A 57,671-nucleotide genomic window follows, 5' to 3' on the forward strand; every position below is an offset into this window, starting at 1 on the left:
ATACAAATCACTCAATTACAGACCCCAAGTCAATCAAACCCAAAAAGCAAGACCTAAAAATGTATTTAAACCTTATGAATCAATCCCATCCCCAAAGAGTGATAGTTTTTATCAGAATAATCATTATAAAAATTATGGAAAAGCACAAAGAACTGAGAGTAAAAAATCTAAAAATCAAAGACCTTTACCAACTCAAAATACAACTCCTCCCCTCCAAAAATCTAATAATGCTTGGCAAAGCATGAGACCCACCGTCAAATAAAAAACCACTCAATATCCATGGCGTATTTTTAGATACTAAATAACAACATCAAAATCAAATAATTCTGTACTTAAATATCTTTCTCCGGTATCACAAAGCATTGTTACAATATTTTTACTCGGAAATTGCTTAGCCAACTCTGTAGCTGCCCACAAATTAGCCCCTGAAGAAATACCCACTAAAATACCCTCAGTTCTGGCCACATCGCAAGTAAAATTATAAGCATCTTGAGTTTCAACTTGCAAAACCCCATCATATATTTTTGTGTCAAGAACTTTTGGGATAAAACCTGCTCCAATTCCTTGAATTTTATGTGGTCCGGGTTTCCCTCCTGAAAGCACAGGTGAAGCAACAGGTTCAACGGCATAAAGCTTTACTTCAGGATTTCTTTTTTTAAGCACTTCTCCCACTCCCATTAATGTCCCTCCTGTCCCAATACCTGCAACAAAAACATCTATTTCGCCATCTAATGCTTCAATAATCTCTTTGGCAGTAGTTCTACGATGAATATCAGGATTGTCAGGATTGTCAAATTGTTGTAAAACATAAGTATCCTCAATTTCTTCTGCAAGTTCAAGTGCCCTTTGGACAGCGCCACTCATACCTTTTTCAGGAGAAGTAAGCTCCAGGCATGCTCCAAACATCATTAGAAGCTTACGACGCTCTACGCTCATTGAGCTTGGCATAGTAATAATAAGTTTTATCCCTAAAGAAGCGCAAATTGAAGCCAAACCAATCCCTGTGTTCCCACTTGTAGCTTCAATTAGAATTGTGTCTTTGGTAATCCTTCCATCTTCTAAAGCCTTCAAAATCATATTTAATGCAATTCTGTCTTTTACAGATCCATTAGGATTCATAAATTCGCATTTTCCAAAGATATTAGCCCCATATCTTGCAGAGAGTTTTTGAAGTCTCAATAAAGGCGTATTGCCGATCATGTCTATTACAGATTGTACTACTTTCATGTTTTTACCTTTCGCTTAGTGGTCTTGTATTAAAATTTCTGATATTACTATTTTAGTCAAAAAAACCAAAAAATAGTGTTGGATTTTGATTATATAGCACATTTGTTCTAATTAAAGTAACAAAATCTACAGACACAAATTTTTATAACTTTTTGCTTTCAATTTCTAAAATATTAATAAAGCAATAAAATTAAACAATGAGAAATTATCGCTTTGTTTTTTCTTTAACCATTTGCACTAAAGAAATAGCATTTTCTCTGGGCAAATCAGGCAACATCCCATGACCGAGATTAAAGATATGACCTCCATTTTTACCCATTACTGACAAAATAGCATCAACTCCCTTTTCCATAGCAGAAATATCATACAAGCAAGAAGGTTCCAGATTTCCTTGCAAAACATATTTATCCCCTAAAAATTGTTTTGCCAATTCCATAGGAGTGCTCCAATCTACCCCAAATACATCAAATTCTCCATCAATCTTATCCAAATAACCTGCAATTCCTTTGGGAAAAAGAAGGACAGGAATCTGAGGAAAATTTTTTTTAACATAAGCAGCAATTTCTTTCATATAATTCCAACTAAATTCCAAATAAGCTTCTCTTTGAAGAGCGCTTGCCCAAGAATCAAACACCATCACAGCATTTACGCCGGATTTTATCTGCATATGAAGATAGCCCTTAAGTTCATTGGTAAGTTTTTGTAAAAGCGCATGCAAAAGCTTTGGATTGGTATAGAGCATTTTTTTACTGCGTGCATAAGTCTTGCTTCCTTCTCCTTCTATCATATAAGTTGCCAATGTCCAAGGAGAACCACAAAATCCTATCAAAGCCTTTTGTTTAGAAAGTTGTGAGCGCACCTGAGAAAGTGTATCATAAACATAAGTGAGGTTTTTATAACCTTCATCTTTGAGATTCTTAATATCTTCTTGAGTATTTATTGTTCGTCCAAACTTAGGACCTTCTCCGGCAAGAAACTCTAATGGCATCCCCATCTCAAGAGGGACAACCAAAATATCACTAAATACAATAGCCGCATCTACATCTAAAATATCTATAGGCTGGAGTGTTACTTGGGTCGCCAAATCCACATTATGACAAAGATCTAAAAAACTTCCGGCTTGTTTTCTGAGTTCTTTATATTCACTCAAATATCTGCCTGCTTGTCTCATCATCCATATTGGAGTATAAGGAGTCTGTTTCCTTTTACAAGCATCTATAAAAATCATCACTATCCTTTATGATACTAAAATTACCTAAAAGTATATAAAAATTTATTAGTTTTTCAAAGACTAAACCACTCGAAATTCTTCAGGGTGATCAAGGGCATAGCGAAACTTATCCATATCAATTTTTTTATCCCAAATAGATACTATCATGCAAGCTACAGAATTTCCACAAAGATTGCCAACCGCACGCATTTCACTCATAAACTTATCTACACCCAAGAGTGCAGCAACGCTAACTGCAGGAATAGTTCCCGGCCCCGTGCCCATTGCTTGGAGTGTTCCTGCCAAAACTATAAAACCCGATCCTGTAACCCCTACAGCTCCCTTTGAGGCAATCATCAAAATAATAATCATGCTAATGGTTTGCTCAAAACTTAAAGGAATGCCAAACGCCTGTGAAAGAAAAATAACGCTTAAAGTAAGATAAATATTCGTACAATCAAGATTAAAAGAATATCCTGTGGGGATCACTAACCCTACAGCCCCTTTATTAATCCCTGCAAGTTCCAGTTTTCTCATCAAGGGAGCAAGAGCTGTTTCTGATGAACTGGTTGCAAAAACAACCAAAACTTCTCTGGCAATAAAACGCATAAATTTAAAAATATTGACTTTTGCCAATGCGCAAATAATTCCCAATATTACAAAAATAAAGAATAAACAAGAAATCAACATAATGATAACTAAAAATGCCATATTAAATAATGTATCAAAACCAAACTTACCAATTAAGAATGCCATAGCTCCAAAGGCTGCTACAGGGCTATAATACATCAAAAATGTAAGGATTTTGAAGAAGAAATTTTGTAGCTTTTCAAGTGGAACAATAATTTTATTTTTAAGAGGTCTGCTAAAAAATGAAATGACAATCGCAACAACAATTGCCATAACCAGCACTTGAAGTGTGTTGCCATGAATAAAAGGAGTGATAGGATCACTAGGAATTGCATGTAAAAGTATGCCTTTAAATGACTCTACATTTTCAGTAGTATTAGAAGTATATTTACTCACTGAAGAAGCATCTAAAGCTGAGATATCCAGCCCCATTCCATGTCCGGGCCTAAATAACTCTCCAAATAACAAGCCAACTCCTAATGCCAAAGTGCTTACCACTTCAAAATAAATCACTGCCTTAATACCCAAACTACCCAAAGATTTTAAATTATCAAGCCCCATAATCCCATAAATAATAGTCAGGAATATAATGGGTCCAATCAACCATTTTAAAACTCTAATAAAAATATCAATAGTCCATGGCTTTGTTGCAATACCATATTCAGGGTAAAGCGCACCTAAAAAAATACCTCCAATAATTCCAATGATTACCCAAAAAGGCAGGCTTTTAACAAGCTTTTTTACAATAGTAGGGGGTGGGGCAGATAAATCGTGCGAATCGTGTAACATGAAATCCTCCTTAAGAATGAAATTGTAAATATCCTACTATATTCTCCGGTTTGTTAGATATAGAAATAGAGTTTTTTAGGATATTTTTTACAATCAGTAACTATTTTTTCTCAAAAAAATCACTCTTTAAAGTTCTCAAAAAAATACTTTTATTGGTTGTTTGAGAGTTCTTATGAAGTGTTTGATGGCAAGAAATACAATTATTGATTATCTTATGTGAAGAAGCAAGATTGGGATCATTGAGTTTATTTACATCATGACAAGCAAAGCAATCTTGCCCACAAACTTTTCCCATATCAATTTTTGCCATTTTTTCATCAGTATGGCAACTTTTACATTCAAGCATAGGAGAGTGTCTTATGTCATGTTGGTAATTTAACTTATAATGGCAACTCGCGCAATCACCACTACAAGCAAAGCAAATCTCCATGAAAATCATTATCCAAACAATGATTTTCATTTTAAATGCCAAAATCATAAAATGCGAAGCTAATCATAATAGCATACATGTTAAATTTAGCATGGTTATATTCTTTTGCTTGCGCACTCCTTACAATAGAAAACGGGATACCTGATCTTGCTTCTAAACTTATCCCGACACTTTGGGCAATATTGACAAAAATACCTATGGTTCCTACCATGGATTGGATATTATATTGACTGGAATCATTTGGCAAACTCAAATGTTGCAACTCATAACCTAAGGAAATTTTAGGTATTACCCATCCTTGCAATAATCTTAGACCAAAACTTGCCCCGGCTGAAAGATAATAAGTATCCCCTGCTCCGGCATCTAAATACCCTCCGGCCATTATCATTGATTTAGGACCCCCAACATAGCCTCTTTCAAGACCAAAATAGGCATTGTTCGAAGAAAAATCATAAGTATTTTGACCATTTTTAAGCGGGATACTCTTGGAATTGAGATTTTGATATACATAGCCTATTTTAAATGCCCCATAAGAATTTGTAGTTGCTTGAGTGGGGCTAAAAAAACTCTCATTTTTCTTTGGGGTATTTTCAATATTTGAAGCCTCATCTTGTGCAAATACCATTACATTACCTAAAATCAAAATCCATAAAAATATTTTTCGCATTTTCTTCCCTTGAAATAAAAACTATATTTTATAATTTTCTATTAAAATCTCCAATGCTTGGAAAAATTTTTCAAAATCATCAAGATCTAATCGTTCATTTAATGAATGTGGGGAAAGTATCGTAGGTCCAATAGAAAAGATTTTGACGTCTTTTTTACCCATTTTTTCAAATCTTTCTTGTAAAATCCCACATTCTAATCCCGCATGAATTTGACATATTTTTGGGCAATAAGGGCTAAAGGCATTTTTTATTCTCTTGAGAAATGCATCATTTTCTTTGATATTTCTTTCCCATGGTGAGTAATAATCATCAACGTTTATTTGAGGATTTTTGCAAATCTTTTTAGCAAGATTTTGCATCTCTAAAAGATTATTTTCTAATAAAATCTTTGTGTTAGAGCGTCCCATTAATGAAATTTTAATCTGCTCATTTTCTTGTTCAATCAAAGAAATATTAAGCGAATCTATTACTTCTGTTTTTTCCATGAATCTTACCCCACTCCTTGCTTCTAAAAGAAATTTAATGACTTGATTTTTGCAATAACATGGAGTTTGCATGGGGATTTTTTCAACTAAAAATTCATCACAACTTTCTAAAATTTCATTTGTATGGAAAATAACTTTTACATTAACGGGGATAGAATTAATCTTTTCTCCACCACAAAAAGCATAAATCCCGCCATCAATTGGAGCTAGCATACCAGCCAATCTCAAAATAGCATTTTTAATATTTTTGTGAATGTCTATCCCGCTATGCCCCCCACAAAATCCTCTTGAAGTGATGTTATAGGCATATAAATAAGAAGCTTTATCTAAAGGGATATCAAATATAATATTCATATCATATCCCCCTGCGCAACCCAAAACAATCTCGCCAAATTTTTCACTATCAAGATTAATAAGCTTATTGGAATGAATCCCTATTTCAAGTTCCTTAGCGCCAAGAAGTCCAACTTCTTCATTGTTGGTAAATAAAAATTCTAAATCTCTATATTTTTGCATCAAATAAAGCTGTATAGCTACCCCTATCCCATTATCAGCACCTAATGAAGAGTTTTTGGCTTTTAAAAAATTCCCCTCTGTATATAATTGTAATGGCATACCCTTGTCTGCTTGTCCTACGCCGACCATATCATAATGGGATTGAAAACAGAGTCGTGCTTGATCACAAAAAGCATAAATATTCTTAGCTTTATCACTTTGAATTTCATAATCGCAGCTTTTGGCAAATTCACAAATCCATTCAAATAACTCATGTGTATGAAAACTGGCATGAGGAATATGTGCAATCTCTTCAAAAATCTCTAAAACACTTTTCATCTATAGCTCCAATTTAGATTTTTTCTTGGAAAATTCTACTATCTTGCCATGAAATCGTGAGTAAATCTGCGCTAAAGTTATTTTTTTTGGATAAAGATCAAAAACTCTTTGTAAATTTTCTTGAATGCCTCTTTCAAACCATATTTGCAATTGTTCATAATCTTGTATGTCTATTCCAAGCGAACATAAAAATTTATAAGTATATTTATCAATAACCATCACCTCTCTACCACAAGCATAATTCAAGATGGCATCTGCGCTTTCCCTACCGATACCCTTTTGTCCAAGCAACCACTCCCTATCAACATTCATGACAAAATTACCAAAACTGCCAAAATCTTCTAAAATATTTTGACATAACAAAATAAGACGGATACTCTTTTGATTGAAAAACCCGCTTGATCCAATATGAGAAGCCAAGATTTCTTTTTGTATGCAAGCAATATTATTTAAAGATTTTTCATCATCACCATTCAATAAAGAATAATTTTTTAAAGATTTTAAAGATTTCTCAACATTCTCCCATTTGGTATTTTGTGTCAAGATTGCTCCAATCACAACCTCAAAACTCAAAGCATTTGGCCACCACCAAGCAGGGGAATTTTGGAGTAAACCAAGTTTTTTTAATGCAACTAAAATATCATAACTATCAAACATTTTTTAAATACCTTTTTAGATTTTCGAATACACTTTCCCAATTTTTAGCCTCTTGTTGGGCTAACCCAATAACTGACTCATACCAATCAGATTTGATATAACCGGTTTGCCCTAATTTTCCCCAACGCCAATCATATCTTTTATGCAAAAGCACAATAGTAGGGATATGGTAACTCCCTGCTAAATGAACAATCGCGGAATCCGCGCTGATAAGTAAATCAAGTTTTTTTAACTCTCTTAATGTATCTTTAAAATTCTTAATTTTAGGGGATAAATCAACAACCCCAAATTGATTACATAATCTTTCATCAATCCCCTCAATTTGTAGAGAATACACTTCAAATCCTTCTAAACATTCTAATAGCATTTTTATAGGGATTGACTTATCTTTAGAATACATAAAATCCGGATGGGAAGAAAAAAAGATGCCTATTTTTCTAATTTTTAGTGGAAGGATTTGAGAGGATTTTTGAGATAAACCTACCTCATGTATTCCTAGCGCATATGGTAATGAAGGTAGAGATATAGCAATATCATAAGGAGTAATTTTAGAAGGATTTTCCCTGACGCAAACTCCCCATTTCCAAGCAAACAATTCAAATAAAGGGGTTTGAGGAAGGATTTGTATATCTTTGGCTATCAAGCCCGGTTTATCCAAAAATCTTGCAAACATAATGCTATCCCCAAATCCTTGCTCATAATAAATAAGAATACTTTTATCTTTAAGCAAAATCTTATCGCTATCCGCATGAGAAATGTTAAGAGGAAGGACATTAGGCAATAAGAGTCGTTTTTGATAATAAATAAAGCCTTCTTTATATTCTCCTAAACTCAGCAACAAATAAGCATAATTAAGAGAAAAAACAGGATCATCTAAAAGAGCAATAGCTTTTTGATACATTATTTTTGATTCTTCATGCCTCAAGGCATACCTTAGAGTATTGGCATAATTGAAGTAAAAATAGGCATCTTTGGAATGGGATATTTTCAAGGATTCATAAATCTCAAGCGCTTTTTCTTCTTGAAAATGAGCATTATAGGCATAAGCAAGATTAATTTTAGCATCTTCATGTCCAAGATTAGAGGCTTTTTGAAATTCTTGTATTGCAGACTTAAAATCTGAAATTTTTAAAAATTGATTCCCCAGATTATACATTGCTTCAAGATCATCAGGACAAATATCCAAAACAATTTTGTAATGCTTGATAGCTTGATTAACATCTTCCAAATCGCTATATGCCCTTGCCAAATTAAAATGCAAATGAATAAAATCACTAGGCAAAAAAGAGGACAAAATCTCTATAGTTTTTTGAGGTTGATGATTCTGACGATACATTTCTCCTAATCCTACCCATCCGGACAGATCATCAGGACAAATATTTAGGGCATGCTCTAAATATTCAATTCCCTTGAGTATTTTCCCTAGAGCAAACAAAGCAAAAGCGCATAATTTCCATGTTTCAAAATCAGAAGAATTTTGGGTCAAAATTTTAGTGCAAAAAATAATACATTCTTGATATTCTTGATGTTGGTAAGCAGCTATAGCAGCAGAAAAGTGATTATTCATAGAATAGCCCTCTTTAAGAGGGCTTAAAATTAGCTAAGAAGTCTTAAAATATTTTGTTGGACAGCATTTGCTTGACTCATAGCATAGCTTCCGGATTGAGCAAGAATACTGTATTTGTTAAAATCAGCAGATTCAGCAGCAAAATCAACATCTCGAATTTGAGATTCAGCAGCCTTAACATTTACTTGAGTAATAGTAATATTATTAACGGTGCTAACTAATTGATTTTGAACAGAACCTAGATCCGCACGAACTTTATCAAGCATTTTTTGAGCAGATTCAGCAATATCCATTACGACCATTGCTCCTTTTAGAGTTGTAACACCTGCACCCAAGCTAGCATTACCGCTTGCAATAACAGCATTATAGTTTGCGCCTGAAGCTGATTTTACAGTGGAGTTAAAAGTCCCTGTTACATCTCTCAGATTGACAGTTGTTTGAGCAATTTGTGTAGATCCAAAACCAATCGCAGAAAAACCTCCGGTTTTAGAATCAGCAGAAGATAAAACCATAATATCTCTAGCATCTAATCGATTTAAAGACAATCTGCCAAAGTTTGTAGAACCTATATCTGTAGCAGTATTTTGACCATTATTAACAGTCGTAATAGCAGCAGGAGGTGTTGTGCCATCTGCACCGGCAACAGGAGCAGTTGTTTTAAAACTGATTCCTCTGCCATCTACACTTCTAAGATTCAATCTACCATTTGAATCTGTAAATGCTTCAACGCCTGTTTCTGATGTAACAGAGTTAAATGCAGCAATCAATCTTCCGTCGCTATCATTTTTCTTAATACCTACAACATCACCCAAATTAATACCATTGATAACCACACCTGCCAAAATTCCTGAAGCAATTGCTTGATCAGAAGTTGTAATAACATTAGCTGTTGCGCGGATACCTGTTTGTGTTGCGCTCTTATTAATAACTTCTGCTAATGCCCCAATACCTGTACCTGCAGAAGTAGAAATTTTTACAGATTCTAACTTTACATTATTGACACCATCGACTTGTTTAAATGTAACGCTTATATCTCCGGAAGCAGTTATCAACGCACCTGTTGCAATTCTAACTTGTCCTATTTTATCAGAGGTTGTAGAACCAATAGAAGCTTTAATACTCTGGTTAGAATAAGCACCAACTTGGAATTCTTTGTTGGTAAATTGACCTGAAAGCAGTGCTTGGCCATTATAAGAAGTTGTATTACCAATATTATCCAACCCTTGAATTAAACGGATAATATCTGATTGAATCGCCTTCCTTGATTCAGTTGTTTGACCGTCTTGAGCTGCTTGAGTTGCTTTTACTTTAATAGTATCAAGAATTTTAAGTTGCTCATCCATTGCTTTATCTGCAATCTGAAGAATCCCTGTAGCATCATTAGTATTTTGAATTGCTTGCCCTAAAGCACTCGCTTGAGATCTTAAGCTATCAGCAATAATCATACCTGAAGCATCATCAGCTGCTTTGTTAATCCGAAGACCTGAGCTTAATTTTTCAAGAGAATTTTTAAGGTTTGACTGTGTAAGAACAGATTGTGCATGCGCATTTAACGCATTAATATTTGTATTGACCTGGAAAGCCATTTTATAACTCCTTGTTGATTTATCCAAAGCATCCTTGCTTGGTTAAAAGTTATATCGACTATTTTGAAAACACTTTAATACTTAATCTCTATAAATTTTAATTCTTGTTTCATTTTTATATTAAAATTATCAACCTGGAATTTATATGATAAAATATTATTTATTAATAAATAAAATACTTATTTTAACTATTAATTATGAACCCAAAATTAGAGAAATTATTAAAGAGATTTAAAGGAATAAGAATTGAAAATATATGATGCTATTATTATTGGTTCAGGGCTTGGAGGGTTATCATGTGGCGCTACGCTTGCTAAAGCAGGCAAAAAAGTTCTTGTACTGGAACAACACTCCCTTGCCGGAGGATGCGCAACTTGTTTTGAACGAAAAGGAATGAAGGTAGATGCCGGATTGCATGAGCTTGATTGGGGAAGTCCCAAAACAGATATGAAACATCTTATCTTTCAAAAATTAGGATTGAATGAACTCATAGAGATTATAAAACTTCCAAATGCTTGGAGTATTAAAACTCAAACCAAAGACATCACGATCCCCCATGGAATCAATCATGTCAAAAGCTTCTTAAAATCTGAATTTCCGGAAGAATCCAAGGGCATTGATAAGTATTTTAAAAAAATAAAATTTCAAGCTTTTTTAGTGCGAAGATTCCCTGATGATATGAATTTAATAGATTTCTTTTTTGCCCCTTTGACAACCTTAGTATTTCTCTTTAAAAATATGCTTTTGAATAAATCTGTAGGAGATATTCTGGATAAATATATTCAAAATAATCGCCTTAAAAGAATCCTTAATATCAATATTTCTTATTATCATCATGATCCTTATAAACTTATATGGAGTTTTCATGCTATCCCTCAAAAACATTATTACCAACAAGGTGTCTATATCAAAGGAGGCTCTCAAAGTCTCTCTGATGCTCTAAGCAATATTATCACACAATCAGGAGGTGAGGTAAGAACAAATTGTGATGTCCATACTATTTTGACAGAAAATAACAATGCCTCAGGCGTAGTTTATACAGATAAAAAAATCAAAGAGAATATTACACTCAGAGCTCCAAAAATTATTGCTAATTGTGATCCATCAATAGTTTATAAATCCTTATTGGACAAAACTATTGACACTACTTTAGATACAAAAATTACCGAAAACTTCTCTCTTAGTACCTCTTTGGTCTCTATTTATTTAATCTTTGATAAAAATATTTCTGAACTTTATCCCAATATGAATTATAATACATTTATCACAGATGATGAGACCCTTGATGCTTCATTCAAAGATTCAAAAATAATAGATACTCCAATAGAAAGTCGCGCTTTAGCATTTGTTAATTATTCCAAAATTGATAATGGACTCAGCAACAGAAAAGATAGACATCTTGGTGTTTTAGCGCTTTATAGCAATTTTGAAGAATGGGATAAGTTAGACAAATGGGAATATAAAGAAAAAAAAGATTGGCTTTTAAGTGAGGCTTTAAAGCGCCTTGAAAATGCATTTCCGGGTATCAATACTCATTGCATTCACGCAGAACTTGCTACACCCAAAACCATAGCGCGTTATACCAAAACAAGAAAAGGCGTGCCATATGGTTATGATCAAGACAAAGAAGGTTTTATGGGGAGAGAAAGATTTGCTTCAAAAAGTATTAAGAATCTTTATTTTGCAAGCAGCTTTGGATTTCCCGGTGGAGGCTTTACCGGATCTATAATAGGAGGCTATAGAACTGCCAAAAAAATTCTTGATCCTTATATATATCTCAAAAAAATTTCTTTAATTGCCGGAATTGGCACAAGTATTGGAATTTTTGTTGCTTTTATATTTTAAAGTTTTTGAATAATTAGGGTTATTCGCCAAAGGCACCATAACCCATCAATTTTTCATAACGTTTTTGAATAAAATTAGAATTTTTTCTAATCGCTTCTAAACTATTCAAAAAATATTCCTTAATAGAGTTAGCAGCACAAATTCTATCACGATGAGCACCTCTACTTGGTTCTAAAATAATATCATCAATTAAATTAGCTTTTTTAAGTTCATTCGGTGTAATTTTCATTGCTTTGGTCGCTGATTCTATTTTGGTAGGATCATTCCACAAAATTGCCGCACAACCCTCCGGAGAAATAACACTAAAAATTGAATACTGCATCATTGCAAGTTTATCAGCCACTGCTATAGCCAATGCCCCACCACTTCCACCTTCACCAATTACAACTGAAATAGTGGGGGTTTTAAGGGCTGCAAAATCTTGAAGATTTTTTGCAATCGCTTCACTCTGTCCTCTTTCTTCTGCCCCTAACCCCGGATAAGCACCTGCAGTATCTACAAGCATCAAAATAGGAATATTAAACTTTTCTGCAAACTTTGCTGCCTTAAGAGCCTTTCGGTAACCTTCCGGATTAGGCATACCAAAATTTCGCATTAACTTGTTTTTGGTCCCTCTACCCTTTTCTTCACCAATAATAAGTGTAGTTTGATCTTCTATTTTCCCCAAAAAACAAACAATAGCCTTATCATCGCTAAAATGCCTATCTCCTGAAATTTCATACCCATCTTTTAAAATCAAATCAATATAATCTAACGCATAGGGTCTGTCAGGATGTCGAGCCAGTTGCAATTTTTGATAATCATTCATGTTTGAATAAACCAAACGTACCTCTTTTTCAAGATCGATTTCCAGAATATCCTTAGCTGCACTATCTCCCCTAATTGTAGCCATTTCTATTTCATCTTGAATACTTTTAATACGCTGTTCAAAATCCAAATAAGTAGCCATTTATTTTCTCAAGATTATAGTTTTTTAAAAACTACCACACCATTTGTGCCACCAAAGCCAAACGAATTACTCATAACCACATTCACTTTGGCATCTCTTGGGACATTAGGAATATAATCCAGATCACATTCAGGATCCGGGTTTTCTTGATTGATAGTAGGGGGCAATATCCCTTCATTCATCGCCATGATTGAAATAACTGCTTCCAGTGCGCCTGCTGCTCCCAGACAATGTCCAATTTGACCTTTTGTAGAGCTTATAGGGGGGACATTTTCTTTGCCACCAAAAACATTTCTAATAGCCATTGTTTCAAATAAATCATTATAGCCTGTGCTTGTACCATGCGCATTGATATAGTCCGGCTTGATATTTGCCATATTCAATGCAGCCTTCATCGCCCGATAAGCACCTTCTCCTTCAGGAGCAGGGGTTGTCATGTGATTAGCATCGCCACTTTCTCCAAAACCTACTAATTCAGCATAAATTTTTGCACCCCTCGATTTGGCTGCCTCATATTCTTCTAATACTAAAGCACCTGATCCTTCGCCCATAACAAACCCGTCTCTATCTTTATCAAACGGACGAGAAGCGCGCGAAGGATCGTCATTTCTGCTACTCAACGCCTTCATCGCAGCAAAACCACCAATCCCTACAGGACAAATAGTTGATTCAGATCCTACCACAAGCATTCTATCTGCACCATTAAGCATAATCGTCTTAACAGCTTCTATAATCGCATGTGTCCCGGCAGCGCATGCCGTAACACTTGAAAGATTAGGACCTTTAATGCCAAACTCAATAGAAGTAAAACCTCCCAACATATTCACAAGAGCAGAAGGAATGAAAAATGGAGTTATTTTTCTGGGACCTTTTTCAAAGCAAGCAATGGAGTTTTTTTCTATATTGATTAACCCTCCTATGCCTGCTGCTGAACTCACTCCAAATCTATCGCAAATAGCCTCATTGCATTTCCCATTACTTTCAAGCAACCCGCTATCAAGCATAGCTTCTTTGGTTGATTTCAAAGCAAGCTGGATAAAGCGATCTGCTTTTTTTACTTCTTTTGGGTTCATTACCTCATTGGGATCAAAATCTGCTATTTCCGCAGCAATCTGTACAGGAAAGTCATTTGCATCAAAGCAGGTAATTCTTCTAACCCCACATTTTCCATCCACAATAGACTTGAAAGAATCTCCCTTATTTAACCCCAATGAATTTATCATTCCTAAACCAGTTACGACGACTCGACGCACTTGCACTCCTTAAGATAAAATCAAAAAAGCCTCCTTTGATGAGGGAAGCTAGTTATTTTTTGTTCTCTTCAACAAACTTGACAACATCACCAACTGTTGTAATTTTTTCAGCTTGTTCATCTGGTATTTCAATACCAAATTTTTCTTCTAATGCCATTACAAGCTCAACTACATCTAATGAATCTGCTCCTAAATCTTTTACAAATTCAGCCTCTAAAGTTACTTGTTCGACACCTACGTTTAATTGTTCAGCTACTAGAGATTGCACCTCTTCAAATAAAGCCATTTTTTCTCCTTGGTATTTTCTTATAATTTGTAATTCTAACAAAGTTTTGATAAAAACAAAACTTAAAAACAAAAATTCTCTTTGATTCTAGAGAATTTACATATATAACCCGCCATTTACTTTTAAAACTTCACCTGTAATGTAGCTTGAATAATCACTTAATAGAAATGCTACTGAATGGGCAATCTCCTTAGCATCTCCCAACCGCCCTAAGGGAATATTTTTAATATAGTTTTCTCTCACATCATCTTTTAGGACACTTGTCATGTCTGTTTGGATAAAACCCGGAGTGATGCAATTAAATCTTATATTTCTGGAAGATCCTTCATAAGCAAATGATTTGCTCATTGCAATCATTCCCCCCTTGCTTGCAGCATAATTTGTCTGCCCGGCATTACCGCGCTCTCCAACAATTGAAGCAATATTAACCACACTTCCAAATCTCTGCTTACTCATCAATTTAAGGGCTTCACGACAACCTATAAAAGTAGATTTTAAATTAGCATCTAAAACTTCCATGAACTCCTCTGTCTTCATTCGCATAGCCAATTTATCATGAGTAATCCCAGCGTTATTTACCAAATAAGACAATTCATTATCTGAATCTAAAATAACTTTAATACCGGCAATAAAAGCTTCTTCATCTGTTGCATCAAACTGAATGAGGGCTGCTTTGCCCCCACTTTGTTCAATTTCTTCTTTAAGTTTATCGGCTATTTCGGGCTTGCTTCTATAATTGATCCAAACTTTAAGCCCAAATCCCGCCAATACTCTGGCAATTTCAGCACCTATGCTTCTAGAAGCGCCTGTTATGAGAACATTTTTACCACTAAATTTCATTATAATATCTCCTAGATTTTAATCACATGAAATATTAACCAAAAAATATTTAGGTTCTGATAAAACTTGAATTGTTTTGAAGAAAAATTATTTGTAGGTATCAGCCAAAGGGCTGATAAAATTGATTATAATCTAGACTCATAACGTCTAAGCATATAAAGTCGTTTAAGCATTTTTTTCTTTGCATTAATTTTTTGCTTTTTGCGTTTCTCTGTCTTTGACTCAAAGAATCTTCTGGCTCGACACTCAGTTACAACTAAATTCCGATCTGTTTGTTTCTTAAACTTTCGATACGCTTCGTCAAAAGACTCATTTTCTCTGACTTTAATACCGGGCATTCCAATCACCACTTTCTTTTTAAAAATATTGAAGCTACAAACTCCGGGAAGAATTATAATCCAAAAAGTATAAATTTAATATAAATCCAATCAACTTTCTGATAAAATAGCACCTTTATGTGCCCATAGCTCAGCTGAATAGAGCAACAGGTTGCGGTCCTGTAGGTCGGGGGTTTGAATCCCTCTGGGCATACCATGAGAGACATAAAATAATCTACTCTTCTCAGATTCTTTTTGTAATCAAAAAATTAGATCTTAAGCAATTCTACGTAAGATTATAATACTTTAATAAGCTACAAAGACTCATTTATCATCTTACATATCTTTATGTCAAAAAATGAATAATTATTGAATAAGCAATTAAAATCATGGTATTTTGTATGCCTTATAACAAATTAAAAATAAAAAAATTAAGATTTATCCTTAAGGGTGTTTATACACAATGACTTGTTAAAAATAATTTGGGAACATAAAAGTGAAATTTATTCCCAAAAATACATAAAATTAAAATCTGATTTTATAGGCAATTTGATCCTATATTAAGATAGCATTCTCTACAGAAATCTGTCATATAAAATCAAATCACATCCATAAAATTACGATCACCACTTTTGTGATTTAAACTATTATCATTTTGAAACAATACTTGCCACTCATACAATAATAGAGTCTAACATCATCACTCTAGAGAAAAATATAAAAATTTATTGTGCCTTTGAATGTTTTAATTCGCTCTGTATTATTTTGATAACTTCCGGATTTTTAAAAGGATTTTCAATCACTTGCTTTTTAATAGTCCATTTTAAATTTGGGTGTTCTCTATAATTTTCATAAATATAACGCAACTCCCCAGACGTTACTGATTTATAATATTCATAATCAGGTTTAAAAATATTTTTTAATTTTGTCAAATCAACATTTAAAATTTCATCTGCATGGGGTTTATAGTTTGTTACAATTTCATCTAAATTGAAATAAATTTTTCCTCCATTGTCCAAGACTTGTTTGAGGACTTCTTTTGTCTTTGCCTCAAAAAATCTCGAATCAATCATTGGATCAATATATTCAATATATTGATCATATAATTCTTTTTCATGTGGTGTGAGATTTTGTAAATTAACCACATCTCCCTCAATAAAGTTTAATAATTCTCTCATGTCATGCGAAATAGCTGTAATTTTAATTTGATCTATTGCTTTATTTTTAGCATCTATGGTCTTAAGGATTTGTATTGTATTTTGATCACTCATAAGAGCTTCAAATACTTTTTTGTTATCTTCTCTGGGGACTGAATTAGAACTTTCATCTCCTATATTATTAACTATTGCTTGATAGTTTAATATTTCTTCTTTAAGCAAATTAGGCTTACCCATAGCTACAAAAGAAGCAAAATCATCAAATCTTTCAACCCTATCAAAATCTATTCCATTGAGTGCATCAAGATAATCATCTCCAATAAAAGGTCTTTTGATAAGCTCAGAATCACGAACTGCTTCTAATAAATCCTCTCGTGTCTCGCTCAGCCCATATACAAGAGTTACATTTGAAAAGGTAGGTTCACCACTTAATGGAGATTCCAGATTTTTATGGTTTTGGGTGGGGATATGTTCAATTTGAATTTCTTGCTCTCCTGCAGTTTCTGTAGTTTTAGATTTTTTAATACGCAATGCCGGTGCATTCAAATCATCACCGGATCTTTGTGTAGAAAACATCTTTGTAATTCTTTGGAGTAATGGATTTCTACTACTCGCCGGATCAGATGATGTCATAAAGCTTTGATTGCTTGATTGAGGAGTTTGAGAGAGAAAATGTTGGAATTTATCTTTTGAAGCACTTCCATGCTCAAAGGCTTCTTTTTCTAAAATTTGATCTCTGTATAAATGATAATTGTCATTAGCCTTTGCATAAAACTGCGCATTTGCTTGAATAATAGAAGCATAGTCTTTGATACTTTGAGAAAGTTTTGGGTTATCTAAATTTTTTACAAACGTAGCTTGTTGCTTGTGCGTCATTTCATGGACAACCGTATCTAAAAGCATTAATCCGACTTCTTGAGAAGTAGGGGTTTTATCGGGGAAATAAATGTTTTTATAACTCTCCGGAGAAGGGAGATGAACGCTATCTTTTTCAAATGAATAATACGCATTTGGATAAGAAGAAGAAAGGACTATTTTAGGATCACTCACATTTAAATTTGTTTTCTTTAATGCATCAGTATAAGCATTGATAATAATTTGACTGAAATCTTTAAAATCTCTTTTGCTTGTAAAATCACTGGTTGTAAGGTAATTTTTAATGGCAGGATCATCTAACAGTTTTTTGTCTAAATCCTGATAAACCCCTCTGGTAAGGTCTCTATAATCTTTTGAATCATTATGATAGGGTAAGTTTTCTCCAATCTCAGAAAGTAAGACAGTGAAATTTTCTTTTATTTCATCATAATTGCGATGTTTGAGAAATGCAAGATTTTTTGTCAAGCCATTTAGAAGACTTGCAGTTTGTGATAGATTAATATCTTGGACTTCAAAAACGCCTCTATCCATAAAGTCTAACAAATCCTTCATATCCGAATCACTGGGTTGATTTTTTTGCACCAGCGGGATTGAAGCAGGGATAACTTCTCCCATGTTGTCAAATTTTTCCAAATCTTTTTGACGTTTATTTTGCCACGCAATGAAAGCTTGTTCATTTTTGACTGCTTCTGATTTTGGCGGGAGATTATCATTGATTTTTTTATAAGACAGTGCTTGAACATCTTCTGATGCAGATCCCAAATCATCAGTCTTATAAGAGGCTTTATTTTTTACAAAAAGATTTTTGATTCTTTTTACTAGAGATGTTTGTTCTGTCGGGACTGAAGATAGGGAACTTGAAGATTGAGGGGCTTTGGGCTCCGGATTCATGGCAACATTTGGAGCAATAGAGAGAGGTGCATTCAAATCATCACCGGATCTTTGTGTAGAAAACATCTTTGTAATTCTTTGGAGTAATGGATTTCTACTACTCGCCGGATCAGATGATGTCATAAAGCTTTGATTGCTTGATTGAGGAGTTTGAGAGAGAAAATGTTGGAATTTATCTTTTGAAGCACTTCCATGCTCAAAGGCTTCTTTTTCTAAAATTTGATCTCTGTATAAATGATAATTGTCATTAGCCTTTGCATAAAACTGCGCATTTGCTTGAATAATAGAAGCATAGTCTTTGATACTTTGAGAAAGTTTTGGGTTATCTAAATTTTTTACAAACGTAGCTTGTTGCTTGTGCGTCATTTCATGGACAACCGTATCTAAAAGCATTAATCCGACTTCTTGAGAAGTAGGGGTTTTATCGGGGAAATAAATGTTTTTATAACTCTCCGGAGAAGGGAGATGAACGCTATCTTTTTCAAATGAATAATACGCATTTGGATAAGAAGAAGAAAGGACTATTTTAGGATCACTCACATTTAAATTTGTTTTCTTTAATGCATCAGTATAAGCATTGATAATAATTTGACTGAAATCTTTAAAATCTCTTTTGCTTGTAAAATCACTGGTTGTAAGGTAATTTTTAATGGCAGGATCATCTAACAGTTTTTTGTCTAAATCCTGATAAACCCCTCTGGTAAGGTCTCTATAATCTTTTGAATCATTATGATAGGGTAAGTTTTCTCCAATCTCAGAAAGTAAGACAGTGAAATTTTCTTTTATTTCATCATAATTGCGATGTTTGAGAAATGCAAGATTTTTTGTCAAGCCATTTAGAAGACTTGCAGTTTGTGATAGATTAATATCTTGGACTTCAAAAACGCCTCTATCCATAAAGTCTAACAAATCCTTCATATCCGAATCACTGGGTTGATTTTTTTGCACCAGCGGGATTGAAGCAGGGATAACTTCTCCCATGTTGTCAAATTTTTCCAAATCTTTTTGACGTTTATTTTGCCACGCAATGAAAGCTTGTTCATTTTTGACTGCTTCTGATTTTGGCGGGAGATTATCATTGATTTTTTTATAAGACAGTGCTTGAACATCTTCTGATGCAGATCCCAAATCATCAGTCTTATAAGAGGCTTTATTTTTTACAAAAAGATTTTTGATTCTTTTTACTAGAGATGTTTGTTCTGTCGGGACTGAAGATAGGGAACTTGAAGATTGAGGGGCTTTGGGCTCCGGATTCATGGCAACATTTGGAGCAATAGAGAGAGGTTTTGTATTAGGAGAGAAATTTGGCTGTTGGGGTTGTTCAGAATAATGTCCTTGAATAACAGTTTCCCAATCCCCTAAATCAATCCCTGCCTTATCCAAAACCTTAGGCACTTCATGGGATTGTATCAAGGCATCTTGAATAAAATCAGATTCAAGTAGATTTTGTGCATTCAGACGTTTATTGGGATCAATAGCCAATGCGCCATTTACAAACTGCACGTAAGCACCTTCATAGCCATATTTACCACTTTCCTTGAGTCCGGATTGTTCTTGTCTGACAAGAGGTTGATAATTCTCAAGCTTACCTTCTTCTTGTAATTTATCAATTCTTTTTTTCATGACATATTCTAGAGGATCTGCTTCAGGCTTAGCCCCAAAAACATGATTTTGTCCTTCTCCTATCTTATGCACAAATTGTCCCAGCGCATAAACATCTTGTTTATCATCTGCACGCTGTTGTTTTGAAATACCCAACATTGAATCAAGTATTTCAGGAGATGCAAACAAAGGATGCCCTGCTTTTGCTTCATCGCCAACTTTTCTAGCCAAACCAAAGTCAATGATTTTTGGCTCATAAGTCTGCGTGTCTAAAAGGATATTATTTCCTTTAATATCACCATGAACAATCCCATTATTCTTAAGATGATTCATGCCTTCTAGAATTCCTTTTGTCAAATGCGAAACACTTCCATAAAACTCAGAGTGATTGATCTGATTCTTATCATAAGCATCTTTTAAAGTTCCCAATACATTATCTAATGTATGTCCCTTAACATATTCCAACAATAGTCCTTGTTGGCCTTGGATTTCTTTGATACCTTCTGTTTTGACAATATTTGGATGTTGGGGTATTGAATTTAAAATCTGAGCTTCTTGGCTCAAATTAGCAAGATATTCAGGTTTTGTAGGGACTTTTACAACATAATCTTTCCCTTCATGATCGACCAAATAAGCCTCTCCATAAGATCCTACACCCAATTTTTTGCCATCAATAGGATTTTGAATTACATGAGTCTCTTCAGTATCTGAACCGGATAAATTCTTCATCCAACTCAATTCAGACTGACTCAAAACAACGCTTGGTTGCAAAGGCATTTCATCTTTTTGCGCTAACAATGTAGATGCCACAGTCCCACCTGTAGGCAACTGCATGTCTGCCGGATTTGAAGAAGATACAGAGGGATTAGACAGAGGTATTTGTTCGGATTGATTCTCTTGAGAAATATTTCCTTCCGGAGTATCCACCCTAGGTTTCTTAGGAGGTGGGGCATAAAGTAAATTTTCAGTTCGTAACACAACAGGTTCATAGCTAATAGGCTCTGCAGGTCCGCTAAAGATTACATTATCAGAATTTTGTGCTGTATGTGTGGGTTTATTTTTGGATCCAAAAAGTTTCTTTGGGAGTTGCTTAGCTTGATGAATATCCCCACTAAAACTCATATTACCTCCTGCAAAAGAAGTATCTGTGAGGACAACTTGAGTATTTTGCGTATCTGTATATAAGTCATCAACAGAAGAACTCACTCCATTTATCATAACCCCTTTTTTGGCATTTGTTTTGATATTGATAGCTGTATGCAAAGTGCTTTTTTGATCTTTATAATCCCCTATATCTGCTTGTGCCCCAAAACTACCTGATGTCCCTCCGGAAAGATATGCACTTCCCCCACCTGTGCTTTGATGCAAAGCCAAATCCAAGACATCTAATTTTCCTGCAACATCAAAATCCCCTTCTTTTGTCTTAGAATCTAAAATAGCTCCTTCAAGTTTTGCATCGCCCTTAACATGGACATTTAATTTTCCTTGCGTTGCAATACCGGATTGCATACCCACACTATCGGAATTTTCATAATAATACCCTCCTCCTCCGTTAAGAGAAACATCTCCTTTAGCAATTGTATTCGTAGCTACTCCAAGAGAAATATCCCCTCCTCCGCTTGCATGAATGCTTTTGGAATCTTTGGAATCTTTAAGACTGGCAATATGCATATTGCCCCCAACAAACACATCTGCACTCCCGGCATTAATCTTGCCCCCAAGCATATTAAAATCTTCTTTAGAAACAACAATGGCTTGATTTTTGATATTAAATTGGGCGGTTTGATTGGTAGTTTCATTTTTATTAGTTAGAGAAAAATTAACACTTCCTCCTATCCCAACATCTGTATTCCCTCCCCATAAGGCTGAATAGCCTGCTGATTCTTGAAGTCTCAACTGCACCCCTACAGAAAAACCACTTTCTTCAGAAGTACTTTTTGCAGCTCTAATTAATGTATTTTTTGCAGAATGAATATATAAATCCTCTGCTTGAAAATTAACTCCTGCTAATTCAACATTTCCTGTAGTGCTTTGGATAAGTACTTTTCCATTTGCTTTAACATTTGTTGTATTTTCAAAATTTTTATGAGAATTTTCATAACCAACTTGGACACCTGCTTCTTGCGTGGAAACGCCACCGGCTAAGTCATTAAAAATAAGATTTGTAACCGCTCCGGCAGCACCGGCAGCCACTATACCTGCATTGAGATTACCCCCATTTGCCGCAGTAGTAGCGATATCTGAAACCATATTCATCGTATCCGCTACAGAACTGGTAGCGGCAAATTTTTGCTTGAGTGAAACATTAATTCCTATAGAACTTGAAGTGCTATCACCAATATATTTGGTAGATAATATAGAACCACCTTTCAAAATAACATGTTTTCCGGAGTCAAAATCTGCACCCCCAATATCTACAGCATCTTTACCGGAAAGAACAATATTTCCTGTTGTGGTTTTTATATTGGCATTTGTATAATATACATCATCTGAAGTTTGGTAATTATAACCCAATTCTAACCCAATCTCTGCAGAAGCCAAAGAGTCCATTTGCACTTTCCCGGAAGTAAGTGTAGCGGGATCAAAATTACTTTGGGCTTGTGCTTTATTCCCATCTACTCCAAAACTTGCTGAAGCTTGATTGCCCATCAAACCCGCTTTTACTGAACCAACAACTCCAAATCCGTAAGATTGACCATCGTTATGATTGGTGTTTTTTCCCGCTTGAATGGTTACTTTACCCAAAGTACTTGAGACAATAGCCCCTTCATCTCCCTTGCCTTCTAATTTTGCCCCAACAATTTTTATATCCCCTTCAGAACCTATAAATAATCCATTTCCGCCCCTAAGAGAAGCAACACTTGAACGAGAAGTATTTTGATTTTGATTCCCTCCTTTAATGCCTAAAACCTGAAAAGATAAATGAGAAGAACTCAAGGTTGCAGTATTTTGAGTATCTAAAATATCGACTTTTTCTTTGCCATAGAGTATTGTCTTCTTATCGGAATCAATTTGAGAAGTTTGCACATTTAATTTCTTCTTGCTATAGATGTTGATATTACCTAATGCTTTAATCGAACTCCCAACAGCTGTTTTTGAATTACCATCGGTGCTGGTTGTAGTGGCATATTCTCTCAAACCTGTTGTAGCATTCACACCACTAAAATATGTTTCGTTTTTGATACTTGCATCCTGTTTGCCTGCAAGAATATTAATATCACCATCTGAAAAAATATTCACTTCTCCTTCTTCAGAAGTTTGATCAAAGGCTGAACCTTTGATAGTAGTACCTTTATGTGATCGAATATTGATATTAGATCCCTTAATACTCGAACCACTTACGGAACTTGTCTGCACAAGAGTAGTGCTGACCCATGAAGTATCTGCGTCATTTTTATGCTCTTGGTTATAATCTACCTTTTTAATTTCTTCATCTACTATCCGGACAAAACCATTTTTAGAGATAATATTTATCCCATTACCATTTTTACCCGATTCAATAGCTGTATTTTTAATATCAATATCCCCCTTAGCCCGGATATTTACTCCAAGTTTAGAGGTTATTTTTGCTTGAGAAAGAATCTGAGGGTTTCCTTTATCATCGGTATTTATTGAACTTTCAGAAACAAATTTTCCCGCTTGAATATCTGTATGATTGCCTGATATGCTCCCTCCTATATTTTTTGCAATATTTTTAGTATTGATCACAACATCCCCAATGGCATCAATATCTGAAGATTTATTACTGAATGCATCTGTATCTAAAAATATATCCCCTACAGCAGCCACACGAGATCGATTAGCATCTTGAGATTTTGAAGGAATTTTCTTAAAAGAGGTATTTTTGGAATAATAGAGTTGGGGTACCAAAACATCTTGCCCATTGATTTTTTTATTCACATACCAAACAATATCTGTATCTAACTTTTCGACTTGTTCTTTACTCAATGGAGTTCCAATGACTAACCCTAGCTTTTTTTGTTCTTTGAGGGCATTATCCAGAAAAGCTTTTACATCTTTGGTGTCTAAAGAGTTGTTATAACCCAAATTTTTTGTTAATTGCTCATTTAAAAGTCTATTTTCATAATAAGCATCTCCAATAACTGAAATAGTCTTATCTGTGGTGTATCCGACTTGCTTTAAAAAATATTCAGAACCATAAAATTGACTCATATCCACCAAATTGGGTCTTGTCTCTATATAATAATTTATCTTCTGCGTAAAAGGTTGCGTATTTTTTTGAAATAAAAGTCTTTGTCCAAGCCTTAAAATACCCTCTTCATCAAGCCCTACAGAATCATAAATTTTTTCTTCTGCCGGAGTAGATTCTGTGTTAGTTGGTTTTTGTGTAGCCTTTAGAGAATCCCCGAGTGTTTCAATTTTGGTCGTTTCAAACTTTTTAACACCCTCTAATTGTCCTTGAGAATTGGTAGGTTCTTTTGTGTTTTCAGTATCTTTAAGTGCTTGATCCTCATTTTGCGCAATGTTTGTAGCATTTACCTGATTTGCATTGGAATTAGATTCTTTAATATCCTCTAATTTTGTTTGGAGATCTTTAATATCTGCATGCATTTGCTGTATTGATCCTGTGCCATTAAAAAAACTCCCATCTTCTGTAATAATATTCCCGCCTGAGAGAACTTGAGCCGGATTTTTAGAAGTAAAATAGTAATAGGCATCGTTATTGAATTGTAGCTTATGAGGATCGCTTTGTGTTATCCAATCTTGCCCATATGCTTTGTCCATCAACTCTTTAAAAAATGAATCCTTGCTCGCCATATCTTTAAGCAATCCAAAATACCCTGCATTGTCATCAGCAGCATTTCTTGCCTTATTTAATACCCCAAAAATATTTCCCCCTCCCAAATGATATGTCACCAAATGACCTGCAAATGTAGGCTCTGCTTCAATATTTTCAATAGTAAACATCCCTAATAATCTACCTACGCCATATTCTTTAGAGGTTGTGATATTATGAAAGTCTCCTCTAACATGGATATCTTTGGAAGCACCAATGATTGAGTTATTATTATAAACACTCGTTTTTCCTGATTCCGAACTAACAGATATTCTCCCTCCAGCCTTTATGATACCTTGTTTATTTGAAAGATCATTTTTAATATCATAGCCTATATAATTGGCTCTAAAATCTCTATTCCAAAAATAACTCTTACTGAAATAATAATACAAAGGCTTTTTTTCATTAAATCTAAAAGAGATATTCCCCATTTCTCTAGCAGTATTATTAAGCACTCGTGTAAGTATTGTCATATCTCCGGAAGAATTAATAAAACCTGCATTATTATTAATTGTATCTGCTTTGAGAAAAATTTGATTCCCTGAATCAATAAAAGCATCTTCTTGATTGGTGATATTGTGCGCTTCAATAGCAACATTATTTCCAAAAATATAACTTCCTTCTTGATTGGTGAAATCCATTTTTGCTTCAAGGGCGATATTTTTCTGTGAAGCCAGCAATGTATTGGCATTGTTGGTAATATTGCCTGCAGCTTTTAACCGGATTGAACCTATATTGCTAAAAGAGTCTTGGATGACAATATCTCCCTCACTCTGGATTAATAACCCCTCATGGGCGCTTATTTTCCCTAAACTTGCATTGATATTAACCGCTCCTGTATGGATACTCAAAATACCTTTGCTTTCAATAGTACCATTTTGATTCTCCAGAACTTCTAAAAGAGATTTGGAAGTATCTTTAAAATCAAAACTCAGTTTATTCTCACTTTGGATCTTTCCGGAATTTAGCACATTTCCAACATTTATCGTTCCATTATAAATATTCATTTCAGAAGTATTGACAAGTTTCTGAGCATCTAATTCAAAAATACTCGCTCTTATGCCTCCATTATTTTGGAGATTACCTGATTGAAGTTTCATGCGATTAGACTCAATTGTGCCTTGATTGATGAAATTGTTTTGGACATTTGCATTTAAAATACCTGCGATCATTGCACCGGAATTTGTAATATCCCCGGATTGGAGTTGGAGTTGATTTGCTGAAATTTTTCCATTATTTTCAAAACTACCTGATTGGATTTGAGTATTTTTGGAAATTATCTCTCCGGTATTTCTAAATATCCCTTTAGAATTTTCAGAAACCAAAGAAAGAGTTTCTGTCCCAACTATCCCTCCATCATTATGCAAATTTTGTATTTTAAAATCAGCATTTTTTCCTTCAATATAAGAAGTTTCTAATTTTAATCCTAACTTATCAATAGTTTCTTGATTTATTTGACTTTTATTATTCAAATCTGTGGCTTTTGCCTTGAGATTTTTGCCGGCAACAATAACGCCATCATTGTTAAGTTTCCCGGAAGTATCTATGCTGATATTTTGACCTACCAGGGCGGTTGTGCTAATATCTCCTTTAGCATCAACGACAATATCATTTGCACTTCTAATGATACCGGAATGGCGAACTCCTACACCTTCTTCAGTACTGATAAAACGGATATACCCAGCATACATAGAACCAAGTAAGTTTCCATCAATAGATAATTGAGGTTTTTTGGATTCAGATTGAGCTGTTGCCTTGATTTGTGGATTATCCATGCTAATCCCCAAACCTACGCTATTGAGACCCCCAATTAAATTCAATCGTTGCACTGCCTTTCCATCAAGATCTGAAATACTTCCCAAAAGTTGCATGCTTCGAGAAATAATAGAAAAATAATCCCCGCTTAGCCCAACTCCCCTTTCTAGAATACTTACATTCCCTCCTTTTACCACAATCTGATGATTAGATCTATCAATCAACCCTGTTGTTAAGGTTACTCCATTTGTGTTGATGAAAGTTGCTCCATTGACAACAAGTCCATTTTCATTCGCGATAATGACATCTGCGCTTTTTCCAAAAACTTCAAGCGTCCCATTCAAAGAGCTATTTTTACCGGAAATAACTTCATTGATAATCAACTTTGCATTTGAGGATAAATTGGGGTTAGCTGTTACATATCCTCCTGTTACAGATATTCCATTTTTTTGGGAATTATTCAAAATCACCCCATTGTCTCTCTCGATATCAAAACTCTCATATTTATTATGAGAGATCCCCTCTACACCGGGATTTACAATATTAACCACATCTCTTCCATTGGCTGCAGAACTCATTTGTGGAGTATAAATATCATTATTTAAAGGGCGTATATGATTTCTAGGTCTTAAATCTGCCCCGGAAAGATGAACACAACAACTCCCAAGAATCTGAATTAAAGACACAAAAACAGACAATGACTTCTTGTATGATTTCATAAATAAATATCCTTTATATCTATATTTTCTAAAAATAAAAATATCTGGTAAAATCTAATCAAATAATCAAAATTTCTTAAGTTATATAATAAATATTATCACATAAAAATATTTAAATTAAAATAAATTGGTACAAATTCTGCCGGCATATCCTTAGATCGCATAAGAGGTTGAGAAATTGTTACCCCTAAACTGATAATTTTCCAAAAATAATTGACTCCAAAAGCAACTCCTGCAATATGGTCATTATGACTCAAACCATAATCTCTGCCCCCTCCATAATCAAGACCAAAAAATGGCTCTAAATTCCAAATACTCCCTTGCAAATAAACTGGTTTTAAGGTAATGGTCTGGGATATATATCCCCCTTTATCAAGAGCCAAAGAGCTTTCCTTAAAACCCCTCACTGTATATTGATCCCCAATGAAAAACTTATCTGCATAATACAATTCATCGCCACTATAGCTTGCCCCAACATTTAGCCGATACATCAAAGCCACATAGTTCCCATAATAAAGATATTTTTGCCAAGAAGCGCTCAGATTAAGTTTATTGTATTGTGCTTTGAAAATAGAATTTTTTGTGTCTTTATAACCACCAAAAAAAGGAACTCCCCTTAAATATTCAATATCTAAATACAAATTCCCCCCAAATAATTTATTGACATGTTCAATACCAATCCCTAAGGCTGTATATTTTTTGCTATTAATTTCAATTAATACCTCATTGATTTTATTTTTTTGTCCCCGAAGCTTAAGCTCTGCATAAACAGTTGTTTTTGCAGTTTTATTTCTATGCAAAACTCTTTGGATTTTAAAAGTATTCCTTAGATTTTCACTTTTATTACTATAACTCCCAAATTGTGCTTGAATATCTGTATAGCTATCTGTATAACTCGCTGAATATAAAAATTTCCAATACCTAAAAGGAAGCGTATAGTTAGCTGAATAAATACTTTCTTTGTTTTTGTTACGACGATGGATAAAGCGTTCCATATAATTCAACGAAAGCGTGTCATTAATCCCTAATAAATTATATTGATTCAATCCCAATACCGATCTAAAAGATCCTTTATCTATCGTAGAGCTATTATTGAATCCTATGCTGATCCCACCGGGTGTTTTAAATTCTTCAATTAAGATATTCGAATAATCCAACTTTTGACTTGGTTCAACTCGCATCTGATAATAATAACCCCCATTGTTAAGGTTCTCAATCCCCTGATCAAGAGCATAAATATCAAGGATATCATTTTTGCCAATTGGAAAGGCATCAAAAACCCTTATATTAGAATATTTAGAATTTTTAATTTCTATATGATTGATATAACCAAGTTTTACTTCCAAAACTAATTTACCTGTTTTGACATTGCCGGATTTTATCGTAACAAGTGTGGTGGTATAGCCTTTTTTAATATAATATTCACTTGTTTTTTTTATGATTTCAAAAATATCTTGTTTTTTTAAAGGCTTATTTTGATAGTTTGCTAACATTTTGATAAGAGTTTTAGGAATTTTAATTTGACTTTGGATACTTATATGTGAAAAGATATATTCTTTATTATCTTCAAATTCTTTGATTTCACCTTGATCGTCACTTTTGTATTTATCAGGATACTGAAGTTGCTCTTGAATATAATTTTGCTCCTTTTGTTTTTCTAATAGATCCAATATTCGATTTTGATTTTGTAACTCCGAATTCGTATTACTGGCCCATAATACTTTCAAGACAATCAAAAAAAACCAAAAAAATTTCAAATTTTTACTCCTATCTTGAATACAACAGATCGATAATGAGGGCTGGTTTTATTAACTTTAATCTCCATGTCATCAAATAAAACCTGAAAAACCACTCTATGAATAGATTTTTCAAATCCAACAGCATAATAAAATGTCTTTTCTAAGGTTGTATTTTGCAAAAATCCCAATCTGCCGATAATTAAAGTATCCAAAAATGTCGGCATTTTAATAAGAGTAAAAAAAAGTCCGACATTCTTTTTGTTGCTTAGCAATGGATTAAGCCTTCTGATTTCTCCTCCTATCCCTACCTCAAAGCTACTGAGTTTCGGAATAGGGGAATAGATATCCACGCCATAATCAAAAAAATTATGCAGAGTTTCAGAGTCAGTTTTAGATTGAAAATTTTGATAAGGAGTAATACCAATTTTTGGCTCAATAACAATTCCTCCAATACCAAAAAGCACCTGAAAATAAAAACAAGAAATGATTAATATTTTTTTCACTATAGTTTTCTCAAATAATTTTAGTTTAAATATATTTTAATAATATTCATAATCATAACAAAATAATACTTAATAGAAAATAATTTTTATTTATAGAATTAAAAATGCCTAAGCAGCTTAATCCCCACCCTATTTCTGTAAAAAAGAAGTCAAAAAACAAATCCAATAAGAATCATTTCTTTAGCCCCATCTAATATTTTAACAATTAGATATAAAACATTCTTTTACGCTTTTTTATGATTAAATATTTTAAAAAACAAATATACCAAGAATCAAATTAGGTATCACCATAAAAAGATTTTGTATAAACTTGGAGTCAGCCGGAGAACTCACCACTCAAAAGCTCTCAATACATCAATCATATTTTCTAAAGAATATGATAAAATTAACTAAAATATATTTTGAACTTTAGGAATTAGATGAAAAAACTACTGGATTGTTTTGAATATTTAAAGCGTTATCACATTGATGTGCTTGATACAATTAGTATCATGCTTGAACTCTTTATTCTCAAAATCCAAAATCCCCAAGCTATCAAATCTCTTATCCAAAGAGATACAAAAAAAGAATTCATTTATGGCAAACTCCAAATTTCTATTCAAACTCTTATCAAGTCTTCTTTTTATGTCAAAATTAATCCTAATGTCAATATTTTAAAAATTCTGAAAACTATTGATCAAATCTCTTTAGACAACAAAACCATTGAACAATTTCTCCATACCATCACCCAAAAAAAAACCGCTAATAAGCTTTATTATTATTCTACTCCCCTGGAAATCAATCAACTTCTCATTTCCCTTCTGGATATACAAACAGATGATGAAATTTATAACCCATGCTATGGAATTGGAAGTGTATTTTTAAGCATTGCCAATATAACCGATAAAATACATCTTTATGGGGAAGAACTTGATGAAAGACTTTCTAATATTGCTCATCTTATCGCTCAAGTAACTCAAATCAAAGATGCCAAACTTTATGTCAATGATATTCTCAAACAACCTATTTTTAAAACCAAAAATGGCTTTGAACGCTTTGATAAAGTGCTTTGTAACCCCCCGCTATATGCTCATATGGGAATAGAATATCTCAAAGAAGATGAACGATTTGGCAAAATGGGGATTTTAGTTAAAAACTATCCTGAACTTGTATTTTTAACCCATGCGCTTGCTCATCTGAAAAAAAGAGGTGTATTTATCATTCGCAACCAAACTCTTCAAAAATCTTCTCTGGAAGAAAAACTTCGCGAACGTTTATGTAAAGAAAAGATGATTGAGGCTGTCATTGAACTGCCCAAAAATATTTTTCCTCATCAAAATCATGAATTTTCCATCCTTGTAATTTCTCCAAACAATGAAAACATTTTACATATCAATGCCAATAATGAATACTTTTATCAAAAAGATGGTAAATATAATCGTTTGTTGCATGTTGATGAAATCGCAAATATTTTTAAAAAAAAACTAAAAACCCCATACTCTACACTCACCCCTCTTTCTCAAGTCCAAATCCATGATTTAAGAGCACAAACTTACCTCAACAAGCACCATAGACTAGAACATACTCACACTCTCCAATCATTACAAGTAGAGATCTTTAGAGGGCAAAGAGTTTATGGCAGTCCAAAAGATAAAACTATCACTTATTATGATGTAGGGATTGCTGATTTTAAACCTTATGGATTTACACAATCTTTTGATAATAAAAAATTCTCTGGAGATATTCTAAAAATCAAAAAATATGCCCTTAAATCCTATGATATTCTTCTTTCTTTGAGGGGCATCTCACCAAAAATAGCTCTACTGGGCGAGATTGATTGTATCTGTGTAGCCAATGCAGGGATTATCACCCTAAGAACAAAAGATAAAAAAACCGCTATCAGTCTTTATTGTTATTTTTTCTCTACACAAGGCGAAAATGCTCTAAAAAAAATCTATGAACAAAGCGGCGAAAATACCGTTAACATAGAAAATCTATACCAATTAAGTATTCCAAAATATTATGGTGATGATTCTCAAAAAACTTTTAGCACGCTTGAAGAATTAGGGAAAAAACTCCAATCCATAGAAAATCAGATACGAAAACTTAAAGAAAATTCATGAAAACCTTTCAATCCCAAATAAAAGATGTCATTTATGGAAATAATGTTTGTGTAATTATGCCTTCTAATCTTTATGGTTGCACACTTGGCAACAACGTATTTGTAGGTCCGTTTGTAGAAATCCAAAGAGATGCTTGCATTGGTGAAAATACAAGAATTCAAAGTCATAGTTTTATTTGTTCTCTTGTAAGCATTGGTAAAGATTGTTTTATCGGGCATGGAGTGATGTTTGTCAATGATCTTTTTGAAAATGGCTACCTTGCACCCAATGAACAAAGCTGGAAAAAAACAATTATCGCCAATCGTGTCTATATAGGATCAAATGCCACTATATTGCCTATATCTATCTGTGATGATGTTGTGATTGGCGCAGGCAGTGTTGTTACCAAAGATATTATAAAACCCGGAATCTATGCGGGTAACCCTGCAAAAAAATTACGTGATTTAAAAAATAAGAATTCTGTATGCAAGTAGCTGTTATCGGATATGGGTATTGGGGGATTAATGTTTCCAAAAGCCTTTTTAAAAATCCAAATTTTCATCTCAAAACAATTTTTGACAACGATATCCAACGCGTCCAAGAAGCGCAAAAAATTTATTCTTTTGACCTTTATGAAGATTATGACTCAATCCTCAAAGATAATAATATAGAAGCTATCTTTATTGTCACTCCTCCCCATACTCATTATCATCTTGCTAAACTTGCTCTGGAAGCAAAAAAACATGTTTTTGTTGAAAAACCTCTTACAACCAATGTCCAACAAGCTTATAAACTCTATGAAATAGCTCAAAAAAATAATTGTGCCCTCTATTGCGATCATACATTTTTGCATTCTCCGGCAATCAAGTGGCTCAAAGAAAACATCCATTCATTTGGAAATATTGTATATATCAATTCTCGCCGTATCAATTTAGGACTTTTTCAAAGTAGTGTTGATGTTATTTGGGATTTGGCAATCCATGATATTTCCATCATTGATGCCCTCGTAGGCTTAGACATCAAAAAAGCAAATACATTTACAAAAAAATATCAAAACTATCCCAACAATGCGCTTGCAAATATTAATCTTGAGCTTCACAATGGTATCATTATTACCATCAATGTTTCTTGGCTCTCTCCTATCAAAGTCAGAGAAATGATTATTGGAGGGGAGAAAAAAACAGCTATCTATGATGATACTCAAAAAAATAAAATCACTCTTTTTGATACAGGAGTGATTATTAAAGATGAATTTGATAAAAATAGCCTTTATCAAAAAATGGTTGCCTACAAACTCGGCGAACAACAAACCCCTATATTAGAAAATTTTATGTCCCTTGATGCATCCATTGCATCATTTCATGCAGCAATGCTGCAAAGCACACTCTATCATGCACAAAAAGATCATGTTTTGAGAGTTATTCAAGCGCTTGAAATCATCTCCAAATCATAATTTAAATTTTAGAATAATTTTTATGCCCCTATCTTAAAATCTTTCTAAACAATTTTTGATTATTTTTTAATTCTGAAAATTCCATAGGTTTTAATTGACTTTTTGTGATCACTCAAAGTATCAGTTAGAAAAATCTGATTATTTCTTGTATTTTGACCACAAACTCTCCTTTAACCATTAATACAGCCTTTACTCCATATTTTTTGTTTATTTGAAGATAAAAATCTCAAAAAGTTTTAATAAATTTTAGATTTATTAAAACTTTTATATTAATTTCTAGATAGATATTCAAATAATATAGCTCTAATCTTAAAAACTTAATGACTTTTCACTAATACATAGTCATTTTTTTAGATCTATTTTCTGATTACCAATAGATTTTCATTCAAATTAAGCCTGATTACTATATTCTTCGTAGAAATTTTATTACAATCCCTATGTAATTATCTCTATCATCTAAAGAGTCTATAAAAACTAGTCAATTAATATCCATAATAATATTAAAAATATAATTTAAATTATATTTTTAATTAAATTAATTTTTTGTTTATCAATTTCTTTAATATCTTCTGGTATTAAAAAATATTTTTTTAAATTATTCCAATCACACTCTCTCAAGGTAATAATTTCACCTAAATAAAAACTTACCCAATAACCCCCAACCTTGGATAAAAAAATTTCAGAATCTATCTTTTTTCTTGCGATATTACAATAACTCGTATCTTTTTCAAAACCTAAAAATTTTCTTCCTAATCTTTTTGCAGCAATTGCAGTAGTTCCTGTGCCCATAAATGGATCTAATATTAGATCTGCCTCTTCTGTACTCATCAAAATAATTCTTTCTAGCAAATGAATAGGCAACTGACAAGGATGATCATCTCGATATTTTGTATGCCTTATACGATAAATATCGCTCCAAACATCAGAACATAGAGGACCAAAAGGATGTAAGATTGATTTTTTACCTCCATAATCTTTTACTAAAACACCTTTTCTATCCCTTTTATGAGGCGATCGCAATTCTTTAAATCTACTTTTATCGCTTGTTTTTGAATAAAATAAAATTCCATAATGTGCTGGTTGCAAGGTTTTCCCCATTGGAGCACTCATTGCATCCCAACTAATCCAATGCCTAAAAACTGCTATTTCATTTAAAAAAGTTGCATAATAAGTAAGCCATTTAGGAATATTATGCAAAAAAATAAAGCCGTCATCTTTCAGTACCCTTACGCATTCTTGAATCCATCTCTTGCACCAATATAAATATTCAGATTCTGTAAGTTTATCTTTATGCGAATTATATTTTTTCTTCAGATTAAAGGGCGGATCAGCAAATACACAATCAACTGTCTTCTCAGGAATTTCTTTAAATAATTCAAGACAATCGCCTTCTAAAATCATATTTTCAAACATTTTGAAGTACTTTTTTAAAACGCTCTAATTCATCCTCATGAAAAGTAAAAACATCATCATACGCTTCTACCATTCGTATTAAATCTTGTTTCCTCACATACCAACCAATCCCATCAACAAAACCAATAAATTATGATATTTTATATTCACTTTTTATTCCATTTCATAACTTTATAGCATATCATGAGACTATTAGACTGCCTATCTTACCAAATTTCTGTTCTTTTATACAAATAATTATATCAAAATAATATAATAATTCTAAAATTCTATAATCCTCATATAAGGAAGCTTATGAATTATGACTCTATAAAAATAGTCCCGGAATGGAAAGAACTCCTTCAAGAAGAGTTTGAAAAACCTTATTTTTCTGATATTAAAAAGCGTTATCTGGAAGCTAAGAATAAAGGAGTTACTATTTATCCTCCCGGAAAATTAACATTTAATGCGCTCAACCTCACCCTCCCTAAAGATATTAAAATTGTTATTTTAGGTCAAGATCCCTATCATGGTAGTTTTGTATCTAATGGGGTTGATATTCCCCAAGCGATGGGACTTAGCTTTTCTGTACCCAAAAATGTTCCTATCCCTCCCAGCTTAAAAAATATTTACAAGGAACTTCATCTCTCTTTGGGTATCCCTATCCCTCGACATGGTGATTTAAGTCCATGGTGCCAAAAAGGGGTTTTGCTCCTAAATGCTATATTTAGCGTAGAAAAAGGCAAAGCGGGTTCTCATGCTTATTTTGGATGGGAATCTTTTAGCGATGGCATTATTCGAATTATTTCAAAACATTGCAATCAAGTTATTTTTATGCTTTGGGGAAATTATGCCAAGAAGAAAATCCCGCTTATTGACTCTTCCAAGCATGTCATCATCACTGCCCCACATCCTAGTCCCCTTGCACAAGGTTTTGTAGGTAGCGGGGTGTTTCTCAAAGCCCAAGAAGCTCTCAAGCAAATGGGGAAAGAGGGTATTGATTGGAGTTTGGATGGTTGAAATTAGAAAATATTTTAGAATTTGAGATCATTATTTTGTAAGAAAACTATAGTATTTAACATATGATTCACTTTGAATATTTATAATAATCCATCTTAATTTAAAGGAAAAAAGATGAATAAAGTTACTTCAATAGTTTTAGCAAGTGCGATTTGCGTATCACTAAGTTTTGGAGCTGATTTTTCTAAAAAAAGCAACGATGAGCTTATCAAAATCGCAGGAACAGTGGCGCCAAAAGATGTACCTGATTATAGGATAGAACTTCACAAACGCTTTAAAACAATGAAAAAAGAAGATGCCAAAGTATTCCATCAAGAACTTGAAACAAGCATGAAACAAAACACAGCGACAATGAGCGTTAAAGATTTTAGAGCACGAAAACAAGCGATTCAAAAAGCCATTGATGAAAAACTCAAGGGAATGAGTAAAGAACAAATCAAAGAGAGTGGTCTCGTGCATAAACATATGATGTACAAAACAATACACCATCCAGAGAAAAAGCCTCATCACAAGCCTTCTCCCAAGCCTGATCCTAAAAATGCACCAAAGCCTACTCCACCACAATCCAAGTAATATTTCAAAATATTTTAAGCAGGGAAAATCTGCTTGAAATATTATCATTCATGACTTAATAAAGTTATCTACAGAACAACATTAATATTAAAACTTCTGTCGCCAAAATTTCATATTCTCCATAAGAATGGCTGATGTTGCCTACAACTTATCAATCTCTGCCTGATATTATTCGTATCCTCTCAGCCCAAAAATGCTACTTACTCGCAAAACAATCGTATTTTGGATTTTATCCGTAACCTGCAGATATATTTTGAAAAGATTTCAAAAATCATTTCAAAAAATCGCTATCAACTTGCTATTGATGGGATTAGGCACATTAAACTCACGAAAGAAGCATATTACGCGCAAGAAATATTTGATAGCCAAGCAGTTGCAAACTTAGACAAAAATGCCATAGCTATCAAACACAATATTTATGACCATTTGATTTATGATAGCAATACGATTGAAAAACCATTTGCACAAGCATTAGATAACGACTGATGTCAAGATGTTTTTCAAAATACCAAAAAAGTTTAAGATCCATACCCTCATAGGCGCCTATAATCCTGATTGGGCTGTATTTTTAGAAAAAATGGAGAGGAAAAATTATATTTTATCCTTGAAACAAAAGGAATAACAAGCTTGGATGGAGATTACGGGTATCTGAAAGATTAAAGATTCATTGCGCCAAGCAACACTTTGAAGCATTAATAGCATCACATTCCCTCAAGAACCTATCAAAATCGGAATGAATTTAAGAAGAATTTATAGTTATTTTAAAAAATTAAATACAGAAAAAAGCAAATTCTAGAGGTTAGACATTTAGATCTTAATGCTTTATTGAGTATTTGAGAATTGTAATTGTATATTTTGAAATATGGCGGACAGGGAGGGATTCGAACCCTCGGTAATCTTGCGACTACGCGTCCTTAGCAGGGACGTGGTTTAAGCCAACTCACCCACCGGTCCAATAATGTTTGTAAAATTTTAATTCCGAAATTAAAGGGGTATTCTAAACTAAAAATCATAAAATACAACTTAACACTTTTAAAAAATCAAGCCAAAATATGCTAAAATCCCAACTCTAAAATAAACATTCAGTTTTACTCAAAAACACAAAGGTCATTTATGAAATACGCTTTTATTTTCCCCGGTCAAGGTAGTCAAAGTATTGGTATGGGCAAAGAATTTTATGATAATTTTAGCACTGCCAAAGATTTGTTTGAAAGGGCGAGTGATACTATCAAAACAGATATGAAAAAGTTGTTATTTGAAGAAAATGATGCTATAAACCAAACCCAATTTACCCAACCTGCGATTTTTCTAGTAAGTTATATCGCTCATAATATTTTTCAAGAAGAATCCCCATTGCTGCCAAAAATTGCACTTGGACATTCTCTTGGAGAAATCAGCGCTTTAAGCATCACAGGAGCTCTTAGTTTTGAAAATGCGATGATTTTGACTCACAAAAGAGGGGAATTGATGCAAAAAGCTTGTGAAGGTAAAGATGCAGGTATGATGGTTGTTGTGGGTATAGAAGACAAAAAACTTCAAGATTTTTGCACACAAGAACAAAAGCAAAACAAAAGTATCTGGTGCGCTAATTACAACGGGGATGGGCAAATTGTCCTTGCAGGAAAAAAATCTGATTTACTCCAAATTCAAGAAGCACTCAAAGCAATGGGGGCTAAACGGGCATTGCTCCTCCCTATGTCAGTTGCCAGTCATTGCCCTATGCTTGAAGGAATTTGTGAAGAATTTCAAACACTCACAACAGAGCTTTTGGGGCAAGAATTTTCATTGAGTGTCCTTTCAAATGCCACTCTTGAAACCTACAATACAAAAGAGCAAGCCATAAAATTACTCAGAGATCAACTCATTAGCCCTGTTTTATACAAACAATCTATTCAATTACTGGAAGATAAAGTTGATGTTTTTATTGAGTTTGGACATGGTGGGATCCTAAAGGGACTCAACAAACGTCTAAGTTCAAAACCTACATTAAGTATTGCTAATTTAAGTTCCCTTAATGAGGTTATCTCACAAATACAAAGTCAAGGAGATTAAATGAAAATCGGTATTATCGGAGCAATGCGTGAAGAAATCACTCCATTGCTTGAAATATTTGGAACATATAAAGAAATCATATTAGGGGATAATAGTTTTTATAATATTTTTTATAAAAATTCTGAAATTTATATTGCTTATAGCAAAATAGGTAAAGTACACGCCGCCCTAACAGCTTCCGGTATGATTTTGCATTTTGGTTGTGAAAAAATTATATTTAGCGGGGTAGCCGGAGGATTGAGAGCAGATCTCAAGGTGGGGGATTTGATGATTGCTACCAAGCTTTGCCAACACGATGTGGATATCAGCGCTTTTGGTCATCCTCTTGGATTTATTCCGGAAAGCAAAATCTATATCCAATCAGATTCTAAACTCAATGATATCGCCCGTTTGGTTGCTAAAAAACATGATACACCTCTCAAAGAAGGGATCATCGCATCCGGAGATCAATTCATTGCAAGCGCAGAGAAAAAACGTTGGCTTATAGAAACCTTTGGGGCTGATGGTGTTGAAATGGAAGGGGCAGGAGTGGCTGTAGTATGTGATTTACTCAAAGTCCCCTTCTGCATTTTTAGATCTATTAGCGATAGTGCCGATGGGGAGGCTGATGTAAGTTTTGATGAGTTTTTGGATAGCTCAGCCAGGGTATCTGCAAACTTTGTCAAAAATATGGTCGATACCCTGCTTCAATAGGATAACTCATGAAAAATGCATTTAGTATGATCGAATTGGTATTTGTCATTGTTATTATTGGTATTATTGCAGCTATTGCTATCCCAAAACTCTCAATAACTCGTAGCGATGCCCAATATGTGGCTATTCAAAGCGATATTCAAACAATTTTGAGCTCCATTCAGACCAAAAGTCTTATTGAAGATATACAACCAAATACTCTTAATGGTGATTTCATCTTAGATACTGCAGGACTAAACCCTACACGCTGGATTTCAAATGGCAATGGCGTGCGACTTGCCAAAGATGGCAGGATTGATGTGGCTAATAATTGTGTCTTGATTGATTTTAACACTCACCAAGACCTTGATTTTAAAATTGATCCCAGCATTGATTCTCCTTTGTGCCAAAAACTAGCTAAGATTTATACCAAACCCATTTCTATTACTTTCAATAATGGCAGTATCAAATTCTAAGGCTTTTAGCCTGATTGAGATTGTTTTTGGAATTGTTATATTTGGTATTATCCTCTCGCTTGCATTGCCCAAAATATCTTCTAACTCCAGAATCTGTGAGATTGAACTCACTTCCAGATTGGCTGCTTTACAAAATAGGCTTTCAATATTATTCACACAATCTCAACTGAGTCATTCAGGTGTCCATACAGATAAAATCAACGCGCTTTTTACCACGGTCCAAAAGGGCAATACCCCAAATTGTTCTTTGGAATTTTATCCCGCTCAGTCTATCTTGGTAGCCACATCTTATAAACAAAAAGTTATATTCCAAATCAAGCCCAAAAATTTTTCAAGCAATCCAAAAATATTTTGTGATCTTCCCCATGCCCTTTGCAAAAAATTTAATGACAAAACAAAGAAAAAATAATTTATCCAACAAAACATCCCAAAAATTATCAATATTGGTCTAAGAACTTCCGGAAACTCAAAACATAAACCTAAATTATATAATATAGATAATGTTGTGCTTCGAAAAATTTAAAAAACTCTCCTGATACAGCCCTACAAAAAACTAACATTGTATTCACCTTGACCAACTTCATTTCAAATCAATTTTATTATTGATTCTCTCAAATCCCTTTAAGTAAAATATCACAGATAAAAATGTAAAATACCCTTCTTTAAAGGAATATAACAATATGAAAGTAACACTCAAGCATTATACCCCCCTTGAAGTCTGTTCGATGGCAATTCGGACCTGTTGGCAAAGCTTTGAGAAGTCTGATAATGGCGGGCAAAAAGATCTCGCCCTTATTGATCGTGTAGGCAACAAAAATAAACATGCCAGCACTCTGGAACACCTGTATTATAATTTTTATATTCAAGGTATCAGTCGGGCATGCTTGCAAGAACTTGCCAGACATCGTATGGCAAGCTATAGTGTCAAATCTTCGCGCTACACACTCAAAGAGATCAAAGAAGAAACCAGTTTTTTACCCATCAACCAAACAAATCTCACAAGAGCGCAAAAATACCTTGTCTTCACACCAAATGAATCTGTCAATATCGCCTCCATCAAAGCCTTAGAGAATCTTCGAGAAATTTTATGTGCCAATATTGGCAATGACATTGCCAAATACGCAATGCCTGAATCTTATAAAACAGAACTTCATTGGAGCATCAATGCAAGAAGTCTGCAAAATTTTTTAGAACTACGCACTAGCAGGCAGGCTCTTTGGGAAATCCAAAAACTTGCCCACAATATTTATAATTCCTTGCCTAAAGAACATCAATTTATCTTTGAAGAAAAAATTACACAACCTTATGAAAAACAATAAGGGATATGGATGCAAACTTTAACTATTATTGATACCTTTGGTTTTTTCTTCCGTAGTTTTTATGCCCTCCCCCCATTAAAAAATGAACAAGGATTCCCTACCGGACTTTTGATGGGGTTTGCTAATTTGATTATGAATCTCCATAAGGAAGGCATATCTGATTATATTGTTTTTGCTCTGGAAGGACAAGGCGAAAATAAACGCAAACAAATTTATCCTGAATACAAAGCCACAAGAACTCAAGCGCCACAAGAGTTGATCATGCAATTACCTATTGCGATTGAATGGATAAAAAAAATGGGATTTTTAAATCTTAGCTTTGAGGGATATGAAGCTGATGATACTATCGCTTCTCTTAGTATGATAGCAACCAAAAGCAATGTAGATGTCCGTATCATTAGCCATGACAAAGATCTTTACCAACTCATCAATGGAAATACTTATCTTTATGATCCTATTAAAAAAATGGATATTCGCCAAAAAGAATGTATCACGAAATTTGGCATTACCCCTGCTGCATTTATTGATTATCAAAGTTTGGTAGGCGATAATAGTGATAATGTACCCGGCATCAAAGGTATAGGTGCAAAAACCGCACAGAAACTTCTTGAATGCTTTGGAGATCTCGATGGAATTTATGCTAACACACAAAAACTTCTTGAAATAGTAAGCCCAAGAATCCAAAAACTTATTATAGAAGGCAAACAATCAGCTTATTTGAGTAAAAATCTTGTAACACTGAAAACAGATTTGATTAAAGATTTTGACCTGCAAACTTGCAAAATGCCTGGCCAAAATCCACTTTTAGCTATCGTAGATGAGCTTGAAAAATACGAATTCATCAAGATAGTCCAACGCCTTAAGGGTATGCCCATGAATCAACCTACCAAAACCTTTAAAGCAAAATCCAAAGGATTAGGGGGGTTACATATCTCTTCGCACTCAAGCTTTCAATACACGTCTCATCTGCTTAATGATACTAAAAAATTATTTGAAATATTAGATGCCCTCCCTTTGAGTCAAGAAATTTCATATGATTGTGAAACAACCTCTGTAGATGTGCAAACTGCCGATATTGTAGGTTTCAGTTTTTGTTTTGATGGACACAATGGCTATTATGTCCCTATCGCTCATAATTATTTGGGCATTGAAGCTCAAATTTCAAAAGAAGATGCCAAAAAAGCAATTGAAAAGATTTTTTCTCATCCTCTGATTGGTCATAATTTGAAATTTGATATTCTAATAGCTCATTATAATTTTAATCTCCACCCCCAAAAATCCATTAAAGATTCTATGATATTTGCTTGGTTACTTGATAGCGTCATGAGTGTAGGACTGGATAATCAAATGGAAAAATGGTTCGGTCACAAAATGATTGCCTTTGAAGATATTGTGTCTAAAAATCAAAATTTTTCACATGTCAATCTTGAAATTGCCGCAAAATATGCCTCAGAAGATGCTGTAGCAAGCATGAATCTTTATTATAGACTCATTGAAGAATTTCAATCAAAAGGTTTAGAATCTCTCATCCGGATAGCCCAAGAAGTTGAGTTTCCCTTTATAGAAGTTTTGGTCAATATGGAAATTAATGGGATTAAAATTGATATAGCATGGTTTGAAAAATTACGAGATATATTTTCTGCCAAATTAGCTCAAATTCAAAGCAAAATTTACCGACAAATTAATTATGATTTTAATCTTAATTCCCCCAAACAACTTGCTCAAGTTTTGTTTGGGAATCTTGGGCTCAAAGCAGGTAGGCAAATCAAAGGGGGTTATAGCACCGATGAACAAACTCTTGAGGGACTTTTAGATGCCCATCCGGTCATTTCAGATATCTTAGAATATCGTGAAAATTTTAAACTCAAAAATACCTATATTGAACCCTTACTCAAACTCCACAATCAAGAAAACAAAATCCACACTTCATTTTTACAAACAGGCACTGCCACAGGGAGACTCAGCTCTAAATCACCCAATCTCCAAAATATCCCTGTTCGCACCGAATCAGGCAAACAAATTCGCGAAGGATTTATTGTTAGTAGCGAAAATAATACTCTCTTGAGTGTAGATTATTCTCAAATTGAACTTCGATTATTGGCTCATTTTTGCATGGATAAAGATCTTTTAGAAGCTTTTAAAGAAGATAAAGATATCCACACAGAAACGGCAATCAGAATTTTTGGTGCTGTTCATGCTAAAGAAAAACGTTTTATTGCTAAAACTATTAATTTTGGGCTGATTTATGGAATGGGATCAAAAAAACTTGCCAAAACACTCAAAATATCTCCAAAAGAAGCCAAAACTTATATTGATAGTTATTTTGAATCCTTTCCTACAGTGAAAAATTTCCTAAAATCCCAAGAAGAAGAAATTTTAACCAACGGCTATGCCCAAACACTCTTAGGGCATCGAAGATATTTTGATTTTAGCAATGCTACTGATTTTATGAAAGCCAATTATTTACGTGAGGGTATTAACTCTGTATTCCAAGGCAGTGCAGCAGACCTCATCAAACTGGCTATGCTAAAAATCCATCATCATTTTAAAAACACGCCCTTAAAAATGCTCATTCAAGTTCATGATGAATTGATTTTCGAATTACCCAAAGATTTACTCAAAGAAACTTCTAAGGATATTGAAGAAATCATGAATCATGTTTATACTCTAAATGTTCCATTGAAATGCGGCATCACGGTAGGCAAAAATTGGGCAGAATTAAAATAATCATTGCCGGTATAAGGCTTGTCTGCTTTGTTCAAAACTTATCATTCCAAATTCACTCCCCATCATAATCTGAGAAGGAATTTGATGGTATTTTTGATCTCTGATAAGTGTTTTGATAGCAGGAGTTGCCACCAAAACTTCATAAATTCCTCTTACTCCATTATCTGAAAAGTTGATAAGTTCTTGTGCGATCACTGCTTGTAAGGTTAGAGCTAATTCTGCAGCAATTTCCAAACGATTATTTTCAAAGCTATTAATAATTCTTGAAATAGCTCCGGATGTATCTTTTGAATGCGTTGTCCCTACCACTAAATGCCCCATTTGACTAGCTAGAAGTGCTGATTTAATAGAATCTTTATCTCGAAGTTCGCCAATAAAAATAATATCAGGATCTTGACGCAATGCAGATTTGATAGCCCCGGCAAAACTTTCACTATCCTTACCCACTTCTCGATAAGAAAAAAAGCTTTGGATATTTTCATGAAGATATTCTATGGGATCTTCAATACAAATAATATGTTTGCGAAAATTTTGGTTGATATATTCAAGAGCAGAGGCAATTGTAGTAGATTTGCCACTCCCTGTAGGACCACTCACCAAAATCAATCCACTTTTTTTGCTAAAAATATCTTTAGTAATTTCAGGCAGCATCAATTCTTCTAACGTTGGGATATTATTTGGCAATACTCGCATACTTATAGCAATGCAAGTGCATGTAAGATAAAAATTTGCCCGCAGGCGAATATTTTTGATTAAAATACCTATATCTACCTCTTTACCTTCAATTATCTCATCGAATTGATGAGGCAACAAAAAATGCTGTGCCAACTCCTTAATATAAGCTGGTTCCAAAATAATTTTTGAAGAAATAATTTGTTTATAAGCCCTCAAAAATACCTCTCCATTCCCTAAAATATGAATATCAGAAGCCTTTAATTTTGAAGCTTCTAAAATAATTTCCTCCAACCCCTCAAAATCAATTTCCATTTTTTTCCTTTAATAATATTTTTGCAGTAGTCCTTAAAATTTGTGATGTTCTTAAATTTTGGCTCTCAACATAAACATCCGCCCAACAATAGCCATTTTTATCTATGCTTAAATCATAGCCACCTTTATGATAATCTCCCCATATCATTTTATCAGATTTACAAAGTTCAAATCCATAATACTTGAGGCATAATGCCGCCATTTCAGCAATGCTTTGGACATAAAGGCGCGACTGGAATTTTAAATGAGAATTGCTTATCCAATCAATCCATAATCCTTCTTGCCTCAATGATGCCCTGCCAATATAAGCAATTCCCAGAAGAATTACCAATGCATAAATAAGTCCATATGCTTTTCTCATATCCTTACTTCCCACAACCAATACAGACGTTGTGCGCAAAAATATTTTTTACCCACCCTAGAACAAAGCTCAAGTCTAAAGGTATCTTCATGCCTAGAAATATTGAAATTCTCTATTTCTTCAAGCGCCAAGAATTCATCAAAATAGAGTCTCTTTTCTTGTAAATATATTTGATGGGACAAATCAAGGTCTTTCATTTTCCATGATAAAAAATTATTCCCATAAACTATAGAGTCTCTTTGTGCTTCTAAAAGATAATTTCCCATCATATCAAGGGCATTTTCAAGTCCAAATGTCATTTGCACAAAACGCTTTTGTATAAAATGGTGTTTTTGGATACTCAAAAGCATTTTAGATCCCCCAACCCCTATAACACCCAAAATAACTATTCCTATTATAAGCTCTGCCAAAACAAATCCCGTTCGAGACATTTTATCTGCTTACTTCTTGTGGATAAAAATAATCATAATAAATTCCATCTGATGTTTGTGTCTCAATAACCTTACCCCTATAAACAAAAGCATTTTCAGAAGAGATAGAAAAATCTTTTGGGACACCATTAGAAGTGCTTTTAATATGAATTCTTTCATTTATCAAGCGTTGCGCAGAAAAAATAGCTTGATTTTTCTGCAAAAAAACTTGATTTTGAACTCCTTCTTGATAAAGTGTCCAAAAAATTTTAAACGCCAAGCCTAACACAACGATTGCCATCACCAATGTGATACTCATATAACCTTTATGAATGTTTGGATGCAAAGAATTCTTTTTCTAAAAATATTTTTTTAATCTCATTGTTTTGAATATATTGGATTTGCAAAATTGCCTTCCATCTCCCATCAACATTTAAATTAAAATCTTTGCTTATACATAATCCATGAGAATCACATTTTAGAACACCTAATTGCAAATCTTGTTTTTCCATATGGAAACGCGATAAGAATAAACTTATTTGAATATCGCCTACAGGTGAAGGAGAGATTTTAGGGACAATAGAAACATAAAATTGATTGGGAGTATTTGTAAATAGCTCTATTTTTGGCGATTGTTTAAGTTTATCACGATGCCCTTTGATAAAATAAGGAGATAGAGGCTGTTGGGTTAAAGTATGTGAAGGCTTTTGATTAGCATCTATATAAACTGAATAATAAGTTTCAAATTCTTTAGTATCTTTCATGATAGTATTTATATTTTTATCCACATCGTTGTATTTTTCAAAATAAGCATTATCATCAATAATAGGATCTTCTATAGAAAGTCTAACAAGCATCACCAATAAAATCACCCCAATAATAATAACTGCCAAAATACCATAAGGCCAAATATTTTTACTTTTTTTATTCATCTTTTTTTCCTTCTGAAAAAATAAATCACAACAAATAATCCCACTAAACTAAATAGCATAATATACAAAATAATACGCACAAATAAATTCTGATTTTCGGATGGGAAATTATTTTCTAAATGCACCCCATATTTATCTGCGATCCTTTCAGCAATCTCTGAATAACCATTTAAAATAATTGCAGAAATTCTTTGAGGTGTCAAATCTCTGTCATTTTCAGGCAAAAGAGGAGAAATATAATTGAAATAAACTTGATTGACATCAAATATATTTATAGAATCCTTGCTTAAAACAATGTCAATCTTTTTATCTTTTCGGAAGAAAAAAAACACTCCATAAGGCGGAGTAAGCTTGGAGAGAATTTCATTTTCATAGTTTTTTCGCTTTTCTTTAGAATCTAAAGAAATTGTATCAACAACATCTACATATAAAGAAAAACCTGTTTTATATTTGAGTTCATGGGAAAGTGTTTGAACAAATGCAGCGCTTTTAGGTATCAAAAGTCCTGATTGATTATCTAATACAAAGCTTTCTGCCAACAAAAATGCCGGCAGAAAGAGAAAAAAAACAAACCTTGTAAGTCCAAAGCGCATCTTATACCAAAAATAAGAACAAATTAGGAACAAAAGGAATGACAATTGCCATCACAATGCTCAAAATAATAAAAAATGCTAAAACTTTTTCAAGTGTTGTAAATTGCATAAATCCTCCTTATTTGTCTTTATCTTGCACTAATTCATAATGCTTTACATTATCTAGACTTTTCATCTTGATAGCGCTCTGATCTTGAATTTTATAATAATGAGTTGCCTGAGATTTTTGGATATAAATAGCAGCTGCGCCAAAACAAACAGCCGCACCTACTACTAAAACAACAGCAACAATATACCCTAACAATCCATTGATTCCAAATAATCCATTCATCACTTGCTCCTTAATTACTACTCAAAGATTCTATATAGTCTGTAATGGCTTGAATCTGTGTATCATTAAAATTTCTATAGGCAAAAGAAGGCATTTGCCCAATATGTCCCTTTTTCCCATGCTCTAAAACTCTTTTGACAAAATCAACTGTCCCATATTTGCTCAAATCAGGGGCAAAATTTGCCATACCCGGCATTCCTTTTCCATCAGGACCATGACAACCGGTACAGCCTGCAGTTTCAAATACTTTTTTTCCTTTTGCAACATCATCAGGATACTTAGTATTTTTTACATCAGAAATATCTGCCATTATATAAGCTGCTACAGCCTTGGCATCTTCTTGGCTTAAGCCCAAAACCGGCATTTCTCCTCCATCATAGCCCAATCCTGTGCTCCCATGCTCAACAGTATATATAATCCCTTCCTCTTTACCCCATTTAGTAAGATTTTGAGCTTTACCATTCATGCCTTCTGCATTGATACCATGACATTCAGAACATTGAACCAAGAAAATTCCTTGTCCCATATTTATCAAATCATCTTTGCTAAGATTTTTCCATTTTTCTTCAAATTTCTTATTATGGGCATCAACTTGCCGATTATAATCACCTATTTGGGAATATGATTGCAAAGGATAACCCAAAAATAAATACCAAAATCCCCAAATAATCAATACCAAAAAGCTCACAGCCCAACCTACAGGCAAGTTATTTTTAAACTCAGCAATACCATCCCATTGGTGATCTGTAAGCTCTCCCTCTGCTTTAGAATCACGCATTTTCTTGACTAATGTGCCGGCAACATATATAGTCAATATCAGGATAACAATTGCAGCAATAAGCCCGAATAAGTTAATGCTATCACTTAACCATCCCATACTATCTCCTTTTATTGTTTTGTTTGTCTTCTCTTGGCTCTATGAGTTCATCATTCAAACCATCTTTTAAGGCTAAATCTGCATATTTTTCATAATCTACAATACCTTTTTTTTGTTTGATATACATACTCACTATATATGAATACAAAAATATCACAAGCAAAATAGTGGCAACAAAATATGCAATTGCTCGCACCGATTCTAGAGACTCAAGACTCATCATCTCCTCCTTATTTATTTATCCTAGCCTGACCCAGACTATTAAGATATGCGATCAAAGCAACAATTTCTTTAACATGCCCTTTTTCAAAAGCCTCTTTGACTTTTTGATTTTTCATATCATTGACAATTTCTTCTGCTTCCTGCATATAGGCTTTTTTGGCATCCTCAATATTACCTAAAGGCACACCATCTTTTACATCATAAGGCACACCAAAAACAACTTTTTGTGTATAGGCTTCTGCAAATGCTGTATCAAAATCAGCATCTTTTTTGAATAAATGATGATAAGCAGGCATAATCGAGTAAGGCACTACGCTAGTAGGCTCCCACATATGATTTGCATGCCAATCTGTTGTCCTGCTATCACCTACACGGTGCAAATCAGGTCCTGTTCGTTTAGAACCCCACAAAAAAGGTCTGTCATAAGCATATTCTCCGCTTAAACTATAAGCTCCGTATCTATCAGTTTCTGCCTGAAAAGGTCGGATCAATTGAGAATGGCAATTATAACACCCTTCGCTAATATATACTTGTCTGCCTGCTGTTTCAAGCACTGTATAAGGACGAAGTCCTTCAATAGGCCTGGAAGACTTTATAAAATCAGGTAAAATCTCAACAAGACCGGCTATAGAAAATACAAGTAAAAACGCTACCGTAAAAAAGAATGGATTTTTTTCTAACCAACTAAACATATGTTACCCCTTTTCTTAAGCAGCCATGGGTGAGGCATAATTTGGCTCACGATCCAGCTCTTTTGATGCGGTGATGGTCATCACAACGTTGTAAATAAACATAATAAATCCTATCAAATACATCAATCCTCCAATCCCTCTAATAACATAATAAGGGAACAATACTCTCACGGTGTCAATAAATTGATATGTTAAATTACCATACTGATCAACATCTCTCCACATCATTCCTTGAGTAATTCCAGAAATCCACATACTAGAGAAATAAAGCACGATGCCAATTGTCATAATCCAAAATTGTATATCCATAATCTTTTTAGAGTAAATTTCCCGCTTATACATTCTAGGCAGCATATGATAGCAAGCAGCAATAATAGTGAATCCAACCCACCCCAATGTTCCATCATGGACATGTCCAATAATCCAATCCGTGAAGTGAGCCAAAGCATTGACGGATTTTATTGCCTGAATAGGACCCTCTAAAGTTGCAAGCATATAAAATGTTGAAGCCAAAACAAAGAACTTAATCAGCGGGGATTCTTTGAGTTGATGCCATTGTCCTCTCATCGTCAATAACATATTGATAGCTGTTCCCCAAGAAGGCAATATCAAAATAACAGAAAAAACAGATCCAAGTGTTTGCACCCAATCCGGAACAGTAGAATAAATCACATGATGCCCACCTGCCCAAATATAAACAAACATCAAGCTCCAAAAAGAAAATAATGTTAATTTATAAGAAAAAATAGGTTGCCCTGATTCTTTAGGTAAAAAGTAATAGATAATTGCAATAATTCCGGAAGTAAAAACAAAAGCAACTGCATTATGCCCCCACCACCATTGAATCATAGCATCATTGCTTCCTGAATACATCGAAATTGAATGCCATACGCTACCTACCCCTGAAACTAAATATGTAGGGACAGCAAGGTTATTAAAAATATACAAAACAGATATAGCTGTAAATGTAGCAATAAAATACCATAGAGAGATGTAAATTGTTTTTTCTCTTCTCACCCCCATGCTACCAAACATACTCACTCCCCACAGTACCCAAACAACAACGACCAAAATATCAAGAGGCCAAATTAACTCGGCATATTCTTTAGATTGTGTTAATCCTGCAAAAAGACTGATTACTGCTAATACAAGCAAAATAATGTAAAGCCAAAAATGCAAATACCCAATAAATTTCAAAAATGGGTGTTGGTGGTAGGTAATTTTGAGTACCCTCTGTCCCAAATAATACCAAGCCGCCCATATTCCACTTAGTGTAAAGCCATAAATAATACCGTTAGTATGGAGGGGTCTCAACCTTCCAAATACGCTATATTCACCTGCAATATAATTTAAGTCGGGAAATGCTAATTGAAATGCTAATACAACACCAATTAGCATACCTATAAATCCAAAAACCATCGTTGCATACAAAAACAACTTGGCAATAGAGTAGTCATACTCCAAAGTAGCATTATCTCGCATTGATTCTCCTTTTGTTATTTGTCCTATTTTGTTTAGAAACAATGACTTAATTTTAATCTTTTTCGTTGATTTACAACTTAAATTTCACATAAAAATAATGTAAATTCATCAAAAATTGACAGTTTATATTTTGACACTGAATTTTTTTGCTAAATACGTCTCTATATCTTTCAATTCAATCTTTCCGGAAAGTATATGTGCATATATTTCAAAACGTATTCTTTTGGGAATTTCACGTTTTCTTGCAATATCTTTAAATTTTTTTGGCAAGCTAAAAGAATAAGTGTGTAATTTTGTTACAAAAATATATTTTTGATTTTTATCAATAATATATTTTTGTGCAACCTCACAAGAAAAATTATTTTTTAATATTTCTTGTCTTTGTGATGCAGAAAGTATATATCCTCTTTTTTTAAATAACTTATCAATTTGATTAATGCTTGTTATATCTGAAAAATTTTCAAAATATAAGATTTCGCCTAATTGGAAAATTTCTTGATAAGGATAAAGTATAGATTTTTCGACATTTAGATAATTAAAAGATTTCTCGATCCCTTGGGCATATTCCTCCATTAAGTCATTAACATATTTGAGACGAAATTCATTGCGTTTATAAGCCATATCATTATTGGTAATATCTTCATAAAATTTATATTTGTGTTTATAGCAATATTCATAGATAGCAGTTTTACAAACACGAAAAAAAGGACGTACAATTTGATAGTTTTCTCGTTGATCTACCCCATCAAAACCTAAAAGAGTATTTAAACCACACCCTTTTGTAAGCTGCATCAAAAACCACTCTAATCTATCGTGGAGTTGATGGGCAAGAATTAGATTTTTATAATCAAATTTTTGGATAATTTGTTCAAAAAATTCATATCGAATCTCACGTGCTTTGGCTTCAAAATTTGAATTTATTTGAGGTGCTTTGAAACTAAAACATTTTTTTTTATATTGAGATGCCAATCTCTTGGCATAACAAACTTCTTCTTTGGAATTTTCCCTTATCCCATAATCTACAATAGCTATGTCAAATGCAATATTTGCTTCTTGAAGACAAAAAAATAACCCAACCGAATCAACTCCTCCTGAAAATCCTAAAAGATTTTTGCCTCCCTTAAGAATGTCTAAAAATTCTAACATTCAATCTTTTTCACCACTTTGGCAAATAAAAGTCCATCTTTAACTTCATTTAAAATGGCTTCATAATAACCTGATTTCAAGATCATATCATCCAGCATGCTGTCATTGATAAGTATCTCTCCATCAACTTCAGGTGCCCAACGAAGATCTCTGGCACTATAAAAATACCGGCTTATTTGACTTTTTCCCTCTAAAACGATTGGATAAGATTGGTGAAGCATTTGATGATAAATTTGTTTTTGTTGGGATTGGATAATCTTATTAACAATATTGATTCTTTTGTTGATGATTCTAGTGGGGATTTTTTCTTCCATATTATAAGCAGATGTCCCTTCTTCTGCAGAAAATGCAAAGATATTCAGTCTATCAAAAATAAAATTTTCTAAAAAATTACACAATTCTTCAAATTCTTCTTCGCTTTCTCCCGGATGCCCTATAATAATTGTACTCCTTACAAAACTTCCTTCAATCTCTCTCATTGTTTTTAAAAGTTGGATATGCTTAGCTTTATTGGCTCCCCTTTTCATTCTTTGAAGCATTTTGTCGCTAATATGCTGGATTGGCATATCAAAATAATTTTGAAAAATTTTAGAATCTCTGATTTTATGGATAAGTGTAGTTGTAGTACCGGAAGGATAGAGATATAAAATCCGCGCACTTTTGGCTAAATTTTGTTTTTCCACCGCATCAATTAATGCGATCAATCCTTCTTGATTACCCATATCTCGCATGTAAGAACTTGAATCTTGAGCAATAAATGTAAAATCACAATACCCTTGCAAATTTAAATATTTAATTTCTTTGAGAACAGACTCAATCCCCCGACTGTGAAGCCTTCCTTTAAAACTTGGGATAGCACAAAAACTACAATTTTGATTGCAACCCTCAGAAATTTTAATATAAGCATGGATCTTTGAACCTGTAATAACTCTGGAAGTGCTTTCATTAGCTAAAAAAACATTGGAAGAAAAATAACCTTTTTTTGAGTTTAGCATTTTATCAATCTTATCATAATCCCCTACACCTGTAACAATATCAATTTCAGGGATTAATTCCTTAAGTTCTTTTTGATAACGTTGGCTTAAACACCCGCTTGCAACCAATAAAGCACCTTTTTTACGATATTTTGAAATTTCCAGAATGGTTTGTATGCTTTCTTCTTTTGCTGATTGGATAAACCCGCAAGTATTGATGATAATCACATCTGCATCTTCCGGAGTATCTGTTATTTCATATTCACTCAATCTCCCCAACATCACTTCTGTGTCCACAAGATTTTTGGTGCATCCCAAAGAAATAAGATGAAGTTTTTTATTCAAGAGTTTTCCTTCAGCATATCTACTTCCCAAAAAAAATCAATCCACTCCGGAGGATTTTTAATAAAAAAATCTGCAAAAACTTTCGCAGTTGGCTTTTGAAAAATAACTCCTGTCCAAAAAGATTTTTCTTTATAAGCAAATTGAAGTTTTTGCAAGATAATCTCTAAACTATTTCCGCTATCAATAATTTCATCAATAACCAATATTTTTTGATGTTCAGGTTTGATTGAAGGGATATTTTCAATAACCAAAGAGTGCTGCACATTGCAATTATTATAAGAAATAGCATTCAGCGTATAAACTGCACGTAAATTCCACGCCAAAGAAAGCATATGACTCATTACCATTCCCCCGCGTGCAATACAAACAATCCCATCAGGAATCCCAATTTTTTCTTCAATTTTTGCACGCAAACTCTTTAGATCGTCTAAAAACTCATGATAAGAATAATACATCAAAACTCCTGCCGGTAATAAGTTTGTAAAAATCTTGTATTTGCCATGCCATCAAATTTCCTTAAACCTAATTTGTCTAAAGCTAACTCAATTGCATTTACCACCCATAAAGATTCATTAATAGGTATCATCCCCATATGGTTGATACGAAAAATAGAAGTTTTGAGTAAATCCTGCCCCCCTGCCATATTTACATCAAAATCAGTTTTTAGAATCTTACGTATAGAGGCGGCATTGGCTTCATCAATAATCGTTGTCATTGCCAAAGCCGGGGTTTTGGGGTAAATTTTAAGTCCGATAGATTCTAAGGCTGCTTGTGTGCTTAGCGCTCTTTGTTTGGTTTGTGTATAAATTTTCTCAATCCCCCCTAGCGCTTCTAGTTGATCCAAATATTCTACCAATCCGATAATAATTGTCGTAGGCGCTGTCCAAGCAGTGGTATTAGCCCTTTGGTTTTTAAGTTCTGTTTTAAGATTAAAATAAAATCCAATATCTCCAGCTTCTGCCATCTCAACTGCTCGTTGGCTTAAGCCAATAATACTCATTCCCGGAGGAAGCATGAAAGCTTTTTGACTTCCTCCAATAAGCACATCAATATAAGTTGTATCAATGGGTTCTACTCCCATTGCTGTAATGGCATCTGCTACAAACATTACGTGAGGATAGTATTTTTTAAGCGCCCGGGCAATAGTCTCCACAGGATGCCTAAGACCTCCTGATGATTCACAAACTTGCATATACACTCCATCAATTTCATGATCATCTTCCAATGCCTGCAAAATATCTTTAGCATCTACAGGAGTATCCCAATCGTTTTTAATCTCAACATATGGAATTTGATAAGATTTAGCAATCTTGCCAAATCTTTCTCCAAACTTACCGCTATTAATACTTAGAAGTTTTTTAGAGCAAAAAGTCCTCACACAAGCTTCCATAGCACCACTGCCACTACTTGCAAGAAAAAGCACCTCAGGCATTTGCAAAATTTTTTTAAGCCCCTCTCTTGCCTTGGCAAAATAAGCTTCAAATTCCGGGGTGCGGTGATGGATTGTAGGTTTTGCCATTGCCATTCTTATGTCTTCACAAACAGGAGTAGGACCGGGTGTAAAAAGCAACATCTTTTTTCTCCATAAATTAAATAAGGGAGTATTATACAACAATGCCTTTTGGATAAAAATCAAATTTTAAACTTACTACAAGAAATGGGCTTGCTTAGCTATCCAAATCTAAAATAGATTATTGATTGAAAGTTAATAATAAATTCTTTAATAAAAAATAAATTAAATTTAATAAATAGTGGTTTTGAAGATCTAAAAGTTAGAGATAAAATTCTCTAACTCTTGAGACAAACAAATTATCTAACCGGATTTTTATAAATCTTTGAATATTTTAAGATTCTTATAAATTACGCATCTTTTTTCAAATTTCTTAGCTCTCTCTTCAAGATCTTTCATATTTTCTTCTTCAGTTTGCAGAATTTTTCCTTCTTTGATAATTTTTTCTTGTTGTACTTTTAAAATTTCCCAAGCGTGTTTCGCATACTCTTTAGGATCTTTTTTTCCTTGAAGTCGGCTTTGTAAAAAGAGTTGCTCAAATCTTCCGATCTCTACGCCCTCTCCTGTAAGAGCACTAGCAAGAACAGAAATTTGATTCCCGCTTTTGGCATTTTCTAAAATCTGGACATTGAGTTGGTGTGTTTTTTCCAAAGCTTTTGAGACGATCTCTTCTTTTTGAACTTCAGAGACCACATCCAAAGCATTGAGTATTATAATAGCCTCAATAACTTGTGCTAAATGCTCGAATTTACCTTTAGATTCTTCTTGAATTTGTGCCATACTCTTAGGTTTGTGATCACTCAAAATATCTAACAATACCCCATAAACGTCTTCAGCTAATTCTATAGTTCCAAAACCCAGATTTATTGAAAATTTTACATCTTCTTTTGGGATATTCAAAATTACCTTTATTTCTTGAAGCATTTCTTGTTGTTGGGCAATACCCAATCTTTGAACGCCCTTAATCCAATAATCTTTTCTGAATCGTGTATTGTGAATAAAATCTCGAATATATTCTTTGAAAAAAGGATGTTCTAATGAATTCAGAAGCTCTTTTTGTTCGGGCTTATAAATAACATTTTCAAGCAAAGAAAAAAATGAAGCTTGGGAAACAAATTGCAACCTGGCATTAGAAAAATCTTGAGAAATATTCATAAAATCCATAATTTTCCAATTCTCATTCATAAATTCATGGACTAAATAAGCCTTATCCATATTTTTCATTCTATCAACTTGATTTTTGAGAGCTTGATTTTCTTGAATAAATCCTGCGCCTGCTTCAACAAGCTTATCAAAAAACTCAAATCCCAATCCAACTTTTTGTATTATGTGTTTGGATTGAGGGAGCATGAAATCAGAAAAATTCTTGAGTAAATTTCTAAAAGGAATCATATTGCAAAAACCGGGATAAACATTATAACTGGCATATACGCCCCCACCGGGTCGCAATTTTTTATCAATGAATTCTAATAAAATTTTACGATTTTCATCATCTATCCAGCTATAAACACCATGAAAAGCGATAAAATCAAAATCAGGTAAATCTTTTCGATTTAAAAATTCTTTGAAAGAATCTGCATATAATTTCGCTCCATTTCCTGAACTTCTTGCCAAATCACGTGCAAAATTTGCATGAGATACATGAAAATCTGTGCCATACCATTCTATATTTGAAGCGCTTGCATGGATATTCACACTTATCCCATTCCCATATCCAAGCTCACAAGCTTGTTCAATTTTTGGGGGTTTGATACCCTGAAGCAAGCAAATTAATTTGAAAGTAAGGGGGCTTACTTCTTTGAAATAACCATAATTATAATTAACATCAACAATGTAATCTTTTGTATCCATAATAAACAAGTCCTTTCAATATTTAAATATTTGATTATACAATAAAAAATATATTTTCAAGACAAATGTTTTTAACTCAACATAAACGATTTGGAATCCTCATTTGAAGCTAATAATAATACAAAGAAGTGCGTCGGATATGTGCCAACTATCTCAAAAATAAAAAACTGGTGCTTGCCAAATAAAAGTCAATAGTTATTATTTAATTTTAATTTTTAAATTTTTTAAAATCTTTTATAACCTCCAAATACATTTTTTCAGCTTTTTGAATAGATTTTTCTAATGTATAATTTGAGGCACTTTTAGCATAAGCCTTTCCCATCTCCTCTCGCTCACTCTTGTGCTCAATCCAATAATCAATCTTTTGCGCCAAATCTTTTGGATTTCCGGATTGAAACAAAGATCGCTCATCAAGCGCAAACTGACCTGTAGCTGACACCCTGCTATCGGAAATAATAGGCACAACCCCACAAGAAATTGCCTCCAAACAAGCAATTGCTTCACCCTCTACATCAGCAGCATGAACATAAAGATCGCCTCTGTGCAAAATTTTAATCAAGTCTTTAGGTTGAACAAAACCAAAATCTACTTCATTGCTTAGGTTTTCTGCTAACTTTCTAAGCTTTTTTTCCGTAGGTCCTGCACCCTTGAGATGAAGTTTGATTTTTGTGCTATATCGACTTAATCCAATGGCTTTTATCAACATATCTTGGCGTTTCTCACTTGAATATCTCCCCACCATGACTATATGAAACAATCCGTCATTTGGAGGTTTTTTTTGGGGTGGGGAATACAATTCATCAAAACCATTTGAGATAATAAATTTTTTGCCTTTATAATGGTGCGCATTGATCTCATTAGCAATCAAAGCGGATGGACAATGAATATGCCCGATATGTCGATAAAACCTGAAACGAAACCACCAAAAAATAAAATTATTTAAAAATGTCAATTTTTCTAGCCCTAAATTATGTGTAATATGCTCAGGCTGAAGGTGAAATGCGCCCATATAAGGAATATTCATTGACTTAGCAATTTTAATGGCAACAATTTCAAGCTTAAAGGGCAAAAATAAATGCACCACATCCACACCATGAAATGCCTCTCTTAAAATCTTCTCAACCGGTTTGCCAAAAATCATACGTTGCTTGCGTGAAATCTCACTCACTATAGGGATATACCTCTCAGGAACGGGATAATACCCCTCTCCTTCTATATAAGGAGCAACCACATGAACTTTATGCCCTCTTTCTCGCAAAGCTTTTGCAAATCTAAAAGCTGTCATGGAAGTACCATTGCTTTTATCTGCAAAACTATCCACTACAAGTGCGATAGTCATTAAATCTCCTTATTGTCTTTGTTGTCTTTAAGTTTGAATTTGAAAAATTTTTTATCAAAAATAGCTATTTGAAATACTCCATCAAATATCTTAATATCCAATAAAAAACCTTCAACTTTTACTTCGCATTTTTTTGTTTCACTCTGAAGGGCATTGGCTTTGAAAATCATTTGTTGTCCTAATTCTATAGGCGCTAAAAATTTTGTCTGGGAGCTAATAATGAGACTATTTTTTTTGTTGA

At 33.7% G+C, this 57,671-nt stretch carries 50 protein-coding genes and 2 tRNA genes (1 of these 52 running past the window's edge); 15 read left to right on the forward strand and 37 right to left on the reverse strand.

Annotated features, from left to right (window positions below):
- Window positions 1-262 (forward strand): hypothetical protein (locus BKH45_RS08800; RefSeq protein WP_180675595.1); only part of this gene is annotated, 262 nt, incomplete at its 5' end.
- A 35-nt stretch (window positions 263-297) separates the two neighbouring features.
- On the opposite strand, the gene cysK is transcribed toward BKH45_RS08800, so the two are convergent.
- The 9 genes from cysK to BKH45_RS02285 all read right to left on the reverse strand — a co-directional run bounded on the left by cysK (window position 298) and on the right by BKH45_RS02285 (window position 10,083).
- Entirely contained in the window at window positions 298-1,227 is a 930-nt protein-coding gene (gene cysK, locus BKH45_RS02245) for a cysteine synthase A (protein WP_095273851.1), read from the reverse strand.
- 205 nt (window positions 1,228-1,432) lie between these two features.
- Entirely contained in the window at window positions 1,433-2,455 is a 1,023-nt protein-coding gene (gene hemE, locus BKH45_RS02250) for a uroporphyrinogen decarboxylase (protein ID WP_095273852.1), read from the reverse strand.
- Window positions 2,456-2,518: 63 nt separating this feature from the next.
- Window positions 2,519-3,856, reverse strand: coding sequence for a cation:dicarboxylase symporter family transporter (locus tag BKH45_RS02255; RefSeq protein WP_095273853.1), 1,338 nt, complete (start codon window positions 3,854-3,856; stop codon window positions 2,519-2,521).
- A gap of 100 nt (window positions 3,857-3,956) precedes the next feature.
- On the reverse strand, window positions 3,957-4,316 hold the full coding sequence (locus BKH45_RS02260) for a hypothetical protein (RefSeq protein ID WP_257874478.1): 360 nt from the start codon (window positions 4,314-4,316) through the stop codon (window positions 3,957-3,959).
- A gap of 1 nt (window position 4,317) precedes the next feature.
- Window positions 4,318-4,953 carry a hypothetical protein gene (locus BKH45_RS02265; RefSeq protein ID WP_095273855.1) on the reverse strand — a complete coding sequence of 212 codons (636 nt, stop codon included), beginning with the start codon at window positions 4,951-4,953 and terminating at the stop codon, window positions 4,318-4,320.
- Window positions 4,954-4,974: 21 nt separating this feature from the next.
- The gene (locus tag BKH45_RS02270) at window positions 4,975-6,273 is read right to left on the reverse strand and encodes a M28 family peptidase (RefSeq protein WP_095273856.1); all 1,299 of its coding nucleotides are present in this window, start codon (window positions 6,271-6,273) and stop codon (window positions 4,975-4,977) included.
- Window positions 6,274-6,930 (reverse strand): 3-methyladenine DNA glycosylase, encoded by a 657-nt coding sequence (locus BKH45_RS02275; RefSeq protein ID WP_095273857.1) that lies wholly within the window; start codon window positions 6,928-6,930, stop codon window positions 6,274-6,276.
- A complete protein-coding gene (locus BKH45_RS02280) occupies window positions 6,923-8,497 on the reverse strand; it encodes a tetratricopeptide repeat-containing glycosyltransferase family protein (protein ID WP_095273858.1) in 1,575 nt (524 codons plus the stop codon). Before BKH45_RS02280 ends, BKH45_RS02275 begins: the two co-directional genes overlap by 8 nt.
- Window positions 8,498-8,526: 29 nt before the next feature.
- Complete coding sequence (locus BKH45_RS02285; RefSeq protein WP_095273859.1) at window positions 8,527-10,083, reverse strand: flagellin A; 1,557 nt, start codon at window positions 10,081-10,083, stop codon at window positions 8,527-8,529.
- A 246-nt stretch (window positions 10,084-10,329) separates the two neighbouring features.
- Here BKH45_RS02285 and BKH45_RS02290 point away from each other — a divergent pair, with 246 nt between their 5' ends.
- The gene (locus BKH45_RS02290) at window positions 10,330-11,928 is read left to right on the forward strand and encodes an NAD(P)/FAD-dependent oxidoreductase (RefSeq protein ID WP_095273860.1); all 1,599 of its coding nucleotides are present in this window, start codon (window positions 10,330-10,332) and stop codon (window positions 11,926-11,928) included.
- A 19-nt stretch (window positions 11,929-11,947) separates the two neighbouring features.
- On the opposite strand, the gene accA is transcribed toward BKH45_RS02290, so the two are convergent.
- The 5 genes from accA to rpsU form a co-directional block, all read right to left on the reverse strand.
- The gene (accA, locus tag BKH45_RS02295) at window positions 11,948-12,877 is read right to left on the reverse strand and encodes an acetyl-CoA carboxylase carboxyl transferase subunit alpha (protein ID WP_095273861.1); all 930 of its coding nucleotides are present in this window, start codon (window positions 12,875-12,877) and stop codon (window positions 11,948-11,950) included.
- A gap of 14 nt (window positions 12,878-12,891) precedes the next feature.
- Window positions 12,892-14,130, reverse strand: a complete 1,239-nt coding sequence (locus tag BKH45_RS02300) for a beta-ketoacyl-ACP synthase II (protein ID WP_095273862.1) — start codon at window positions 14,128-14,130, stop codon at window positions 12,892-12,894.
- 52 nt (window positions 14,131-14,182) lie between these two features.
- Window positions 14,183-14,416 (reverse strand): acyl carrier protein, encoded by a 234-nt coding sequence (gene acpP / locus BKH45_RS02305; RefSeq protein WP_095274036.1) that lies wholly within the window; start codon window positions 14,414-14,416, stop codon window positions 14,183-14,185.
- Window positions 14,417-14,512: 96 nt separating this feature from the next.
- Window positions 14,513-15,256 carry a 3-oxoacyl-ACP reductase FabG gene (gene fabG, locus BKH45_RS02310; protein ID WP_095273863.1) on the reverse strand — a complete coding sequence of 248 codons (744 nt, stop codon included), beginning with the start codon at window positions 15,254-15,256 and terminating at the stop codon, window positions 14,513-14,515.
- A 125-nt stretch (window positions 15,257-15,381) separates the two neighbouring features.
- Window positions 15,382-15,594 carry a 30S ribosomal protein S21 gene (gene rpsU, locus BKH45_RS02315; RefSeq protein WP_095274037.1) on the reverse strand — a complete coding sequence of 71 codons (213 nt, stop codon included), beginning with the start codon at window positions 15,592-15,594 and terminating at the stop codon, window positions 15,382-15,384.
- Between the two features lie 119 nt (window positions 15,595-15,713).
- Here rpsU and BKH45_RS02320 point away from each other — a divergent pair.
- Window positions 15,714-15,790 (forward strand) — tRNA-Arg (locus BKH45_RS02320).
- A 508-nt stretch (window positions 15,791-16,298) separates the two neighbouring features.
- Here the strand turns inward: BKH45_RS02320 and BKH45_RS02325 are convergent.
- The 3 genes from BKH45_RS02325 to BKH45_RS02335 form a co-directional block, all read right to left on the reverse strand.
- Entirely contained in the window at window positions 16,299-27,371 is an 11,073-nt protein-coding gene (locus BKH45_RS02325; RefSeq protein ID WP_095273864.1) for a hemagglutinin repeat-containing protein, read from the reverse strand.
- Window positions 27,372-27,469: 98 nt separating this feature from the next.
- Window positions 27,470-29,128 carry a ShlB/FhaC/HecB family hemolysin secretion/activation protein gene (locus BKH45_RS02330; RefSeq protein WP_095273865.1) on the reverse strand — a complete coding sequence of 553 codons (1,659 nt, stop codon included), beginning with the start codon at window positions 29,126-29,128 and terminating at the stop codon, window positions 27,470-27,472.
- Window positions 29,125-29,613, reverse strand: a complete 489-nt coding sequence (locus BKH45_RS02335) for a hypothetical protein (RefSeq protein WP_095273866.1) — start codon at window positions 29,611-29,613, stop codon at window positions 29,125-29,127. Before BKH45_RS02335 ends, BKH45_RS02330 begins: the two co-directional genes overlap by 4 nt.
- Window positions 29,614-30,032: 419 nt before the next feature.
- Between BKH45_RS02335 and BKH45_RS02340 the strand changes: the two genes are divergently transcribed.
- Genes BKH45_RS02340 through BKH45_RS02350 form a run of 3 tightly spaced genes read left to right on the forward strand, consistent with a single transcriptional unit; the run spans window position 30,033 to window position 33,147 of the window.
- Window positions 30,033-31,715, forward strand: coding sequence for an N-6 DNA methylase (locus BKH45_RS02340; RefSeq protein ID WP_095273867.1), 1,683 nt, complete (start codon window positions 30,033-30,035; stop codon window positions 31,713-31,715).
- The gene (locus BKH45_RS02345) at window positions 31,712-32,188 is read left to right on the forward strand and encodes an acyltransferase (RefSeq protein ID WP_095273868.1); all 477 of its coding nucleotides are present in this window, start codon (window positions 31,712-31,714) and stop codon (window positions 32,186-32,188) included. Before BKH45_RS02340 ends, BKH45_RS02345 begins: the two co-directional genes overlap by 4 nt.
- Window positions 32,179-33,147, forward strand: a complete 969-nt coding sequence (locus BKH45_RS02350; protein WP_095273869.1) for a Gfo/Idh/MocA family oxidoreductase — start codon at window positions 32,179-32,181, stop codon at window positions 33,145-33,147. Before BKH45_RS02345 ends, BKH45_RS02350 begins: the two co-directional genes overlap by 10 nt.
- 513 nt (window positions 33,148-33,660) lie before the next feature.
- Here the strand turns inward: BKH45_RS02350 and BKH45_RS02355 are convergent.
- Window positions 33,661-34,560 carry a site-specific DNA-methyltransferase gene (locus BKH45_RS02355; RefSeq protein ID WP_095273870.1) on the reverse strand — a complete coding sequence of 300 codons (900 nt, stop codon included), beginning with the start codon at window positions 34,558-34,560 and terminating at the stop codon, window positions 33,661-33,663.
- 294 nt (window positions 34,561-34,854) lie between these two features.
- On the opposite strand from BKH45_RS02355, the gene ung reads away from it, so the two are divergent.
- The 3 genes from ung (at window position 34,855) to BKH45_RS02370 (ending at window position 36,618) form a co-directional block, all read left to right on the forward strand.
- The gene (ung, locus tag BKH45_RS02360) at window positions 34,855-35,559 is read left to right on the forward strand and encodes a uracil-DNA glycosylase (RefSeq protein WP_095273871.1); all 705 of its coding nucleotides are present in this window, start codon (window positions 34,855-34,857) and stop codon (window positions 35,557-35,559) included.
- Window positions 35,560-35,673: 114 nt separating this feature from the next.
- Complete coding sequence (locus BKH45_RS02365; protein WP_095273872.1) at window positions 35,674-36,132, forward strand: DUF1104 domain-containing protein; 459 nt, start codon at window positions 35,674-35,676, stop codon at window positions 36,130-36,132.
- Window positions 36,133-36,354: 222 nt separating this feature from the next.
- A complete protein-coding gene (locus BKH45_RS02370) occupies window positions 36,355-36,618 on the forward strand; it encodes a hypothetical protein (RefSeq protein ID WP_095273873.1) in 264 nt (87 codons plus the stop codon).
- A gap of 377 nt (window positions 36,619-36,995) precedes the next feature.
- On the opposite strand, the gene BKH45_RS02375 is transcribed toward BKH45_RS02370, so the two are convergent.
- A tRNA-Ser gene (locus BKH45_RS02375) sits at window positions 36,996-37,086 on the reverse strand.
- Window positions 37,087-37,245: 159 nt separating this feature from the next.
- On the opposite strand from BKH45_RS02375, the gene fabD reads away from it, so the two are divergent.
- The 6 genes from fabD (at window position 37,246) to polA (ending at window position 43,378) form a co-directional block, all read left to right on the forward strand.
- The gene (gene fabD / locus BKH45_RS02380) at window positions 37,246-38,184 is read left to right on the forward strand and encodes an ACP S-malonyltransferase (RefSeq protein WP_095273874.1); all 939 of its coding nucleotides are present in this window, start codon (window positions 37,246-37,248) and stop codon (window positions 38,182-38,184) included.
- A complete protein-coding gene (locus BKH45_RS02385; protein ID WP_095273875.1) occupies window positions 38,185-38,877 on the forward strand; it encodes a 5'-methylthioadenosine/adenosylhomocysteine nucleosidase in 693 nt (230 codons plus the stop codon).
- 8 nt (window positions 38,878-38,885) lie between these two features.
- Window positions 38,886-39,332 carry a prepilin-type N-terminal cleavage/methylation domain-containing protein gene (locus BKH45_RS02390; protein WP_095273876.1) on the forward strand — a complete coding sequence of 149 codons (447 nt, stop codon included), beginning with the start codon at window positions 38,886-38,888 and terminating at the stop codon, window positions 39,330-39,332.
- Window positions 39,313-39,741 carry a type II secretion system protein gene (locus tag BKH45_RS02395; RefSeq protein ID WP_095273877.1) on the forward strand — a complete coding sequence of 143 codons (429 nt, stop codon included), beginning with the start codon at window positions 39,313-39,315 and terminating at the stop codon, window positions 39,739-39,741. The genes BKH45_RS02390 and BKH45_RS02395 overlap by 20 nt, the downstream gene beginning before the upstream one ends.
- A 271-nt stretch (window positions 39,742-40,012) precedes the next feature.
- Window positions 40,013-40,651 (forward strand): FAD-dependent thymidylate synthase, encoded by a 639-nt coding sequence (gene thyX / locus BKH45_RS02400; RefSeq protein ID WP_095273878.1) that lies wholly within the window; start codon window positions 40,013-40,015, stop codon window positions 40,649-40,651.
- 9 nt (window positions 40,652-40,660) lie between these two features.
- A complete protein-coding gene (gene polA, locus BKH45_RS02405; RefSeq protein WP_095273879.1) occupies window positions 40,661-43,378 on the forward strand; it encodes a DNA polymerase I in 2,718 nt (905 codons plus the stop codon).
- Here polA and BKH45_RS02410 read toward each other — a convergent pair whose 3' ends face one another.
- The 18 genes from BKH45_RS02410 to BKH45_RS02495 all read right to left on the reverse strand — a co-directional run.
- A complete protein-coding gene (locus tag BKH45_RS02410) occupies window positions 43,379-44,365 on the reverse strand; it encodes a PilT/PilU family type 4a pilus ATPase (RefSeq protein ID WP_095273880.1) in 987 nt (328 codons plus the stop codon). It lies immediately after the preceding gene.
- Window positions 44,355-44,726 (reverse strand): hypothetical protein, encoded by a 372-nt coding sequence (locus BKH45_RS02415; RefSeq protein ID WP_095273881.1) that lies wholly within the window; start codon window positions 44,724-44,726, stop codon window positions 44,355-44,357. The genes BKH45_RS02410 and BKH45_RS02415 overlap by 11 nt, the downstream gene beginning before the upstream one ends.
- A complete protein-coding gene (locus tag BKH45_RS02420) occupies window positions 44,723-45,157 on the reverse strand; it encodes a hypothetical protein (RefSeq protein ID WP_095273882.1) in 435 nt (144 codons plus the stop codon). Before BKH45_RS02420 ends, BKH45_RS02415 begins: the two co-directional genes overlap by 4 nt.
- Before the next feature lies 1 nt (window position 45,158).
- Window positions 45,159-45,455: a hypothetical protein gene (locus BKH45_RS02425; protein ID WP_180675597.1), complete on the reverse strand. Its 297-nt coding sequence runs from the start codon at window positions 45,453-45,455 to the stop codon at window positions 45,159-45,161.
- Window positions 45,456-45,462: 7 nt separating this feature from the next.
- Complete coding sequence (locus BKH45_RS02430) at window positions 45,463-46,068, reverse strand: hypothetical protein (RefSeq protein WP_095273884.1); 606 nt, start codon at window positions 46,066-46,068, stop codon at window positions 45,463-45,465.
- Complete coding sequence (locus BKH45_RS02435) at window positions 46,065-46,661, reverse strand: hypothetical protein (protein WP_095273885.1); 597 nt, start codon at window positions 46,659-46,661, stop codon at window positions 46,065-46,067. Before BKH45_RS02435 ends, BKH45_RS02430 begins: the two co-directional genes overlap by 4 nt.
- A gap of 118 nt (window positions 46,662-46,779) precedes the next feature.
- The gene (locus tag BKH45_RS02440) at window positions 46,780-46,992 is read right to left on the reverse strand and encodes a DUF4006 family protein (protein WP_095273886.1); all 213 of its coding nucleotides are present in this window, start codon (window positions 46,990-46,992) and stop codon (window positions 46,780-46,782) included.
- 10 nt (window positions 46,993-47,002) lie between these two features.
- Entirely contained in the window at window positions 47,003-47,869 is an 867-nt protein-coding gene (ccoP, locus tag BKH45_RS02445; protein WP_095273887.1) for a cytochrome-c oxidase, cbb3-type subunit III, read from the reverse strand.
- 1 nt (window position 47,870) lies between these two features.
- The gene (locus BKH45_RS02450) at window positions 47,871-48,089 is read right to left on the reverse strand and encodes a cytochrome c oxidase, cbb3-type, CcoQ subunit (RefSeq protein WP_095273888.1); all 219 of its coding nucleotides are present in this window, start codon (window positions 48,087-48,089) and stop codon (window positions 47,871-47,873) included.
- 10 nt (window positions 48,090-48,099) lie between these two features.
- On the reverse strand, window positions 48,100-48,783 hold the full coding sequence (gene ccoO, locus BKH45_RS02455) for a cytochrome-c oxidase, cbb3-type subunit II (RefSeq protein ID WP_095273889.1): 684 nt from the start codon (window positions 48,781-48,783) through the stop codon (window positions 48,100-48,102).
- 15 nt (window positions 48,784-48,798) lie between these two features.
- Window positions 48,799-50,265, reverse strand: a complete 1,467-nt coding sequence (gene ccoN, locus BKH45_RS02460; RefSeq protein ID WP_095273890.1) for a cytochrome-c oxidase, cbb3-type subunit I — start codon at window positions 50,263-50,265, stop codon at window positions 48,799-48,801.
- A gap of 123 nt (window positions 50,266-50,388) precedes the next feature.
- A complete protein-coding gene (gene tilS, locus BKH45_RS02465) occupies window positions 50,389-51,411 on the reverse strand; it encodes a tRNA lysidine(34) synthetase TilS (RefSeq protein ID WP_095273891.1) in 1,023 nt (340 codons plus the stop codon).
- Entirely contained in the window at window positions 51,405-52,730 is a 1,326-nt protein-coding gene (gene rimO, locus BKH45_RS02470; RefSeq protein WP_095273892.1) for a 30S ribosomal protein S12 methylthiotransferase RimO, read from the reverse strand. The genes tilS and rimO overlap by 7 nt, the downstream gene beginning before the upstream one ends.
- Window positions 52,727-53,185 (reverse strand): phosphoribosyltransferase family protein, encoded by a 459-nt coding sequence (locus BKH45_RS02475; protein ID WP_095273893.1) that lies wholly within the window; start codon window positions 53,183-53,185, stop codon window positions 52,727-52,729. The genes rimO and BKH45_RS02475 overlap by 4 nt, the downstream gene beginning before the upstream one ends.
- The gene (locus BKH45_RS02480) at window positions 53,185-54,303 is read right to left on the reverse strand and encodes an alanine--glyoxylate aminotransferase family protein (RefSeq protein ID WP_095273894.1); all 1,119 of its coding nucleotides are present in this window, start codon (window positions 54,301-54,303) and stop codon (window positions 53,185-53,187) included. Before BKH45_RS02480 ends, BKH45_RS02475 begins: the two co-directional genes overlap by 1 nt.
- Before the next feature lie 252 nt (window positions 54,304-54,555).
- Window positions 54,556-56,091: a class I SAM-dependent methyltransferase gene (locus tag BKH45_RS02485; RefSeq protein WP_095273895.1), complete on the reverse strand. Its 1,536-nt coding sequence runs from the start codon at window positions 56,089-56,091 to the stop codon at window positions 54,556-54,558.
- Window positions 56,092-56,299: 208 nt separating this feature from the next.
- Entirely contained in the window at window positions 56,300-57,430 is a 1,131-nt protein-coding gene (locus BKH45_RS02490; protein WP_095273896.1) for a glycosyltransferase, read from the reverse strand.
- A protein-coding gene (locus BKH45_RS02495) for a thioesterase (RefSeq protein WP_095273897.1) crosses the window boundary here: on the reverse strand, window positions 57,430-57,671 show its 3' portion. It continues 226 nt past the right edge of the window; only the last 242 of its 468 coding nucleotides appear in the window; its start codon lies off the right edge, out of view; the stop codon is at window positions 57,430-57,432. Before BKH45_RS02495 ends, BKH45_RS02490 begins: the two co-directional genes overlap by 1 nt.

It is taken from the genome of Helicobacter sp. 11S03491-1, from assembly GCF_002272835.1.
Lineage (GTDB): Bacteria > Campylobacterota > Campylobacteria > Campylobacterales > Helicobacteraceae > Helicobacter_J.

What these genes read in the sequence shown, in the direction of transcription:
- ung (WP_095273871.1), top strand. Translation starts at nt 34,855, where the DNA reads ATGAATTATGACTCTATAAAAATAGTCCCGGAATGGAAAGAACTCCTT.
- BKH45_RS02365 (WP_095273872.1), top strand. Translation starts at nt 35,674, where the DNA reads ATGAATAAAGTTACTTCAATAGTTTTAGCAAGTGCGATTTGCGTATCA.
- fabD (WP_095273874.1), top strand. Translation starts at nt 37,246, where the DNA reads ATGAAATACGCTTTTATTTTCCCCGGTCAAGGTAGTCAAAGTATTGGT.
- BKH45_RS02385 (WP_095273875.1), top strand. Translation starts at nt 38,185, where the DNA reads ATGAAAATCGGTATTATCGGAGCAATGCGTGAAGAAATCACTCCATTG.
- ccoO (WP_095273889.1), bottom strand. Translation starts at nt 48,783, where the DNA reads ATGTTTAGTTGGTTAGAAAAAAATCCATTCTTTTTTACGGTAGCGTTT.
- BKH45_RS02440 (WP_095273886.1), bottom strand. Translation starts at nt 46,992, where the DNA reads ATGAATGGATTATTTGGAATCAATGGATTGTTAGGGTATATTGTTGCT.
- BKH45_RS02325 (WP_095273864.1), bottom strand. Translation starts at nt 27,371, where the DNA reads ATGAAATCATACAAGAAGTCATTGTCTGTTTTTGTGTCTTTAATTCAG.
- BKH45_RS02490 (WP_095273896.1), bottom strand. Translation starts at nt 57,430, where the DNA reads ATGACTATCGCACTTGTAGTGGATAGTTTTGCAGATAAAAGCAATGGT.
- BKH45_RS02285 (WP_095273859.1), bottom strand. Translation starts at nt 10,083, where the DNA reads ATGGCTTTCCAGGTCAATACAAATATTAATGCGTTAAATGCGCATGCA.
- thyX (WP_095273878.1), top strand. Translation starts at nt 40,013, where the DNA reads ATGAAAGTAACACTCAAGCATTATACCCCCCTTGAAGTCTGTTCGATG.
- BKH45_RS02420 (WP_095273882.1), bottom strand. Translation starts at nt 45,157, where the DNA reads ATGTCTCGAACGGGATTTGTTTTGGCAGAGCTTATAATAGGAATAGTT.
- BKH45_RS02395 (WP_095273877.1), top strand. Translation starts at nt 39,313, where the DNA reads ATGGCAGTATCAAATTCTAAGGCTTTTAGCCTGATTGAGATTGTTTTT.
- hemE (WP_095273852.1), bottom strand. Translation starts at nt 2,455, where the DNA reads ATGATTTTTATAGATGCTTGTAAAAGGAAACAGACTCCTTATACTCCA.
- ccoN (WP_095273890.1), bottom strand. Translation starts at nt 50,265, where the DNA reads ATGCGAGATAATGCTACTTTGGAGTATGACTACTCTATTGCCAAGTTG.
- BKH45_RS02255 (WP_095273853.1), bottom strand. Translation starts at nt 3,856, where the DNA reads ATGTTACACGATTCGCACGATTTATCTGCCCCACCCCCTACTATTGTA.
- BKH45_RS02345 (WP_095273868.1), top strand. Translation starts at nt 31,712, where the DNA reads ATGAAAACCTTTCAATCCCAAATAAAAGATGTCATTTATGGAAATAAT.
- BKH45_RS02340 (WP_095273867.1), top strand. Translation starts at nt 30,033, where the DNA reads ATGAAAAAACTACTGGATTGTTTTGAATATTTAAAGCGTTATCACATT.
- fabG (WP_095273863.1), bottom strand. Translation starts at nt 15,256, where the DNA reads ATGAAATTTAGTGGTAAAAATGTTCTCATAACAGGCGCTTCTAGAAGC.
- BKH45_RS02265 (WP_095273855.1), bottom strand. Translation starts at nt 4,953, where the DNA reads ATGCGAAAAATATTTTTATGGATTTTGATTTTAGGTAATGTAATGGTA.
- BKH45_RS02275 (WP_095273857.1), bottom strand. Translation starts at nt 6,930, where the DNA reads ATGTTTGATAGTTATGATATTTTAGTTGCATTAAAAAAACTTGGTTTA.
- BKH45_RS02480 (WP_095273894.1), bottom strand. Translation starts at nt 54,303, where the DNA reads ATGTTGCTTTTTACACCCGGTCCTACTCCTGTTTGTGAAGACATAAGA.
- rpsU (WP_095274037.1), bottom strand. Translation starts at nt 15,594, where the DNA reads ATGCCCGGTATTAAAGTCAGAGAAAATGAGTCTTTTGACGAAGCGTAT.
- BKH45_RS02425 (WP_180675597.1), bottom strand. Translation starts at nt 45,455, where the DNA reads ATGAGTATCACATTGGTGATGGCAATCGTTGTGTTAGGCTTGGCGTTT.
- acpP (WP_095274036.1), bottom strand. Translation starts at nt 14,416, where the DNA reads ATGGCTTTATTTGAAGAGGTGCAATCTCTAGTAGCTGAACAATTAAAC.
- BKH45_RS02355 (WP_095273870.1), bottom strand. Translation starts at nt 34,560, where the DNA reads ATGTTTGAAAATATGATTTTAGAAGGCGATTGTCTTGAATTATTTAAA.
- BKH45_RS02260 (WP_257874478.1), bottom strand. Translation starts at nt 4,316, where the DNA reads ATGAAAATCATTGTTTGGATAATGATTTTCATGGAGATTTGCTTTGCT.
- BKH45_RS02350 (WP_095273869.1), top strand. Translation starts at nt 32,179, where the DNA reads ATGCAAGTAGCTGTTATCGGATATGGGTATTGGGGGATTAATGTTTCC.
- tilS (WP_095273891.1), bottom strand. Translation starts at nt 51,411, where the DNA reads ATGTTAGAATTTTTAGACATTCTTAAGGGAGGCAAAAATCTTTTAGGA.
- BKH45_RS02410 (WP_095273880.1), bottom strand. Translation starts at nt 44,365, where the DNA reads ATGGAAATTGATTTTGAGGGGTTGGAGGAAATTATTTTAGAAGCTTCA.
- BKH45_RS02390 (WP_095273876.1), top strand. Translation starts at nt 38,886, where the DNA reads ATGAAAAATGCATTTAGTATGATCGAATTGGTATTTGTCATTGTTATT.
- BKH45_RS02485 (WP_095273895.1), bottom strand. Translation starts at nt 56,091, where the DNA reads ATGGATACAAAAGATTACATTGTTGATGTTAATTATAATTATGGTTAT.
- BKH45_RS02450 (WP_095273888.1), bottom strand. Translation starts at nt 48,089, where the DNA reads ATGAGTCTTGAGTCTCTAGAATCGGTGCGAGCAATTGCATATTTTGTT.
- BKH45_RS02415 (WP_095273881.1), bottom strand. Translation starts at nt 44,726, where the DNA reads ATGAGAAAAGCATATGGACTTATTTATGCATTGGTAATTCTTCTGGGA.
- cysK (WP_095273851.1), bottom strand. Translation starts at nt 1,227, where the DNA reads ATGAAAGTAGTACAATCTGTAATAGACATGATCGGCAATACGCCTTTA.
- BKH45_RS02270 (WP_095273856.1), bottom strand. Translation starts at nt 6,273, where the DNA reads ATGAAAAGTGTTTTAGAGATTTTTGAAGAGATTGCACATATTCCTCAT.
- BKH45_RS02475 (WP_095273893.1), bottom strand. Translation starts at nt 53,185, where the DNA reads ATGTATTATTCTTATCATGAGTTTTTAGACGATCTAAAGAGTTTGCGT.
- polA (WP_095273879.1), top strand. Translation starts at nt 40,661, where the DNA reads ATGCAAACTTTAACTATTATTGATACCTTTGGTTTTTTCTTCCGTAGT.
- accA (WP_095273861.1), bottom strand. Translation starts at nt 12,877, where the DNA reads ATGGCTACTTATTTGGATTTTGAACAGCGTATTAAAAGTATTCAAGAT.
- BKH45_RS02280 (WP_095273858.1), bottom strand. Translation starts at nt 8,497, where the DNA reads ATGAATAATCACTTTTCTGCTGCTATAGCTGCTTACCAACATCAAGAA.
- BKH45_RS02430 (WP_095273884.1), bottom strand. Translation starts at nt 46,068, where the DNA reads ATGAATAAAAAAAGTAAAAATATTTGGCCTTATGGTATTTTGGCAGTT.
- BKH45_RS02435 (WP_095273885.1), bottom strand. Translation starts at nt 46,661, where the DNA reads ATGCGCTTTGGACTTACAAGGTTTGTTTTTTTTCTCTTTCTGCCGGCA.
- ccoP (WP_095273887.1), bottom strand. Translation starts at nt 47,869, where the DNA reads ATGGGATGGTTAAGTGATAGCATTAACTTATTCGGGCTTATTGCTGCA.